The sequence below is a fragment of the Kitasatospora sp. NPDC028055 genome (genome assembly GCF_040637885.1).
Lineage (GTDB): Bacteria > Actinomycetota > Actinomycetes > Streptomycetales > Streptomycetaceae > Kitasatospora.
This window is the reverse complement of the sequence record NZ_JBEZXE010000026.1, coordinates 14572-70985: the sequence shown is the minus strand read 5'-3', so window position 1 is coordinate 70985 and position 56414 is coordinate 14572. Positions and strand designations below refer to the sequence as shown.

Here is a 56414-nt window from a genome sequence, read left to right as displayed (position 1 = left end):
TCTCGTTCGTCGTCACGGTCGCCAGCCTAGGGGCCGACTGGCCCGGGCCACTGGTGCATTTGCCGCCCGGATCCTTGGGCCACTTCCGGCACGCGAACGGGCGTGCGAGGATCGCTGGTGGATCTTCGCATCTTCGGAGCGGATCGGACCAGCGGATCGGACCGGCGGATCGGACCAGGGGGACGGGACCGTGTGCACGGCGTTCATCAGCATCGAGCCGGAGGCAGCGGTACAGGTGCTGCTGCTCTCCGTCCGGGACGAGTACCTCGGCCGTGCCTGGCTGCCGCCGGACCACCACTGGCCGCAGCGGCCCGAACTGCTCGGCGGACTGGACCTCGCGGCCGGCGGCACCTGGCTGGCCGTCGACCCGACCCGGCGCACCGCCGCCTGCCTGCTGAACGGCTTCGGCCCGCTCGCCCCCGCCGACAGCCGGCTCAGCCGCGGCGAACTCCCGCTCACCGCGGTCCGCGAGGGCGGGATCGGCCACCTCGACCTCACCCCGTACGACCCCTTCCACCTCGTCCAGGTCCGCCCCGACGGCGCCCGGGTCACCAGTTGGGGCGGCGGCCGGCTCGCCGAGCACGAACTGCCCACCGGGCTCAGCGTGGTGCTCAACGACGGGCTGGAGGGGATGGCCGCCAACCGCACCGCCTCCGAGCGGATCCGCTCGCTGATGGCCGCCCGCGCCGACCACTTCCGGGCTCGGTTCCGCGCCGAACGCCGGCCGAACCCCACCGCCGACGGCCCGACCGAACGGGCCTGGGGCGGCTGGCTGCCGGTCATCACCGGCGACGGGCTGGCGCCGGACGAGGACGCCGCACTGATCCAGCGCCGGGACTTCGGCGACGGGCGGATCTGGGGCTCCTCCTCGATCTCCCTGCTGGCGCTCGGGCCGGACCTGCTGCGCTACGACTTCGCGACCGCCCCGGTGCCCGCCGACGGGTCGGGGTGGCGGCGGGTGGAGGTCTGACGGGACGGACGTGCGTCCTGGTCGGACGTACGTCTTGATCGACCGTCCGATCGTCCGACGCCTGGCCGATACGGACGTCCGTGTCAGACCGACGTCCGTGTCAGACCGATGTCCGAGTCGGACGATCGTCCGCGCCAAGTCCCGGAAAAGAACTTGAAGCTGACGCTGCGGGAGGCTGCATCGTAGGGCTCCGTCGACCCCTCGCCCCAGAAGGAGGCGCCCGATGGGCCGCCCGCCCCGCCTGTCCGCCCTGCTGGCCGTCGCCCTGCCGCTGCTGGGCGTCCCGCTCGCCGCGACCGCCGGTCTGCTGCTCGGCGCCGCCGTGCACCGGAGCGTGCCGTTCGGCAGTCTGCTGGGCACCGTGGTCGGCGCGCTGTTCGGGTGGGACGGGCCCCGGTGACGCCCGGACATACGCTCGATGAACTTCTGGGAGCGGGCCTGCCAGGCGTCTACATGCCCGTAGTAGCTTCGCGGTGGCCACCGGGATCGGGCGGCCGCAGACCCCGAGCGAAGGTGCGCGATGTCCACCCTGACCTACCCGGAAGCGATAGGCGTCGGCCTGCTGCAGGGTGTGACGGAACTCTTCCCGGTCTCCAGCCTGGGCCACAGCATCCTGCTCCCGGCCGTGCTCGGCGGGAAGATCCAGCAGGACCTCGACATGACCGCCGACGGCTCCCCCTACCTCGCCGCGCTGGTCGCCCTGCACCTCGCCACCGCGCTCGCCCTGGTGGTGTTCTTCCGGCGGGACTGGGTCCGGGTGGTCAGCGGCCTGGTCAGTTCGATCCGGTACCGCCGGGTGCAGACCCGGGACGAGAAGCTCACCTGGCTGCTCATCATCTCCACCATCCCGGTCGGCGTGGCCGGACTCGTCCTGGAGAAGGCCCTGCGGCACGCCCTCGGCAAGCCGCTGCCCGCCGCCGTCTTCCTCGCCCTCAACGGCCTGGTGCTGCTCGGCGCCGAACGGCTCAAGCGCGGTGGCAGCGGCCGCCGCCGGGCCGGGTACGCCGCCCCCGTCGACGAGCCCGGCCTCGACCCGGCGATCGCCTCCGACATCCGGCTGACCAGGCTCGGTTACGGCCAGGGCGCCTGGATCGGCGCCGCCCAGATCCTCGCGCTGTTCCCCGGCATCAGCCGCTCCGGCGTCACCATGAGCGCCGGCATCCTGCGCGGACTGCACCACGAGGACGCCGCCCGGTTCTCCTTCCTGCTCGCCACCCCGGTCATCCTGGCCGCCTCGGCACTGAAGGTGCCCGAGCTGTTCAAGCCGGAGAACTCCTCCGTGCTCGGCCCGGTCGCGGCCGGCAGCGTCGCCGCCTTCGTGGCCGGCTACATCTCGGTGCGCTTCCTCACCAAGTACTTCGAGACCCGCAGCCTGACCCCGTTCGCGGTGTACTGCTTCCTGGCCGGCCTCGGCAGCGCGGTCTACCTCTCGGTCTGAGGCCCCTACGCAGATCCGGCACCCGCCCGTGCTGTCCCGCCCGTCCCGTCCGTCCCGCAGAAAACCCGCGCGCCGAACGGCCGCCTCGGCGACCATGTCACCGGCAGGACAAGCGACTTCACGGTGGAGGAACGGTGGCAGGACAGGTGCGCGGGGTGGCCGAGGGCAGGGCGGCGGTCGTCACCGGCGGCTCGCGGGGCATCGGACGGGCGATCGTCGAGCGGCTGGCGCGCGAGGGCGCGGACGTCGTCCTCGGCTACGCCACCGACCGGGCGGCCGCCGAGGCGGTGGTCGACGCGGTCGCGGCGGGCGGCGGACGCGCCTGGGCCGTACCGGCCGACCTCGGCGAGCCGGGCGCCGCCGAGCGGCTGATGGCCGCGGCCGAGGAGCGGCTCGGCGGGCTGGACATCCTGGTGAACAACGCCGCGCGCTCCTTCACCCCCACCCCGCTGGCGGACCTCGACGACACGGCCTTCGACGCCGTGCTGGCCGTCAACACCCGTGCCGTGTTCGCCACCGTCCGCTACGCGGCCCGCCGGATGCGCGACGGCGGACGGATCGTCAACATCTCCAGCGTGAACACCGCCCGCCCCGTCCCCGGCATCGCCGCGTACGCCGCCAGCAAGGGCGCCGTCGAGCAGCTCACCGCCGTCGCCGCGGCCGAGCTCGGCCCGCGCGGCATCACCGTCAACACCGTCTCCCCGGGCGCCACCGACACCGACCTGCTGCGCGCCACCAACCCGCCCGAGGCGCTCGACCGGGTCGCGGGGATGACCCCGCTGCGCCGGCTCGGACAGCCCGAGGACATCGCCGACGTGGTCGCCTTCCTGGCCGGGCCGGACGCCCGCTGGATCACCGGGCAGAACCTCCGCGCGACCGGCGGCCTCGGCTGACCGGCGGCCTGGGCTGATCGACGGTCTGGGCTGACCAGCAGCCTGGGCTGACCGACGGCCGTACCCGATGACCCCCGGGCCGTCCGGCGAACTGCCGTACGGCCCGGGGGAGTTGCCGGACGCGACTCAGGCGCCGAGCCCCAGGGCGCCCAGCCGGGCCGGGTCGGTGAGGATGTCCAGTCCGGTGATCCGGCCGCGGTGGATCGTGAAGGACATGACCGAGAGCGGACGGCCCTCGGCGAAGGACACCACTCCGGGCGAGCCGTTGACCAGCACCAGGTGTCCGTCGGCGGCGAACCGGGCGAAGGCGATCGCCTGGGCGGCGACCTCGGCCGCGCCCCGGCGCAGCGCGCTCGGCACCAGCGTGCCGCCGTCGGACCGGGCCACCACCTCCGGGTCCAGCACCGCGAGCAGGGCGTCGAAGTCGCCGCCCCGGGCGGCGGCCAGGAAGGCCTCCACCACCGCCCGCTTGAGCCCTTCGTCGGTGTCGCCGGCCGGGGTGGCGCCCTGCACCCGGCGGCGGGCGCGGCTGGCCAGTTGGCGGGTCGAGGCGGCGGTCCGGCCGAGCACCTCGGCGATCCCGTCGAAGGGCACGTCGAACATGTCGTGCAGCACGAAGGCCAACCGCTCCGCCGGGGAGAGCGTCTCCAGCACCACCATCAGCGCGATCCCCACCGAGTCCGCGACCAGGATCCCGTGCACCGGGTCCAGCGCCGCCGACCCGGTCACCACCGGGTCCGGCAGCCGCACCCGCCCCTCCTGCTCGGGCAGCGGATCCTCCCGCCGGGAGACCCGGAAACGCAGCTGGTCCAGGCAGATCCGGCCGACCACCGTGGTCAGCCAGGCCCCGAGGTTGCGCAGCTCGCCCGCGTCACTGCGGCTCAGCTTGAGCCACGCCTCCTGGACGGCGTCCTCCGCCTCGGCGACCGACCCCAGCATCCGGTAGGCCACGGAGCGCAGTTGGGTGCGCTCCGCCTCGAACCGTGCGGCCAGCAGCTCCGCTTCGGAGTCTTCCTCGCCCATCTGTCACATCCTCGCCTCGGAATCCGTCGGATCGCTGACGGGAACCGACCGTCCCGACCATCCCACTGGTCCCACCAACCCCGACGACCCCACCCGATTCTGCCGAACCCGAAGGAGGGCGGCCACCGCTTCGAGCACATCGGCACCCGTCGCGACAGGTCAGAATGGGGCCCGTGAACGGCTCCTGGACCTCCTTCGGCGGCGATCTGCACCTGGACCTCACCGAGCGGCGCGCTGCCGGTGCCGGCCTGCGGGCGGCGCTGGAGGACGCGCTGCGCGAGGCGGTGCAGGACGGACGGCTGGCGCCCGGAACGCGCCTGCCGTCCTCGCGGGCGCTCGGGGAGGACCTCGGGATCGCCCGCAACACGGTGGTCGAGGCGTACGGGCAGCTCGCCGCCGAGGGGTGGCTCAGCTCGCGGCAGGGGTCGGGGACCACCGTCGCGCGGCGGGCCGTGCCGGTGCGGGGCGCGCGGTCCGCACCGGCCGGGGGGCGGCCGCGGAGCGTCCGGCACGACCTGATGTCCGGGCGGCCCGACCTCTCGCTGTTCCCCCGCACCGCCTGGCTGGCAGCCGCCCGCCGGGCCCTCGCCACCGCGCCGCACGACGCGTTCGGCTACGGCAGCCCGCTGGGCCGGATCGAACTGCGCGAGGCGCTGACCGACTACCTGGCCCGGGTCCGCGGGGTCCGCACCGACCCGGACCACCTGCTCGTCTGCGGCGGCTTCCAGCAGGGCCTGGGCCTGCTGTGCGCGGCGTTGAAGGAGCGCGGGGCCCGGTCGCTCGCGGTGGAGGCGTACGGGCTGCCGCCGCAGCACGCCGTGGTGCGGGCCGCCGGGCTGGCGACCGTCCCGCTGCCGCTGGACTGCGAGGGTGCGCTGGTCGACCGGCTGGACGCCGGCCCCGCCGCCGTCCTGCTCACCCCGGCCCACCAGTACCCGACCGGCGCGCCGCTGTCCGCCGACCGGCGGGCGGCCGCGGTGCGGTGGGCGCGCGAGCAGGACCGGTACGTGATCGAGGACGACTACGACGGCGAGTTCCGCTACGACCGGCAGCCGCTCGGCGCGATGCAGGCGCTCGACCCGGAACGGGTGGTGTACGCGGGCACCGCCGCCAAGAGCCTGGCCCCGGGCCTGCGGCTGGCCTGGCTGGCCCTGCCGGACGCGCTGGTGGAACCGGTCGCCCGGTTGAAGGCGCTGGCGGACATGATGTCCCCGGTGCTGGACCAGCTGACCCTGGCCGAGCTGATCACCTCGGGGACGTACGACCGGCACGTACGGCGCTGCCGGCTGCACTACCGGCGCCGACGGGACCGGCTGGTCGCCGCGCTCGCCGAGCACGCCCCGCGGGTCGAGGTCACCGGCATCGCGGCCGGACTGCACGCCGTCCTGCAACTCCCGCCCGGTGCAACGCCGGAGGCGGAACTGCTGGCCCGCGCCGAGGCCGCCGGGCTGGCCCTCAGCGGCCTCGCATCGCACCGCGCCGACCCGGCGACGCCGGGGGCGCCGGGGGCGGAGGAGGAGGCCGGGCCCGCGCTGGTGATCGGTTACGCGTCCCCGCCGGAGCACGCCTTCCCGGCGGCCCTGGAGGCCCTCTGCCGGGTGCTCCGCGACGCCTGACTACTTGTTGCGGGTGCCCAGTTCGAACAGCAGGATGATGAACCCGGCGAAGAGGTGGCAGCCCACGGTGTAGATCACCAGGCGGTGGTAGACCCGCTTGTTCGCCCACTTGCCGGCGTCGATGGTCTTCGGGCCGGCGGCGGTGTCGGGGGCCGCGGTGCTGGTGGCAGTGGCGCTGTTGGCAGCGGTGGTGGGATCGGCCATGGTGATCTCCTCCGAGGTGGTCCGACGGCGGGTCAGTGGCTCGCGGCGGGGCCGCCGCCGAGGCAGAGTTCGCCGCCGGGGCTCTGCAGCAGGGTGTGGACGAAGAGCAGTTCGACGCCGGTGCCGGATTCGGCGGCGATGCAGTGCGGGGTCAGCGAGTCGTAGTGGGCGGAGTCGCCGGGGGCGAGGTGGTGGACGCGGTCGCCGAGGGTGACCCGCAGCTCCCCGCGCAGGACGTACAGCCACTCCTCGCCGGGGTGGACCCGGACCACCGCGTCCTGGACGCCCGGCGGGACGTGCACCCGCAGGGCCTGCATGGCGCGGCCGGGGGCGCCGGCCCGACGGTAGCCCCAGCCGCCGGCCCGGCCGGGCTCGATGGCGCCGCCGCGGACCACCGGGTCCGGTTCGACCAGGGCCTCGCCGAGCAGCCCGGAGACCGAGGTGCCGTAGGCGCGGGCCAGGCCGAGCAGGACGGGCAGCGAGGGCTGCCGGCGACCGGTCTCCAACCGGGACAGATAGGCTGGGGAGAGGCCGATCCGGCCCGCGGCGACCTCCAGGGTGAGCCGGCTGCTGAGCCGGTGCTCGCGGAGGCGGGCGGCGAGGCCGGCGACCTCCTGGTCGTCGATCCGGCCGTCGTCGGCGGGAGTGCCGGTGGCACCGGTGGTGCTGCTGGTCATGTGAACCAGTGGACACCCGCCCTGCCGCAGCGGCAAGAAATTTGCCTCAGGGGCAAACCGCTACCGCTGGTACGAGGGGCTCACGGCCGGGGGATGTTCCGCAGGTTGCTGCGCGCCAGGTCGACCATCCGCCCGACCCCGCCGGACAGCACCGTCCGCCCGGCCGCCAGCGCGAAGCCCTTGACCTGGGCGGCGGTGATCCGCGGCGGGATGGACAGCGCGTTGGGGTCGGTGACCACGTCCACCAGGGCCGGCCCGGGCCGCTCCAGCGCCTCCGCCAGCACCTCCCGGACCCTGGCCGGCTCGGTGACCCGCTTGGCCGGGATGCCCATCGCCCGGGCGATGCCCGCGTAGTCCACGTCCCCGTTGTCGATCTCGTACTCCGGGTAGCCGGAGACCAGCATCTCCAGCTTGATCATGCCGAGCGCGCCGTTGTTGAAGACCACCGTCTTCACCGGCAGCCGGTGCTTGGCCACCGTGAGCAGTTCGCCGAGCAGCATGCCGATCCCGCCGTCGCCCGCCATCGCGATCACCTGCCGCCCGGGGCAGGCGAGTTGGGCGCCGATCGCGTGCGGGAGGGCGTTCGCCATCGAGCCGTGCAGGAAGGAGCCGATCACCCGGCGGCTGCCGTTCGGCTGGAGGTAGCGGGCGGCCCAGACGTTGTTCATGCCGGTGTCCACGGTGAACACCGCGTCCTCGGCGGCGACGTCGTCCAGCACCGCGGCGACGTACTCCGGGTGGATCGGCAGGTGCTTCTCGATGTCCCGGGTGTAGGCGCCGATCACGTCCTCCAGCGACTTGCAGTGCTTGCGCAGCAGGCCGTCCAGGAAGGAGCGGTCCGACTTCGCCTCCAGCAGCGGCAGGACGGCCCGCAGGGTGGCCGCGACGTCCCCGTGCACGGCCAGCTCCAGGGCGGTGCGCCGGCCCAGCCTGGTCGCGTCGTGGTCGACCTGGACGGTGTGCGCCTGCGGCAGGAAGGAGTCGTACGGGAAGTCGGTGCCGAGCAGCAGCAGCAGGTCGGCGGAGTGCAGCGCCTCGTGGCAGGCGCCGTAGCCGAGCAGGCCGCTCATCCCGACGTCGTACGGGTTGTCGTACTGGATCCACTCCTTGCCGCGCAGCGAGTGCCCGACCGGCGCGTGCAGCGCCTCCGCGACCGCCATCACCTCGGCGTGCGCCCCGCGCACCCCGGCACCGCAGAACAGGGCGACCCGGCGGGCCTCGTTCAGCAGCCGGGCCAGCTCCTGCACCTGGGACCAGGGCGGCGCGGCCACCGCCTGCTCGGTGAGGAAGTGGCTGCTGCCGGTCGGCCCGGCGGCGGGCAGCGCGGCGACGTCCCCGGGGAAGGCGAGCACCGAGACGCCGTGCGAACCCAGCGCGTGCTGGATGCCGACCCGCAGCAGCCGGGGCAGCTGGGCGGGGGTGGAGAGCATCTCGCACCAGTTGCTGCAGTCGGTGAACACCCGCTCGGGGTGGGTCTCCTGGAAGAAGCCGGTGCCGATCTGCTCGGAGGGGATGTGCGAGGCCAGCGCGAGCACCGGCAGGCCGCTGCGCTGGGCGTCGTACAGGCCCTGGACGAGGTGGGTGTTGCCGGGGCCGCAGGAGCCGGCGCAGACCGCGAGCCGGCCGCTGAGCTCGGCCTCGGCGGCGGCCGCGAAGGCGCCGGCCTCCTCGTTGCGCACGTGCACCCAGCCGATGCCGTCCGCCCGGCGGATCGCGTCGACCACCGGGTTGAGGCTGTCCCCGACCACGCCGTAGACCCGCTCCACCCCGGCCTGCCGGAGCACCTCGACCATCTGTTCGGCCACGGTCGCCACGGGCGCACCCCTTCGCCGGGCGCCGGGCGTCGGCCGGGCGCCGGTTGTCACCGGACGTGCCCACCCTCCGGGGTGGGGGCCCGCCCCGCATCCGGAGCGGGCCCGAACAGGCGAGCGAGCGGCGCGGCTACTCCGCCGCCAGGTGGTCCTGCTGGCCGAGCTTGCCGGTCACCAGGCCCGCCTGGGGCTGGCGGCGGGCCGGCTCGCGGCCCGGCGGCTGGACGCAGCGCTCCTGGGCGGGCGGGACGGTGGTGGGCACGGTGACCGGGGAGCCGGCCTTGACCTGGACCGTCTCGCCGTCGTGCCGCAGGTGGATCACCTCGCCGCGGCGCAGGGTGTAGGTGGTGCCCTCGTGGGTGATCCGGACGCCGAGCAGGTGGCCGCGGACCAGCAGCGAGAAGCTCAGCCGCATCAGCCCGGAGGGCAGCCGGGGCCGGAAGTCCAGCGTCTCGCCGTGGTCGCGCAGCCCGCCGAAGCCGGCCACCAGGGCGATGCAGGCCCCGGCGAGCGAGGCCATGTGCAGGCCGTCGCGGGTGTTGCCGCCGAGGTCGTGGAGGTCCATCAGGGCGGCTTCGGCGGTGTAGTCGTAGGCGAGGTCGAGCTGCCCGACCTCGGCGGCGATCACGGCCTGGGTACAGGCGGAGAGCGAGGAGTCCCGGACGGTGAGCCGCTCGTAGTAGGCGAAGTTGCGGGCCTTCTGCTCGTCGGTGAAGGCGTCGCCGCGGGTCTGCATGGCGAGCACCAGGTCGGCCTGCTTGACCACCTGCTTGCGGTACAGGTCGAAGTACGGGTAGTGCAGCAGCAGCGGGTACTTCTCCGGCGGGGTGCCCTCGAAGTCCCAGACCTGGTGGTGGGTGAAGCCGTCGGCCTGGGGGTGGACGCCGAGGTCCGCGTCGTACGGGACGTACATCGCGGCGGCGGCGTCGCGCCAGGCGGCGGTCTCCTCGGTGTCCACGCCGAGCGCGTCGGCCTCGCGCGGGTGGCGGACGGCGGCCTCGGCGGCGGCGCGCAGGTTCGTCTGCGCCATCAGGTTGGTGTAGACGTTGTTGTCGGCGACGGCGCTGTACTCGTCGGGGCCGGTGACGCCCTCGATCCGGAACCGGCCGGCGCTGTCGTGGTGGCCGAGCGAGCGCCACATCCGGGCGGTCTCCACCAGGAGTTCGAGGCCGTACTCGCGCTCGAACTCCGCGTCCCCGGTGGCCCGGACGTACCGGGCGACGGCGGCGGCGATGTCGGCGCCGATGTGGAAGGCCGCGGTGCCGGCCGGCCAGTACCCGGAGCACTCCTCGCCGCGGATCGTCCGCCAGGGGAACACCGCACCGGCCAGGCCGAGTTGGGCGGCGCGTTCGCGGGCCAGCGGGAGCGTGGTGTGCCGCCAGCGCAGCGCCTGGTTGACGGCGCCGGGCAGGCAGTAGGTGAGCACCGGCAGGACGAAGGTCTCGGTGTCCCAGAAGCTGTGCCCGTCGTAGCCCGGGCCGGTCAACCCCTTGGCGGGGATGGCGCGTTCCTCGCTGCGGGCACCGGCCTGGAGGACGTGGAAGACGGCGAACCGGACGGCCTGCTGGAGTTCGACGTCGCCCTCGATCTCGATGTCGCTGGTCTCCCAGAACTCCATGAGGTAGTCGGCCTGTTCGGCGACCAGGCCGTCCCAGCCGGTGTACCGGGCGGCGTTCAGCGCGGCCTCGACCTGGTCCCGGACGGCGGGCAGCGAGCGGGTGCCGGACCAGCCGTAGGACATGAACTTGACCAGCCGCAGCCGCTGTCCGGGCGCCAGCACGGTGGTGACGCTGATCCGGCAGTGGTCGGCCTCGGCCTCGGCGACGGTGTCCAGCCGCTCCGGGCCCTCGATCACGTGGTCCATCCCGGCGGCGACCCGGATGCCGCTGAACCGGGTGCGGTGCACCAGCACGGCCTTGGTGCCGCTCGCGTGGTGCGCCTCGGCCTGCAGCGGCGCCTCCAGCACGGCGGAGGCCCGCGGGTCGCCCTCGGGACCGCCGGGCAGCTGCTCGTTGGCGACCAGTTCGGACTGGAGCACGATCCGCACCGGCCCGTCCACCGCCTCGACGGTGTACTCCACGGCGGCGATGGCCCGTTGGGTCAGCGAGACCAGCCGGGAGGAGCGCACCCGGATGGTCCGCCCGGCCGGGGAGGTCCATTCGCACTCCCGGTGCAGCACGCCCTCGCGGAAGTCCAACCACCGGGTGTGGCTGACCAGTTCGCCGTAGCGCAGGTCGAAGGGCTCGTCGTCCACCAGCAGTCGGATGATCTTGCCGTTGGTGATGTTGATGACGCTCTGGCTGGACTCCGGATAGCCGTAGCCGCCCTCGCCGTAGGGCAGCGGGCGCAGTTCGAAGACGCCGTTGAGGTAGGTGCCGGGCAGGCCGTGCGGCTCGCCCTCGTCCAGGTTGGCGCGCAGGCCGATGTGGCCGTTGGAGAGCGCGAAGACGGACTCGGCGCGGGCCAAGGAGGCCGGTTCCAGGCCGTGTTCGGTGATCTGCCAGGGATCGATGGTGAAGTTGTCCGCCGGGCTCATGCCTGCTCCCCCTCGTCCTCCGACAGCAGTTCGGCGAGGTCGTCGACGACCACGGTGGCGCCGTCGCGGCGCAGTTCGGCGGCCTGCCCGGTGCGGTTGACGCCGACCACCGCGCCGAAGCCGCCGGCCCGGCCGGAGGCGACCCCGGCCAGCGCGTCCTCGAAGACGGCGGCGTGCGCGGGCTCGACGCCCAGCTCGCGGGCCGCGTACAGGTAGGTGTCCGGGGCGGGCTTGCCGGGCAGGGCCCGCTGCTTGGCGACCACGCCGTCCACGATCACGTCGAACAGGTCCAGGATGCCCGCCGAGCGCAGCACGTCCCGGCAGTTGGCGCTGGAGGAGACCACCGCGCGGGGCAGTCCCAGCTCGCGCAGCCGGTGCACGTACGCGACCGAGCCCTCGTACGGGGCGACGCCCTGCTCGCGGATCAGCCGCAGCACGGTGTCGTTCTTGGCCCGGCTGACGCCCTGCAGGGTGCGGGTGTTCGGCGGGTCGTCCTCGGTGCCCTCCGGCAGGTCGATTCCCCGGCTCCGCAGGAAGGCCCGGGTGCCGTCCAGGCGCGGGCGGCCGTCCACGTAGGTGTCGTAGTCGGTGACGGCGTCGAAGGGGACGAACGGCCCGCCGGTGCGGGCGGCTTCGGCGCGCAGGAAGGCGTCGAAGGTGTCCTTCCAGGCCGCGGCGTGCACGGTTGCGGTCCGGGTGAGCACCCCGTCGAGGTCGAAGAGGAAAGCACGGATGTCGTCCGGTAGCCCCAGCATGGGTGCAGTCTGCCCCGGGAACGCGGGGGATGCCGCCCATTCCCGGCGGCGCGTCGCCGGAAGGGCGGCATCCGGTCGCCCGCCGCGTCCAGGGGCGACGGTTACGGCGAGTCCGGCAGCTGCGCCTCGGGCAGCTGGACGACGACGAACAGCGCGCCCTGCGGGTCCCTGACCACGGCCATCCGGCCGGACTGCATGTCGAACGGCGGCTGGAGCACCGAACCGCCGGCCTTGACCAGGGCGTCCACCGTGGAGTCGGTGTCGTCCACCGAGAAGTACGTCATCCAGTGCGAGGGGGTGCTGGGCTCCAGGTACCCGGGGATCGCCTGCATGCCGCCCACCGTGCGGTCACCGACGTTCAGCGAGTAGTAGCCGTCCATGCCCTGGACGGTGGCCGGGCGCAGTCCGAGGGCCGACCGGTAGAAGCGGCCGGCCGCCTCGGTGTCGGCGGTGTTCAGCTCGTTCCAGAGCAGCGCGCCGGGCTCGTTGACGACGCCCGCACCGATGAAGTCCATCGCCTGCCAGACCCCGAACCTCGCGCCGACCGGGTCGGCGGCGACCAGCATCCGGCCCATCGTGCCGACGTCCATCGGCGAGTAGACCATCGTGCCGCCGGCCCCGGTGATGGCGGCACCGGCCGCCTCGACGTCGTCCGAGGCCAGGTAGGTGGTCCAGCCGACCGGCGGCAGCGGCTCGCCCTCGGGCGCGGACTGCTGCATGATCCCGGCGACCGGGCGGTCGTTGAGGGTGCACACGGAGTAACCGCCGAACTCGGCCGGGCCGAGCTCGCCCTGCCAGCCGAACAGGTCGCGGTAGAAGGTGAGCGCGGCCTGCTGGTCGCTCGCCATCAGGTCGATCCAGCACGGGGTGCCTGGCTGGTACGGATCGGTCACTAGGGGCATCGCGGGGCCTCCCGGAGGCGGTGGTGGGCGGCTGGGTCGTCGGACGGGCGGGCGGACGGCCCGTACAACGGCGGTACGACGGCGGTACACCGCCCACCCTCGGGCCGGCACCGGCTTCCCGCCACCGGACGGCGCCCTGGTGGGCGACCGGTGGCGGGGCGGTGGCGGGACAGTGGCGGGGTGGTGGGCGACCGGTGCCCGGGCCGTGGCCGGGCGGTCACTCCTCGTCGTGGCGCAGGGCGGTGACGAAGAGCGGCTGCGCCTTGCCGCTCTGCGCGTAGTCCTTGAGCCGGACCAGCAGTTCGGCCCAGGTGCCGGCCACCATCGGGACGCCCTCCTCGCTGCCCGGCTGCCAGCCGCCGTGCCGGAACAGCAGCCGGGTGCGGCCGGGGGCGTCGGGCTGGTCGGAGAGCTCCCAGCTGATCCAGGTGCCGGCCCAGTGCGGCGGGAAGGCCCCGGCGTTGGCCCACAGCACCCGGTCCCGGTCGGCCCGCTCGCGGCGCAGCCGGAACGGCTCGGGGACCCCGGGGAAGTCGAGCAGCAGCACCTCGCCCTCGCGGTCCACCCCGGTGGTCCACCAGCCGGTCAGGCCGTCGTGGGTGTTGAGCGCGGCGAGGACGGCGTCCCGGGACGCGGCGATGTCGAACTGCATGGCGATCTCGGGCATGGGGTCCGCCCTTTCGGTGCCGTGGCCGGTGGGTCCCCCGCTACCGCCACCATGGCACGACCCCCGGAGCCACGCGCTCCGGGGGTCGTGCGGTCGGTCGTCCGGCGGGCGGGATCAGCCGCCGCTGCCGTAGGTGGTGTTGGCGCAGATGTCGTCGTCCGCCGAGCGGGCGTCGTTGGTGACGGTGGTGGGCAGCGGCTGCGCGGGCGTCTGGGCACCGGCGGTGGCGGGCGCGCTGGACGCGCCGGCCCCCATGCCGTTGGCCGCGGCGAAGTCCTGGCCGACGATCAACGAGATGCCGCGCGAGCTGCCGGGCTCCAGGCTGGCGCCCGGGAACAGCGCGGCGAGCTTCTCTGCGTTCGCCTTCTGGCTGGAGCTGTACTCGATGGTGGTCGTCCGGTACTTGGTGTTCGCCGCCTGGCCCGCGGTGCTGGCCGTGTACTTGGCGCCCTTGAGCAGGTCGGTCGCCTTGCCGGCCAGGCCGTTGACCAGCGTGCCGTTGTAGACCGCGACCTTGACCGAGGCGTTGGAGGCGTCCGCGGCCGCCGCGGCGGGCGTGCTGGGGGTGGTCGGCTGGGGGGCGGCGCTCGGGCTGGCGGCGGCGTCCGGCTGCTGGCCGGTGGCGTTCTGGCCGTCGATGGTCTGGTCGGCCTTGAGGGTCTCCCAGAGCTTGTTGGCGTCCGGCTGGACCAGGTCGATGTTGGCGTCCTGGGTGCGGTAGCGCCAGGGCGCCGTCACGAACTTGAGGTCGTGCATGTCGATGTTCTTCAACGACAGGCCGAAGGAGAGCAGCTTGTCCGCGGAGTCCAGCCCCGGGTCGACGGTCAGCGACTTGGTGGCCGCGTCGGCCAGCGGCAGCAGGTTGGTGGGGCTGAGCCCGTCCTTCTTCATCTTGCTGGCGAGCGAGCTCATGAAGGCCTGCTGGCGCTTCATCCGGCCGATGTCGGAGCCGTCGCCGATGCCGTGCCGCAGGCGGACGTAGTCGAGCGCCTGCTGCCCCTGGACGGTCTGCTTGCCCTGCGGGAGGACGAGGTTGCCCTTCTTGTGCAGGTTGGGGTTGATGTCCCCCTCGTAGATCGGCTTCGGCAGGCAGACGTCCACGCCGTTGACGGCCTTGGTCATCGCGGAGAAGCCGTTGAAGTCGACCACGATGGTGTGGTCGACCCGGATGCCGGTGACCTTCTCCACCGTGTTCTGGGTGCAGGCCGGGTTGCCGTCGTCGCTGCCGCCGACCGAGAAGGCGGCGTTGAACAGGTCGTTGCCGCCCTTGGTCCACTTGCCGTTGGGGAGCTTGCAGGACGGGATCGGCACGATCGTGTTGCGCGGGATCGAGATGCCCACGGCGTGCTTGTGGTCGGCGTAGACGTGCAGCAGGATCGTGGTGTCCGAGCGGGCGCCGCCGTCCTCGCCGCCGCCGAGGTCGGCGTTGTTCTTGCCGCGGCTGTCGGAGCCGATCAGCAGCACGTTCACCGGCTTGTTGCCGTCCGCGTCGGCCTTGGCCTCGGGCGGGCGGTCGGTGGCTATCGCGTCGGCGTCGAAGGACTTGATGTTGGCGTTCAGCTTGTAGTAGATCGCGCCGCCGGCGCCCGCGATCAGCACCAGCACGCCGGCCGCGGACCAGGCGACGATCTTCTTCACGTTCTTCTTGGGCTTGGCGCCGCGCCGCGCCGCCGCCCGTCCGCCGGTGCCGCCGCCGGGGGTGCCGGAGCCTCCGGAGCCGCTGTCCGCCCGGCCGCCGCCCTTGCCCTGGGCGGCGCGGCGGGCCTCGGCCCGGCCGCCGGAGCGCGGTCCGGGCACGCCGCCCGCCGCACCGTCCGCCGGGAGTGCCCCGGGCGCGTCCTCGCCCCGAGCCGGGCTCTCGCCCCTGCGACCTGCCATGCGCGTACCTTTCACCGACGGAAGCGACGCCCCGGACGATCTGGCGCACCGCACCCAGGGAGACGACCCGAACCGCTCCCTGGTTGTACGTACGAAGGTCAGTACAGACCGACCATCGTGGCTTCCGATCATATGGAGATCGAAGGTGATCACCGACCCCCGGTGCACCACCCACCCCGGCGGCCACGGGACGATCCCGTCACAGACCATCCGAAAAGGGCTGATTCCGGCGGACCGCGGCGCCGGCCCTGGAGGGGCTGGACCGGGGCCGGGACGGGCGCCGGAAGGGGGCCGGGAGCCGGGTCAGAACACGCAGGGAATGCCGCCGTCGGCCTGGGCGTCGACCATCGGGCCCTGCTGGGCCACGTTGGTGCCGGGGTCGGTCGGGGCACCGGTGGGGCGGTCGGAGGCGACGCCGGTGAACCCGGTACCGAGGGTGACGACCACCTTGTCCGGGCCGGCCGAGGCGGACTCGGTGGCGGTGACGCCGTAGCGGGCGGCGATCTGGTCGGCGGCCTCCTTGGCGCCCTTGCCGTAACCGACCGTGGTGGTCTTCGGCCTGGTGCCGGCCGGGCCGGTCCGGCCCTCCTTGAAGCCCATCCCGACCAGCACCTTGGCCTCGTTGGCGGAGGACACCCCGGCGGCGGAGGAGGCGTTCAGCACATCCACGGTGACGGCCTTGGCGGCCGTCGGCGCCGCACTCGCGGTCGACTGGGCGGGGGCCGGAGTGGTGGCGGTGGCCCCGGGGGTCGGATCGGCCGGGGCGGGGCCGGGGGCGGCATCCGCGTAGCCGAAGAGCTGCTTGACGATCTTCTGGATCTGGGCGGGGTTGACGCCGTTGACGTCCTCGCCGTTGACCTGCTTGAGCTCGGCCACCGGGAGGGTGCGGAACTCGGCGTTGCCTCCGGTCAGGTTGGGGGCCTGCTGGGCGAAGTCCAGGACGTTCCACTGGTTGTCGATGACCAGGTCCTCCTGCACCACGCCCATCAGCTCCCGCATCTTGCCGAGGTCGCCGATGATGCCCTTCTGCTTGAGGTTGTGGACGACGTAGGAGATGAAGGCCTGCTGGCGGTGGGTGCGGGCGAAGTCGTCGGCGTTGCCGTGGCCGTCGTCCAGGTTGTGCCGCTGGCGGACGAAGGAGAGCGCCTGGGCGGCGTCGAGCCTGCTGTGTCCGGCGGGGAGCTTGAGGCCGGTGCCGCCGCCGGCCTTGGTGGCCGTCCGGGCGATGATCGGGTCGTCCACCGGGTGGGTCAGGCAGACCTCGATCGGCTGGAGGGCCTTGGCGATGTCGAAGAAGCCCTTGAGGTTGACCTCGGCGACGTGGTCGACGGGCTGGTCCAGGAAGGTCTGGACGGTGCGGATGGTGGCCGCCCGGCCGACGTCCCGGCCGGCCTTCTCCAGCTCGGGGCCCTTGAGGCCCTTGGCCTTCGGGCTGTTGTCGAACTGGTCCTTGGCGTTGCCGTAGGCCTGCTTGATCTTGGCCATGCCCAGCTTGGTGCCGTCGCCCTTGTACGTCATGACGTAGTCGTCGCGCGGGATCGACACCGCCTGCACCTTGCCGCCGCCGGCCGGTATGTGCAGCAGGATCAGCGAGTTGGTGTTGTAGCCGCCGATCTCGGAGTCGTGGCCGGCGTGCAGGTCGTTCTCGACGATCGCCGGGTCGAGGTCCGAACCGTCCATGGCCTTGCGGCTGTCCAGGCCGATCAGCAGCAGGTTGATCGAGTTGTCGAGGTGCTTGGGGGCGTCCTTCTTGGTCTCGTCCAGGGCCTTGGAGACGGTCATCCCGTCGGTGAGGGACGTGTACTCGTACCAGACCACCCCGCTGGCCGCGAACACCGCGAAGCCCACCGTGCAGGCCACCACCCGGCCCGCGATCACCAGCGCGGAGCGACCGCCGCCGCCTCCCCTGCGGGCGGCCGCCCGGCCGGGCCGGGGCGGCTGCCCGGGCGGTTCGGCGGGACCGGCCGGCCCGGCGTGTTCGGTGTACTCGGTGTCTTCGGTGCGCTCGCCGTGTTCGGCCATGGTGTGTCCCCCGGCTCCCGGACCGTTCGGTCGGTGTTCGACAGGCATGGAGCGGCCAGCGAAACACAGAATCGGATCAGGCCAAAACGATTCGACGTCAAACCGGCGGCAGCGCGGGCGGTTTGACGTCGAATGCCCGGACTTGGGGCGGAGGCGGGTGGCGCGGTCCGGACGCGACGGGCTCAGAGCCAGCCGCGCCGGCCGGCGAGCAGGCCGGCCTCGAAGCGGCTGCGGGCGCCGAGGCGGTCCATCAGGTCGGCCATCATCCGTCGGGTGGTGCGCAGCGAGATGCCGAGGTGCTTGCCGGCCGCCTCGTCGGTGTAGCCCTGGCCGAGCAGGCGCAGCAGTTCCTGCTCCTGGCGGGTGAGGCCCTCCTCGTCGCGCTCGGTCGGGGTGCCGAAGGGGGTGGCGTCGGACCAGGTCTGGTCGAAGAGCGAGACCAGGGCGGCGAGCACGCCGGGTGACGAGATCTGGACGGCGCCCTTGAGGGTGTTGGCGGGGTCGATCGGGACGAGGGCGACCCGCCGGTCGATGACCAGCATCCGCAGCGGCAGCGCGGGCACGGTGCGCACCTCGCAGCCGAGGCCGGTGAGCCACTCGGCGTGCTGGACGGTGGCCCGGTCCTTGCGCACCGCGTCCAGGTAGACGGTGCGCATCGACACCCCGCGGGCGAGCAGCTCCTCGTTGTCGGGGCGGCTGGCCTGGAGGGAGGCGGCGGGCCGGGCCCGGCCGGGGGCGAAGGTGAGCAGTTCGTCGCGGACGGAGCTGACCAGTTCCTCCATCCGGGCCTGCACGGTGGCCATGCCGAGCAGTCGCTCCAGCTGGCTGTCCTCGGCCGACTCGTCGCGGAACTGGGCGAGCATGCCGGAGATCTCGGCCTGGCGCCGCTCGAACTCCAGCTGGGCGCGCTGCTGCACGGATTCGTAGTACCGCAGCAGGGCCGGGAGTCCGACCCTCGGGTCGACCGGCCGCAGGGCGCCGGAGGGCGTGCCCGGGGCCTCGACCTCGGAGGGCCGGAGCAGGCGCAGGTCGGCGAGCTGGTCGAGGGCGGCGCGGACCTGCGCCCCGGTGAGGCCGAGCTTGCCGGCCAACCCCTCGACATCCAGTTGAGGATCCGTCAGCATCAATCGATAGACCGCTTGCGCGGCATCGTCGATCCCCCGCGTCATCGGCGCACCACTCCCCCGCAGCCGGTTACCGATTTCCGGCACTTGGCCGGACAAGTCCGCTGCCCGATCATGCCAGGACGGACAGGTCAGGGACAACTGCGGAAGCGTTTCTTTCGGGCCCCCGCATCGACCGGCCGGGATAAAGGTAATGAGAAGGTAATGGCACCAAGGTGCCACCGCGATCTTCCTGCCGCCCCGAACACCTTCCGGCAGCCCTCGACATCCTCCAGACTTTCGGTTGTCGGGGAGCCGCGAGCTCCCCGGCCGGGCCCGCCGATGATTACGGACCGTCATCACCGACGGCCGACCGATCAGGTCGGTGAATTGGCCGGCACCCGCTTCCGAATCGCACTTTGTCCTGGGGGACCCTCATGCTGCTTTCGTACCGCAAGCTCGCCTGTACCGCCGCCGTCGCCGCCGTCGCCGCCGCCTTCGCCAGCGGCGTGCTGACCGGCGCCGCGTACGCCACGCCGGGCTCCGCCCCGGCCGTCGGCCCGGCCACCGCCTCGGTGCAGCAGTTCACGAACGGCCTGACCACCCACCTCCGCGCGTCCCAGCTGGAGATGCTGCACGGTGCCGCGACCCCGGCCGACTGGCACTGGAACTGACGGCCGCTTCCGCAGGCCACGACAGCTGACGCCACCCCCGCCACGACCGACCGACGGGCAGTACGGCCGGGCGGCGGGGAAGGCCCGTCGGCGGAACTCCGGACCGCCGCATAAATTGAATGTGCAACAATCCGCCAGGAGCGACAGTGCCGGTTATCGAACCGATCGTGCTGGACTTCTTCGGCTCGGAGATCGCCCTCGTCCGGGCCGACCGTGACGAGATCTCGTTCCATTTCGGGCCGCACCTCACCGGGATTTCCCGGGACCCCGACCAACTGCGGGTGGAATTCTCCCGCACCCCGGGGAAGGACGCGCCCGGCGATTTCCTGGTGCGCCGCAGTGACGGAACGCCATTGCTGCGCCGCACCTTCCGGGGCTGGGGGAACCTCCCCGGCGCGGTGCCGCCGTTCGCGGCCCTCCAGGAGCGGTTCTGCCTGACCCCCGCCGTGGTGCTGGCCAAGGGCGACGCCACCGTGGCACTGGTCGGCGGACCGTACTCGGAGCAGGCCAACGTCGGCGCCGCGCTGGCGCAGCGCTCCTGGGCGTTCGTCTCCGGACGACTGCTGGTGCTGGACCGCCGCACCGGGCACGTCCTGCCCTACCTCGCACCGCTGGAGGCGCGCGGGCCGGCCGCGGCCCGGCTGCGCGGCGCCGGGCTGCCGGACGGCACCTGGCGCACCGTCACCTCGCCGGTCGGCGGCGAGGTGCTGCTGGTGCGGCCGGAGAGCCTCGGCCCGGTCGTCCCGGTCCGGGCCCGGCTGGCCCCGCCCGCGCTGGTCCGGCTGTGTCGCAGCGTCGACGAGGAAGTACGGCTGGCACCATGGGAGTTCACCACCAGGACCTGGCCGGCCGGGTCCTCGGGACTGCTCGCCGACGCACCGACCCACTGCCTGCACCTGCCCGGCGTGAGCGGGGCGGAGGAGGCCGCCGGACTGATCGATCACGCCATGACCCACGCCATGACCAAGGAGAAGGACGACTCGTGCCTCGACGTACCAGCTATGCCATCGGCGCACCGTGCTGGGCTGACTGCATCACTCCCGATCTGAGCGGCAGCCGGGAGTTCTACTCGGCGCTGCTGGGCTGGGAGTTCGTCACCGAGTCGCCGGACTACCAACTGGCCGTGCTGGGCGGGGAGGTCATCGGCGGCTTCGGCGCCGCACCGGTCGGGCTGCCGCCGCAGGCCGCGTGGAACGTCTACCTGGCGACCAAGGACGCGGAGCACTGCTGCGTGCAGGTCGGCCGGCTGGGCGGACGCGTGGTGATGCCCCCGGTGCCCGCCGGGGAGAACGGCCGGCTGCTGCTCGCCGTCGACTCCTCCGGGGTCACGGTCGGCTTCTGGGAGGGGGCCCGGGCCGAGGGCGTGGTGCTCGCCGACGAGCCGGGCGCGATCTGCGGCCACGAGCTGCGGGTGCCGTCCGCGACCCAGGCCGAGGCCTTCTACGGGCCGCTGTTCGGCTACCGGCTCGGCGCGGAGGGGGAGTTCACGCTGGACGGCTTCGTGCACGCCCGCGTGGTGGAGAGCGACCAGGGCCGTCCGTGCTGGCTGCCGCACTTCGGCGCGGTCGACCCGGCGGACGCCGTCCACCGGGCGGTCCGGCTGGGAGCCCGGTTGATGCGGCCCGGCACGGACGAGCCGCCGGTGCTGCGCGACCCGTGGGGCGCGGAGTTCGGACTCGTGGCGGCGGTCTGAGCCGCACGCGCCTCCCAAGACGGACGCGCGTGTCACAACGCCTTGACCGCGGCCCCCAGTTCGGGCCGGCCCTTGATCGCCAGCTTGCGGTAGATCCGGCCCAGGTGGGTGTCCACCGTGCGCTTGCTGAGGCAGAGCCGCTCGGCGACCTCCAGGTTGCTCAGGCCCTGCAGCACCAGCTCGGTGACCCTGCGTTCGCTCGGGGTCAGCCGGACCGGACCGGCGTCCCGGGTGCCGATCGCCGGGCCGCCGCGCTCCTCGACCGGGCGCGGCCGGGCGTCACCGCCGGGCAGCGGGTCGGCCGCGATGGTCCGGGCGGCGGCGTGCTCGCCGAGCGCCTGGTAGGCCTGGGCCGCGTGGGCGCGCCACGGCACGCAGGCCGGGTCGGCCACGCCGCGGGCGGCCAACTGGTGCCCGCACTCCAGGAAGAGCCGCAGCGCCTGCTGGTGGTCGCCGCGGTGCGCGGCGACCAGGCCGCGGGCCTCCAACAGCACCGCGCGCAGCAGCGGGTGCGCCTCGGCGGGCAGCTCGACCCCGGCCAGTGCGGCGGCGTCCACCGGCAGGCCGCGGCGCAGCCGGGCCCGTACGGCCAGCGCCTGCGCGGCGCCCGCGAGGTCCTCGGCCCGGATCTGCCGGGCCAGCTCGGCGGCCTGCTCGGCGTCGGCGAGCGCGGCGTCGGGCCGGCCCTGCCGGTGGGCGATGTCGGAGCGGGCCAGCAGGGCGAGGGCGAGTTCGCCGCGGTGGTTCCAGCGCTGGGCGGAGCGGACCGCCCGCCCGGCCCAGGCCGCCGCCTCGTCCAGCCGCCCGGTCCAGGCGTAGGCCATCGCGGCGCCCAGCACCTCCGTACCGGCTTCGGCGGGCGAGACCCGGCGCACGCAGCGCCCGGCCAGCCGCACCGCCGTACGGGGCTGGCCCCCGGCGGCGGCCAGCGCGGCCAGCGCCCCGAGCAGGGCGGTGCCGGCGGGCTCGGCCGGTTCGGCGCGCAGGGCCGCCAGGGCGGGCCGCAGGGCGGTGCGCCGGCCGGTGAGGGCGGCCTGGGCGGCGAGCGGCAGCAGCAGTTCGGCCGGGGGGCCGGGGGTGGCGGCGAGCGCCGCGGCGGCCTCGGCGAACGGGACGGCGGCGGCGCCGGCCGCGCTGAGGGCGAGCACCGGCCCGGCGAACGGCCGTAGCAGCCGGGCTCGTTCGGCCGGGTCGGGGGTGGCGGCGAGGCCGGCGGCGCAGCGGGCGGCGGCGGCCACGTCGCGGTGGAGTTCGACGGTGCCGAGCTGCCGGGTGAGCGAGCGGACCAGCTCCGGGTCGGCGGCGTCGGCGAGGGCGCGCTGGAGGTAGCGGGCGGCGTCGTCCCAGTGGCCGTCGGCGGCGGCGTCCCGGGCGGCGGTGCGCAGGACGGGGACGGCCCAGTCCAGCCCGGTGGTGCCGGAGGACATCAGGTGTTCGGCGGTGCGGGCGGCGGGGGCGCCGAGCCGGGCGAGCAGGGCGGCGGCCCGCTCGTGCAGGGCGACCAGGACGCGCGGGTCGGTGCGGGCCAGCACGGCGGTGCGGACCAGCTCGTGCCGGAAGGTCTCCGGCGGGCCGGGTTCGATCAGGTCGGTGCGGTGCAGCGCCTCCCGAGCCTCGTCGGCGAGGAGTTCGCCCTGGCCGGTCAGCAGGGCGGCGGTGGCGAGGTCGGCGCCGGTGCCCAGGACGGCGAGGCCGGTGAGCAGTTCGGCGGCCCGGGGGTGGCTCTGCCGCAGCCAGCTGAGGGTGGTGTCGGCGAGGGTGCCGGCGCCGATCCGCAGGACCGTGTCGAGGTCGGGCGAGCCGGGGTTGATCCGGGCGGCGGCCAGCCGGGCGGTGAGCTCCTCGACCACCAGCGGGTTGCCGCGGGAGAGGTCGTGGCAGACGGCGGCGAGTTCCGGGTCGACCGGGGCGTCGAACTCCTCGGCGACCCGCTCGGCCACGCAGCTGTCGCAGAGCGGGCCGGGGGTGAGGGTGCGGGCGTGGCGCAGGGCGGCGAGTTCGGCGGCGAGCGGGTCGGCGGCCTCGTCGGCGGTGCTGGCGAGCAGGGCGACGGGCAGGCCGTCGAGCCGGCGGGCGAGGTAGGAGAACCACTGCCGGGACTCCTCGTCGGCCAGGTGGAGGTCGTCCACGGCCATCACGACGGGGGTCCGGGCGGTGAGTGAACGGGCCGCGTGGAAAAGGTCGTTCAGCACCCTTTCGCGCCCGTTGCCGGTGTTTTCGGAACCTGCCGGGAGGGCTCTTCCGAGGGCGTCCGGAAGATCTCCGCCGAGGGCCGTCGCAGGGAATTCCCGGGGTGTTTCGCCCGGGAATTGCGGAGCCGGCGCCGGATCTGTTGTCATGCGCATGAAGGGATCGAAGAGCTGGCGCACCACGCCGTACGGAAAGTCCCGCTCGTTGTCGTGACATCGGGCCCGCAGCACCACCGCGCCCTCCGGCAACCGGGCCAGCGCGGCCCGCAGCAGCGCACTCTTCCCCGTCCCGCGCGCGCCCCTGACCAGCACGACAGCGGAACGGCCGGCGGCCGCCCCGGCCACCGCGCGCGCCAGCTCCGCCAGCTCCGTTTCCCGGTGCAGCAAAACTCCAGTCGGCACCGCAACCCCCCGTCGTACCCGCGTGCGGACACACCAGTATCGCCTGTCGCACCCCCCTGTCAACGCACCGGGCGAATACGTACCGGGATACGTACCGGCCGAGCGGAATACGCAATTCCAGGCGATGCGTAACTCGACGGCGCCGACGGATATGCAGTATGTACAGCCCAATTGGCGCCGTGCTCGAATACTCGCGACGAACTTGTGAACACAGGGGGATGACTTATGGAGCGACCGCGGCTCAAGGCCCATTTCCTCACCGAGACGGTGGGCGAAAAGGTCTTCCTGCTCGGAGAGGGGCAGGACTACCTCGTCCCGGGGGCCGCCGCGGTGCGCCTCCTGCCCTACCTGGACGGACGGCGCACCGTCGCCGAGATCCTCCAGGAACTGGGCGGCGAGGTCCCGCTCGGCCAGGCGCTGACCGCACTGCGCCGCTACGAGGCCGCCGGGCACCTCGCCGAGGGCCGGCCCGACCTGCCGGACCACGTGCTCGCCTACTGGGACGCCCAGGGCGTCGACCCGGCCGTCGCCCTGGAGGCCGCCCGGGCCACCGAGCTGCTGGTGCTCGCCCTCGGCGCCGCCGAGGCCGCCCCGCTGGTCGAGGCGCTCACCGCCACCGGCCTGCGCGCCCGCGCCGTCACCGAGGACCAGGCCGTCGAGGGCGGCCCGGACACCATGGTCGTCGTCCTCACCGACGACTACCTGGCCCCCGCCCTGGAGCGGCTGAACACCGCCCGGCTGGCCGACCGGCGCCCCTGGCTGCTCGCCAAGCCCACCGGCACCTCCCCCTGGCTCGGCCCGCTGCTGCGCCCCGACGAGACCGGCTGCTGGACCTGCCTCGCCCAGCGGATCAGCGGCAACCGCCAGGTCGAGCGCTACCTGGCCGGCAAGCGCGGCGAGACCGTGCCGCTGCACCCCACCCGCGCCGCCATCCCGGCCGGCCCGGCGATGACCGCCCAGCTGCTCGCCACCGAGACCGCGCGCATCCTCGCCGACGAGTGCTGCTCCGCCCTCTCCGGCACCATGGTCAGCCTCGACCTCAACACCCTGCAGACCACCGAGCACACCCTGGTCCGTCAGCCCCAGTGCCCCAGCTGCGGCGACCCGGCGCTGCTCACCGAGCGCAGCCCCAAGGTCGTCCTCCAGCCCAGCCCGGCCCGGCACACCACCGACGGCGGCTACCGCGTCCAGGCCCCGCAGTTCACCTACGACCGGCTCAAGCACCACATCAGCCCGCACCTGGGCGCGATCACCCGGCTCGGCGCGCACGACGACACCGGCAACGGCATCACCTACAGCTTCACCGCCGGCCACAACTTCGCCATGGTGAACGACAACATGGACCTGCTACGCCGCAACATGCGCGGCCAGAGCGGCGGCAAGGGCCGCTCCGAGATCCAGGCCAAGGTCAGCGCGATCTGCGAGGCGATCGAGCGCTACTCGGCGGTCTGGCGCGGCGAGGAGCCGGTGGTGCGCGCCGCCTACCGCGACCTCGACCCGGCCGTCGCCGTCCACATGGACGCCCTGCTCCAGTTCTCCGACGCCCAGTTCGCGAACCGCGCCGAGTGGAACGCCGACCCCAAGCACCGGCTGCACCTGGTGCCCGACCCGTTCCCGGTCGACGCCGAACTGGACTGGACCCGCGCCTGGTCGCTCACCCACGACGAGGAGCGGCTCATCCCCTCCGGCTACGCCTGGTACGGCCACCCCGACCTCCAGCAGCACTTCTACTGCGTCGGCGACTCCAACGGCTGCGCCAGCGGCAACACCCTGGAGGAGGCGATCCTCCAGGGCTTCTGCGAGGTCGTCGAGCGCGACGCGGTCGCCCTGTGGTGGTACAACCGCACCTCCCAGCCCGAGTTCGACCTCGACTCGCTGAACGACCCGTACGTGGACACCATGCGCGCCTTCTACGCCTCGGTGGACCGCGAGCTGTGGGTGCTCGACCTCACCTCCGACCTCGGCGTGCCGGTGTTCGCCGCCGTCTCCCGGCGCCTCCACGAGGTCGAGGACATCATGGTCGGCTTCGGCGCCCACCCGGACCCGCGGATCGCCGCGATCCGCGCGCTCACCGAGGTCAACCAGTTCCTCCCGTTCATCGACCGGCGGGACGAGAACGGCAACACCCTCTACCGCACCGACGACCTGGAGACCCTGGAGTGGTGCAGGACGGCGACCGTCGCGGACGAGCCCTGGCTGCTGCCGGGCCGCGAGCTCGCCGCCACCACCCTCGCCGACTTCGCCCCGCTCGAAGGTGACGACCTCGCCGGACACGTCCGGGACTGCGTCGAGCGCGCCCGCACCGCCGGCGTCGAGGTGATCGTGCTCGACCAGAGCCGCCCCGACCTCGACCTGGCCGTGGTCAAGGTGATCGCCCCCGGCATGCGCCACTTCTGGCGCCGCCTCGCCCCCGGCCGGCTCTACGACGTGCCGGTCCGCCAGGGCCGACTGGCCGCTCCGCGGACCGAGGAGCAGCTCAACCCGAAGAACGTCTTCTTCTAGGAACGGCCGGGTACCGACGCGATGACCACCGCCCTTGACCGGATCCACCTGCCCGCCGCCGCCCGTACGGTGCGCCGGCTGCGGCTGCGCCCCGACGGCGCGTTCGCCCCGCTCGGCCCGAAGGCCGTCCGGTTGACCGCTCCGGTCGGTGCGCTCAACCTGCCCGACCTGGCGCCCGGCGCCCGGGAGGCGGTGGCCGCGCTGGCCGCCGGGGAGCACACCGAGGAGGAACTGGCCGCCCTGGTCGCGGCCCGGGACGGCGACGCCGGGCTGCTGCGCTGGCAGCTGACCCGCCGCCGGCTCGGCACGGCCGGGATGCTGGAGCACTCCGTCCACCTGGCCGTGGACGGCCCGGACGGCACCGCCGGCACCGACGAGCCGCTGGCCCGGCTGCGCCCGGTCGGCCGGGGCGCGGCCGAGCCCGGCCCCACCCCGGACCCGACCGGGCAGGTGAAGCTGTCCCGCTTCGCCACCGCCGCGGTCGAGGACGGCGCGCTGCTGGTGCGCTCCCCGGGCAGCCCGCTGGCCGTCCAGCTGACCACCCGGGCGGCCGGCCTGCTGGCCGCCCTGGCCGGCTGGACCAGCCCCGCCGCACTCGCCCAACTCCCGGGCGCCCTGCCGCTGGACGCCGTCCGGCAGACCCTGCGGCTGTTCGCCGCCGCCGGGCTGCTGGCCTACGGCGCCCCCGGCGCCGAGCCCGAGGCCGAGGAGCAGCGGTTCGCCCAGTGGACCGCCGCCGACCTGGCCTTCCACTCCCGCACCCGGCGGCCCACCAGCGTGGCCGGCTACGGCGGCACCTACCGGTTCGGCGACCGCTTCGCCCCCGAGCCCGCCTCGCCCGCGCCGTTCGCGGGCGAGAAGGTCGCCCTGCCCGTCCCCGACCTGGACGAACTCGCCCGCACCGACCGGCCGTTCACCGAGGTGCTGGAGCAGCGCCGCTCGGTGCGCGACCACGACGAGCAGGCGCCGATCACCCTGGAGCAGCTCGGCGGGCTGCTCTACCGCAGCGCCCGCCGGCGGCAGACCTTCACCGGCGGGGACGGCCAGGAGCTGGCCGACCGGCCGTACCCGAGCGGCGGCGCGGTGCACGAGCTGGAGCTGTACCCGCTGGTGACCTCCTGCGCGGGCCTGGAGCCCGGGCTGTGGCACTACGCGACGGACCGGCACGAGCTGGAGCTGGTCAGCGCGCCGAGCCCGGCCACCGCCCAACTGGTCAGGAGCGCCCGCGAGTCCTGCCTGATGCAGACCGACCCGCAGGTGGTGCTGCTGGTCACCGCGCGGTTCGGCCGGGTGATGTGGAAGTACGAGACGGTCGCCTACCCGCTGATCCTCAAGCACGTCGGCGCGCTCTACCAGACCCTCTACCTGGTCGGCACCGCGATGGACCTCGCGGTCTGCGGCCTCGGCGGCGGCGACGCGGCCGACTTCGCCGCGGCCAGCGGCCTCGACTACTTCACCGAGGGCACCGTCGGTGAGCTGGTGATCGGCAGCCGACCGCCGACGCTGCGCCAGGACGTCGGCGTCCCACGGAGAGAAGCCAGAAGATGAAGTTCCGTTTCAAGGCGCTGCAGCGGATGCGCGAGCCGGACGAGCTCGACTCGCCGACGCTGCTCGCCGCACCGCGGGGCTGGATCGCCCTGTTCGTCGTGATGATCACCATGGCCGCCGCGCTGCTGTGGACCTTCGCCGGGACGATCCCGATCACCGTCGACGCCCCCGGCCTGCTCACCCACCCGCACGGCACCGCGATGATCCAGAGCCCGTACGGCGGGATGGTCCGCACCGTCCTCGCCAAGCCCTCCGACCAGGTCCGGCAGGGCCAGTCCGTGGCCCGGGTCGAGGACACCGAGGGCCACAGCCGGGAGATCACCAGCCCGTTCGGCGGACGGGTGGTCGGCCTGTCGGTCACCGACGGCCAGGTCGTCGCCCCCGGCTCGCCGGTCGCCTCGGTCGAACGGGTCGACGACCCGCAGGAGCGGACGGTCGCGATGGTCTTCGTGCCGGCCACCCGCGCCGTCGGGCTGGAGCCCGGCGACCAGGTCGACCTCAACGTGTCCACCACCCCGGCCGGCGCCTTCGGCCTGCTGCGCGGCACCGTCAGCTCGGTCAGCCCGTACGCGCTCACCCGGGAGGCCGTCTCCGGCCTGGTCGGCGGCGACCTCGCCGCCCAGCGCTACCTCGGCAAGGACGCGCCCCGGCTGGTCGTCGTCGACCTCACGCCCGACCCGAACACCCCGAGCGGCTTCGCGTGGACCTCCCAGAGCGGCCCGCCGAACCCGCTGGGCACCCAGGTCGCCGTCACCGCCACCATCAACGTCGGCAAGCAGACCCCGTTCAACCTGATCCTCGGCCGCTGAGAGGAGGCACCGATGACCGCCACCGTCCCGGAGAGCACCCGGGCCTCCGCCCCCGTGCCGGAGCCGGACCCGAACAAGCCGGAGAAGTCGAAGCGCCGCCGCGGCCGCCCCACCCGGGCGGCCGCGCCGCGGCGCTGGCGGCACGCCGTCCCCACCGTCCTGCAGATGGAGTCGGTGGAGTGCGGCGCCGCCAGCCTCGCCATGATCCTCGGCTACCACGGCCGCTGGGTCCCGCTGGAGGACCTGCGCGGCGTCTGCGGGGTCTCCCGCGACGGCGCCCGCGCCTCCACCCTGCTGAACGCCGCCCGCACGTACGGGCTCACCGCCCGCGGCTACCAGACCGAGGCCGAGAAGCTCCGCGACCTCGACGGCCCGGTCATCATCTTCTGGGCCTTCCAGCACTTCATGGTCGTCGAGGGCATCCGCACCCGGTACGGCCGCACCGTCGTCGCCGTCAACGACCCGGCCAGCGGCCCCCGGCTGATGGAGTGGGACGAGTTCGACTCCGGCTTCACCGGCATCGTGCTCTCCTTCGAGAAGGGCCCCGACTTCCAGCCCGGCGGCGACAAGGGCGGCATCGGCCGCGCCCTGCTGGAGCGCCGGCTCCCGACCGGGCGCGCCATGCCGCTGGTGCTGCTCGCCAGCCTGCTGCTGGTGCTGCCCGGCATCGCGATCCCCGCCTACACCCGGGTGTTCATCGACCGGGTCCTGGCCGGCAGCGGGAGCGGCTACCTCCTCCCGCTGCTGGCCGCCATGACCGGCACCGCCGTCGTCGTCTTCGTGCTGACCTCCGTCCAGCGGCACTACCTGCTGCGGATCGAGATCCGGATGGGGCTGGTCAGTTCGGCCCGGTTCTTCCGCCACCTGCTGCGGCTGCCGGTCGACTTCTTCCTCCAGCGCCGCCCGGCCGAGGTCGCCAAGCGGGTGTCCGGCAACGACGTGGTCGCCGAGATCCTCTCCCGGGACCTCGCGCTCACCGTGATCAACCTCGGCCTGGTGCTGTTCTACGCGGCCGTGCTGATCCGCTACGACATCCTGCTCGGCGTCGTCGGCGTCGGCATGGCGCTGCTCAACGTGGTCGTGCTGCAGGCCGTCGCCCGGGCCCGCACCGACGCCGTGGCCGCGCTGCGCACCGACCGCGGCAACCTCACCGCGACCACCTTCACCACCCTCTCGCTGATCGAGACCGTCAAGGCCACCGGCGCCGAGCAGGACGCCTTCGGCCGCTGGGCCGGCTTCCTCGCCAAGGTCGTCACCGCCAAGCAGAAGCTCGGTATCCCGAGCGCCGTGCTCACCGTCGTGCCGCCGATGCTCGCCGCGCTCAACAGCGGGCTGATCCTGCTGGTCGGCGGCCAGCGGGTGGTGGACGGCGCGATGAGCGTCGGCATCCTGGTCTCCTTCCAGACCCTGCTGGCCGCGCTCAGCCGACCCGTCACCCAGCTCACCAACCTGGGCGGCCGGCTCCAGGACGTCACCGCCGACATCAAGCGGCTGTACGACGTCGAGCGCTACCCCGTGGCCGCCGCCTTCGCCCGGCCCGAACCGCCCGCCGGGCCCAAGCTCGACGGCACCCTGGAGTTCGAGTCCGTCCGCTTCGGCTACAGCCCGCTCTCCGAGCCGATCATCAAGGACCTCAGCCTGACCGTCGTCCCCGGCCGCCGGGTCGCCGTGGTCGGCGGCTCCGGCAGCGGCAAGTCCACCCTGGGCCGGCTGCTCACCGGCCTGTACGCCCCGTGGTCCGGCCGGATCCTGCTCGACGGGCGCCCGCGCGAGGAGATCTCCCGTACCGTGCTGGCCTCCTCCCTGGCCTACGTCGACCAGGACATCTCGCTGTTCGAGGGCACCGTCCGGGACAACCTGACGCTCTGGAACGACGACGTCCCGGACGAGGCGGTCACCGCCGCGCTGCGCGACGCCGCCGTCTTCGACACCGTGATGACCCGCCCCGGCGGCATCCACAGCCCGGTCCTGGAGGGCGGCCGCAACTTCAGCGGCGGCCAGCGCCAGCGGCTGGAGCTGGCCCGGGCGCTGGCCGGCGAGCCGACCCTGCTGGTGCTCGACGAGGCGACCAGCGCGCTCGACCCGGAGACCGAGCGGGTGATCATGGACAACCTGCGCCGCCGCGGCTGCGCCTGCCTGATCATCGCCCACCGGCTCTCCACCGTCCGCGACGCCGACGAGATCATCGTGCTGCACGAGGGATCGATCGTCGAACGCGGCACCCACGACGAGCTGTTGGCGCTCGGCGGGCACTACACGGCGCTGATCGAGTCCGCGCGCCGCGAGGAGGAGGACGAACTGTGAGTCTGTCCACCGAGGCGTTCTCGCCCGCCCTCACCGAGGCGGCCGAGGCGCGGTCCGAACGCTACCTCGTGCTGGACGACCCCGGGCAGCTGCTGCTGGTCCGCTCCGGGGCCGTCGACCTGTTCGCCGTCCGGCTCGACTCCGGTGCGCCCCAGGGGCGTTGGCACTTCCTCTGCCGGATCGAGGCGGGCACCCTGGTACCCGGCGCGGCCGCCGACGGGGCCCGCCGGGGCATCGTCGCCCGCCCGGTGCTCGGCGCCGACGCGGCCTTCCTCCCCGCCTCCCGGGTCGAGACGCCGGCCGCCGACCGGAGCCGGGAGCAGGACGGACCGCGGCTCGCCGCCGACCAGTTCCTGGCCGGCCTGGCCCGCGGCCTCACCGCGCTGGCCGGCGCGCTGCGCGACACCCTGCCGCCGCGCGAGTTCACCCCGCTCGACCCGGCCGGGCCGACCGCCCTCAAGAAGGGCCAGGCCCTGCGCTCGGTGGACGGCCTCCAGTGGGTGCGGGTCGAGCAGGGCACCGTCGAGGCGCCCGAGGGCGCGACCGGCGAACTCACCGAGGGCGCCGAGGTCCTGCTGACCGAACGGGACTGGCTGGTCGCCGCCGGCCCGGCCACCGTCCGGGCCCGCTCCCCGCGCGAACTGCTCGACCAGGGCGGACTTTGGGAGCGCCTGGCCGCCCACTGCGGGCGGCTGCTGGACACCGTCGACCGCCGGATCGAGGGCCGCCGCGACACCGAGACCGAGCAGATCGCCGCCCGCCAGGAGCGCGACGCCGGCACCCTCGCCGACTCCGCGCGCGGTTTCGAGACCATCCTGCGCGACACCTCCTCCCGGCTGCGGATCGGCGACGCCACCGGCGACGAGCCCACCCTGGCCGCCGCCCGGCTGGTCGCCGCCCACGAGGGCTTCGGCGTCACCGCCCCGGTGGCCGGCACCGGCCACCACCACCGGCTGGACCGGCTCCAGGCGATCGCCCTGGCCTCGCACGTGCGCACCCGTTCCGTCCGGCTGGACGGCACCTGGTGGCGGGACGACCTCGGCGCGATGGTCGGCTACCGCAAGACCGGCGCCCCCGTCGCCCTGCTGCCGCTCGGCACCGGCTACGTGCTCGCCGAGGGCGGCAGCGTCACCCCGCTGACCCCGAAGCTCGCCGCCGAACTGCAGAACAAGGCCACCGTCCTCTACCGGCCGCTGCCCTCCGCCGTGCGCTCCGTCTCCGCCCTGCTCCGCTTCGGCCTGCGCAACAACCGGCAGGACCTGTGGATGTTCACCGGGATGGCCGCCCTGGTCGCGCTGATCGGGCTGCTCGTCCCGATCATGACCGGCGAGGTGCTGGGCACCTTCGTCGCCCACGCCCAGCGCAACCTGATCACCGAGGGCGCCCTGGTCGTCATCGGCTCCGCGATGGCCGTCGCCGCCCTCTCCATCGTGCAGAACATCGCCGTGCTGCGGATCGAGAGCCGCTCCACCGCCGCGATGCAGGTCGGCGTCTGGACCAGGCTGCTCTCGCTGCCCGCGCCGTTCTTCGCCAACTACTCCACCGGTGAGCTCGGCACCACCGTGCTCGGCGTCAGCGCCGCCCAGGAGACCCTCTCCGGGATGATGACCACGGCGACCCTGGGGCTGCTGACCGGCCTGGCCAACCTCGTCCTGGTCTACTTCTACGACCTGCGGCTGGCCGGCCTGGCCACCCTGCTGGTGCTGGTCGGCGTGGGCGTCGGCCTGGCCGCCGGCCGGCTGGAGGTCCGCTGGCAGCGCCGGCTGTACTCCCACGAGCAGGCCATGTCCGCCCGGGTCTTCCAACTCCTCACCGCCGTGCCCAAGTTGCGGGTCACGGCGGCCGAGGACCGGGTGTTCGGGGTGTGGGCCGCCGAACTCGGCAAGGGCCGCGGCCTGGCCGCCTCCTCCCGCCGGGTGCAGAACGCCGTCACCACCTTCAACGCGGGCTTCCCGCTGGTCTGTTCGGTGGTGGTGTTCGGCGTGATCGCCGGGCCGCTGGAGGGCGACGTCCCGGTGCCGGTCTTCCTCTCCTTCTTCACCGCCTTCAACCTGCTGATCGCCTCCAGCCTCCAGTTCACCTCCGCGGCCGTCACCGCGATGGGCGTGGTGCCGATGCTGGAGCGGCTGCGGCCGATCCTGGAGGAGAAGCCCGAGGTCGACGACAGCAAGGCCGACCCGGGCGACCTCTCCGGCCGCCTCGGCCTCAGCCATGTGACCTTCCGCTACGGCGAGGACGGCCCGGCCGCCCTCCAGGACGTCACCCTGAGCATCGAGCCCGGCGAGTTCGTCGCCGTGGTCGGGCCGTCCGGCAGCGGCAAGTCCACCGTGCTGCGGCTGCTGCTCGGCTTCGAGCGCCCGGAGAGCGGCACCGTGCTCTACGACGGCCAGGACCTCGGCGAGCTGGAGGTCTCCGCGGTCCGGCGCCAGTGCGGGGTGGTCCTGCAGAACGGCGCCCTGCTCGCCGGGGACATCAAGGCCAACATCGTCGGCTCCACCAACCACACCCTGGACGACGCCTGGGCCGCCGCCGAGATGGCCGGCATCGACAAGGACATCGCCGCCATGCCGATGGGCATGAACACCGTGCTGTCCGAGGGCACCAGCACCCTCAGCGGCGGCCAGCGCCAGCGCCTGATGATCGCCCGGGCCCTCGTCTCCCGGCCCCGCATCGTCTTCTTCGACGAGGCCACCAGCGCCCTGGACAACCCCACCCAGCGGCTCGTCACCGAATCCACCCGAAGACTCAACGCCACCCGGGTGGTGATCGCCCACCGACTGTCCACCGTCGCCGAGGCCGACCGGATCATCGTGATGGACCAGGGCCGGGTGGTGCAGCAGGGCCGGTACGAGGAGCTGTTGGCCGACCGGGACGGGCTCTTCGCCCGGCTGGCGAGCCGACAGATGTAGCAGCTGGACGGAGAAGAGGGAACGATGGAATACACCCTGCTCATTCACGGCGACGAGCGGGTCTGGAACGGACTGGGCGAGGCCGAGCAGGCCGAACTCGACGCCGCCCACGCGCGGTTCGGACGGGCGCTGCACGAGGCCGGCGTCACCGTCCGCTACGGCGGCGGCCTGCGCCGCAGTTGCAGCGCCCGTCTGGTGGTGCCCGGCGGCATCCCGGGCGGCGCGCAGACCCCGGTCTCGGACGGCCCCTACCGCGAGGGCCACGAACACCTCGGCGGTCTCTGGGTGATCGACGTGGCCGACGAGGCCGAGGCCGTCGCCTGGGCCCGCTGGATGCCGGCCGCGCCCGGCGACCTGGTCGAGGTCCGCCCGGTCCGGGTGACCTGATCCCCTTCCGCCCCGGTTCGTACCGCGCCCCGACGAGCAACTGCCGCCGGGGCGCGGCCCGTTGGTGGCTCGGACGGTTCGTCAAGACGTGCACTCGACCGTGCAATGGCTTGGCCAACCTTCCCCCTGATCCTCTTGCCCCGGTCATGACAGTCGGCTCAAGCTGTACTGCCACCCGTCAACGGCCGCCCCCAAGGCCATCGTTGGCGCGTGCGCTCCTGTTCGTCCCCTCACGAAGGAGCCACCATGCGCAGATTCCTGGTCCGCGTCGTCACCCTCGCGGCGGCCGCCACCTCGCTGGCCGCCCCCGCCGCCCCCAGCACCGCGGCAGCCGTCCAGGGGCTCGCCTTCCGCCCCCTCTCGTACAACACCAACGGCTACAACTGGGGCGGTTACGCCGCCCAGGGCAGCGGTTTCAGCTCGGTCTCGGCGTCCTGGACCGAGCCCGCCGCGACCTGCAACTCCACCAACGACCTCTACGCCCCGTGGGTCGGCATCGACGGGTACGGCTCCTCCAGCGTGGAGCAGACCGGGGTGGCCACCGACTGCTCCAGCGGCAGCCCGGTCAACCAGGCCTGGTACGAGATGTACCCGGCGGCCCCGGTCTACCTGAGCCTCAGTTCGTACCCGGTGTCGGCCGGCGACCACATCAGCGCCTCGGTGACCTACGCCGGCAGCAGCCGGTACACCCTCAAGCTGACCGACTCCTCCAAGGGCTGGACCTACACCACCACCAAGTCCACCAGCGCCCAGCGGACCAGCGCCGAGGTCATCATCGAGTCGCCGACCGGCGCCTACCCCGACTTCGGGACGTTGAACTTCACCTCGGCCACCGTCAACGGCAAGTCCCTCGGCTCGTTCAGCCCGGTCGCCCTCGACCCCAGCTCCAGCAGTGGCTACGAGGCCACCACCAGTGGCCTCGGCTCCGGCGGCACCAGCTTCAGCGAGACCTTCCTCCAGGAGTAGCGCCCCCGGTTCCGGAGCGGGAAGTCGGTGGGGCCGACTTCCCGCTCCTCGGGCCTTCAGGCGGTGGCCTTTCCGGGGGTGGCGCTGACGGACCGCGAGCCGACCTGCGCCACCACCGCGGCGAGGAGCGCGACGCACCCGCCGACCACCAGCACCGCGGACGGCGAGGAGGCGTCGACGACCGCGCCACCGACCAGGGCGCCGAGCGAGATGGTGGCCTGGAAGGAGGAGGTGAACACCACCGTGGCCGCCTCCGGGGCGTGCGGGGCCGCGCGGACGAACCAGGCCTGCACGCAGACCGGGACGGCGCCGTACGCGAGGCCCCAGGTGACGAGCAGCAGCACCGCACCCGGCCGGGACGCCCCGAGGACCGGGAGCAGCAGGACCGAGGCCGCGAGCAGGCCGATCGCGAGGGTGAGGGCGCCGCGGCGCCGACCGGCCCACAGCCCGCCCGCGAAGTTGCCCGCGACGCCGGCGGCCCCGTAGACCAGCAGGAGCACGGAGACGGCGTCCGGCCCGGCGTGCGTCACGTCCTCCAGGAAGGGCGTGACATAGGTGTACGTGCCGAAGTGGGCGGTCACCAGCAGCAGGGTGACGACCAGGCCGGCCCGGACCGGCCCGGTGCGCAGCAGCCCGCGCAGGACGGCGAGGCGGGTGGGGGCCTGCGGCGGCAGCGCGGGCAGGGTCACGGCGAGGGCGGCGGCCACGGCGAGGCTCAGCAGCGCCATCGCCGCGAAGGCGGCCCGCCACCCGGCCAGGTGGCCGAGCAGGACCCCGGCGGGTACACCGAGGACCGAGCCCAGCGGTACCGCCGAGAAGATGACGGAGTTGGCCCGCGCCTGCCGCTCGGCGCCGACCAGACGCGGGGCGAGCCCGGCGCCGAGCGACCAGAACGCGCCGATGACGACCCCGAGCACGATCCGGGCGGTGAGCACCGCCCAGTAGCCGGGGGCGAGCGCGTTGAGGAGGTCGGCGAGCGCGAGGGCGAGCATCAGGCCGCAGAGCACGGCGCGCCGGTCGGCCCGCCGCACGGCGACCGTCACGGCGGGGGCGGCGACCGCCGCGACGGCGCCCGGCAGGGTCATCATCAGCCCGGCGGTGCCGTCCGAGATCCGGAAGGTGGCGCCGATCGGGGTGAGCAGGCCGATCGGCAGGATCTCGGTGGTGACGATGGCGAAGATCCCCGCCATGACGGAGCCGACGGCCGGCCAACCCCGGCCTGGCGTACGGTCGGTGGCGGGTGAGGTGGGGCGGAGGGTGGTGGACACCCGTCCAGTGCAGCAGCGGCCCGGCCCCGGCGCTGGCGTGAATGCGACCTGGACGGCCCGGGGCTCGGGCGAGGTGGACGGCCCCGGGCTCAGGCGAGGTGGTCCGCGAGCAACTCGGCGCAGGCGTCTGGGCGTTCGAGGAGCGGCAGGTGGCCGGTCTCCGGCAGGGTCGTCAGCCGGCAGTCCGGGACGGTGTCGCGGAGCAGCTCGGCGTTGCGGGTGAAGGCGGGCATGTCCTCCTCGCCCAGGACGACCAGGGTGCGGGCGGTGATCCGGCGCAGGTCGTCCACCGTGTGCCGGTGGGCGGTGAGGGCGTCCATGGCGCGGTTGCCGAGCTCGGCCCAGCTGTGCCGGGCGACCACCTCCCGGAGGGCGGCGCGCAGTTCGGGGTGGCGCCGGGTGCCGGTGAAGATGTCCGGCGGGGACTGCATCCAGAGGTCGGCGAGCTGTTCGCCGGGGCCGACCATGCGGTGGAGCATGGTCAGCTGCTGGTAGCGGACCCGGGCGGAGTCCTCGTTGGGGGTGCCGGCCAGGGTGGGGGCGGCGAGGACCAGCCGGTCGAGCGCTCCGGGCTGCTGGATCGCGAGCTGGAGGGCCGAGACGGAGCCGAAGGAGAGGCCGACCAGTCGGCGGGCGCCGGTCTCCTTCGCCACCTCGGCCAGCTGCCCGGCCAGGGCGGGGAGTGTCAGCCCCGGGGGGAGCGGGGCGGAGCCGCCGTGGCCGGGCAGGTCGACGCCGATGTGGGTGAAGCCGGGGAGGCGGTCCCACAGCGGCTGCCAGGTGGTGGAGTCCATGGTGTAGCCGTGGATCCACAGCACGGCCGGGCCCTCGCCCTGGCGGCGGAGGTGCAGGTCAGTCGTCAAGTCGGGCTCCGAAGTCGGCGCAGAAGCGGCGGAAGGCGAGCACCGGCTCGTCGCGGGCGTCGTAGCGCGGGGTCATGGTGTGGTCCAGGTGCTCCCAGACCACCTTGTCCTCGGCGAGCGCCTTCTCGCTGCCGCCGAGCAGGGCCGGCAGCGCCGACCGCTGGTCCTCGCGGACGCCGATGGCGACCCGGGCGACGCAGCCGCCGTCCCCGGTCGGGACGGAGCCGGTGACGATCACCTGCCGGGTCTCGGGCGGGCCGAACTCGGTGACCACCACGTTGGGGCTGAACGCCTGGGCGTGGAAGCGCGGCTTGAAGTCCCAGCGGACCCGGCCGGTGCGCACCGCCTCCCAGCGGATCTCCTCCAGCGTGCGGGCGTCCTGCCAGGGCGAGGTCTGCATCAGGAACTCGCCCTCGATGACGAGCTCGCCGTGCTCACCCGCCCGGGTGGCCATCCCCCGGTTGCCGGGGACGCCGTGGACGGCCTTGAAGTGGTCCGGGTCGAAGGCGTTCTCGACGACGTACTCGGACGGCACCGCGACCGGCAGGGCGACGGCCGCGACCAGCGGGTACTCCTCCTGCCAGCCCTGGACCGACCGCTCGAAGCCGCGGTCGCCGTCCGGGTGCTGGGAGAGCCGGACGAACACGGCGTCGCCCCACTCCAGCACCCGGTGCTCGGCGACGGACCAGTGCTTGGACGGGTCGCCGAGGCCGATCCGCTTGCCGTGGAAGGGGCAGACCACGCAGTCGCCCTCGCGCCGCCCGCCGTAGCCCAGGTGGGCGCCGCGGTGCGGGCAGTTGGCGTCCAGGACGCGGACCCGCCCGCCGTCGCGGACGGCGATCAGGCGGCGCGGACCGATCGCCAACGGGGTGATGTCGTCGGCCAGTTCGGATCGGAAGGCCAGCAGGTACCAGCCGTGGTGCACGGTCATCGGGCTCACGTTCATCGGAGGGCGTTCATCGGCGGGCGTTCATCGGCGGGCGATCATCGGAGAGCGTTCGTCGGAGCGCCTTGAGGACTTGTTCGGCGGCCCGCTCGCCGCTCGCCAGGGCGCCCTGCACCCAGGGCAGTTGCTCGCCCGCGACCGTCGCCTCCCCGGCGAAGAAGAGGGTGTCGTCGACCGGCTCGGCCCACTGCCCGGCAGCGTCCTCCAACCCGGCCCGGGGGGCGGTGAACGCCCCGCGCGCGTACGGGTCCTGGCCCCAGTCGGCGACCGCGACGTCCAGCACGGTGGCACCGGAGGTCCAGGGCAGGGCGGTGGCCAGCAGCTCGGCCAGCGCCGTACGGTCGGACGGCGCCGTACGGTCGGTGACGGCCGCGCGCAGCGAGGCGGCGGCGCCCGCCTTGGCGACCACCAGCACCTCGGGGTGCCCGGCGGCGCAGCGGGTGAAGCCGGTGCGGCCGTCCACGTCGAAGACGATCACGGTGTCGGGCGCGGGCCGGTCCAGGGTGACCACCGCGCAGCAGCCGTCCCCGGCGGGCAGGTCGGCGGCGGCCGCCAGCTTCCACGCGGGCAGGCCGGGCATCGCCACGGCCGGCGGGACGGTGAGCACGACAGCGCGGGCGACCGCGCTCCCGGCGTCCGTCCGTACCGTGACCTGCCCCGGCTCGTACGACAACTCCCGGACCACCGAGCCGAGCCGGACGTCCAGCCCCTCGGCCAGCCGCTCGGGCAGCCGGGCCAAGCCGCCGTCGACGGCGAACTCGCCCTCGCCGACGGCGTCCCCGCGGTGTGCGGCGGCGACTCCGGCGGCGCTCAGCTGCTCCGGGTCGGTGGCCCAGTTCTGCCGGAACCACTCGGTGGCGGCCGCGGCCTCGGCGCCGGTGCTGCCGCAGGCGCGCAGCCAGCTGCCGACGGACAGGCCGGTGACACCGGGCGTGCGCAGCAGCGCGGCCTCCAGCTGCCAGGGGGCGCGGCGGCCGGTGCTCAGCGCGCCCATCGACCGCTCGGCGCCGTCCTCGACGATCCGGGCGGTGACCCGGCGCGGGACGGCCGCGGTACGGCCGGGGCCGAGCAGGTCGTGCACCGGGTTGTGCTCCCCGTGCACGACCTGGGCGCCGAGTTCCAGCGGCGGGCCGCCGTCGGAGGGCCGGAAGGTGTGGATCCGCCCGCCGAGCCGCTCCCGGGCCTCGTGCACCACGACCCGCAGGCCCTCCCGGGCCAGCAGTCGGGCGCAGTTGAGCCCGGACGCTCCGGCGCCGACCACGATCACGTCGTAGGTGGTCACAGCCCACCCCCGAGCTCGATCGGGAGGGCCCGCAGCCGGCGGGGGACGAGGCACTGGTCCCAGTCCGGGGCGCCGTCCGGGCCGCGCAGGGCCGGGAAGCGGCGGACCAGCCGGGGCAGCAGCAGGGCCGCGGTCTGCCGGACCAGCGGGGCGGCCAGGCAGAAGTGCGGGCCGCCGCCGAAGCCGAGGTGGGGGTTGGGGCTGCGGTCGAGGCGCAGCGCGTCCGGGTCGGCGAAGACCTCCGGGTCGCGGTTGGCGGCGGTGAGCACCGCGAGGACCCGGGCGCCGGGCGGCAGCACGCCGCCGGCCAGTTCGACCCGGTCGGTGGTGACCCGGGCGGTGAACGGGATCGGGGCCTCCAGCCGGAGCAGTTCGTCCACCGCGAGGCGGGCGAGGTCCTCGTCGGCGGCGGCGAGCCGGGCGACGGCCGCGCGGTCGGGCAGCAGCAGGTGCAGCCCGTTGCCGATGAACTCGGCGAGCGGCTGCCAGCCGCCGATCACGGCGAGGTTGAGGACGCCGAGCATCTCGGCGCGGCTGAGCCGGTCGTCGGCGGCGAGGGCGGCCAGCGGGACGTCCCGGCCCTCGACCCGGGCGGTGTGGCCGTCCAGGTAGTGGGTGAGCGCGGTGGCGGCGCTGCGGCCGAGGGCGGCGCGGGCCGGGGGCACCATCGGGTCGAGGTTGACGGAGGCGGCCCGGGCGAGCGCCTCGAAGCGCTTCAACTCGGCTGCGGGCAGGCCGAACAGCCGCGCGTACACGGCGGTGGCGAGCGGCCGGCCGAGGTCGGCGACGGCGTCCACCCGCCCGCCGTCCGGCAGCCGGTCGAGCAGCGCGTCCACGTCCGCGGCGAGCCCGTCGGCGAGGGAGCGGACGGCCGCCGGCCCCAGGAGCAGCGCCCCCGGGGCCCGGAGCCGCTGGTGGTCCGGCGGGTCGGTGGTGAGCATGGACGGCGGCAGGGCGTCCTCGCGGGCGCGCTCCCGCTGGCCCTGGGCGGCGGAGAAGCGCGGGTCGCGCAGCACCGTCGCGCAGTCGGCGTGCGCGGTGACCAGCCAGAGCCGGGACGCGGGGTCGTGGTGGACCGGGTCGTTGGCCCGGAGCCACCGGTACGCCGGGTGCGGGTTCGCCCGCCCGGCGGGGGCGAACGGGTGGATCAGGTGCTCCGGCAGGCGCACCGGTGCCGTCGTCATGTTCCAGCTCCGAGGAGGTCTCAGCGGACCCGGGGTCCGCGCCAGCGGAAGGAGAAGGCGGTCAGCACCAGGCCGGCCAGCGACCAGGCGACCAGGACCATGGCGATGTGGCCCAGTTCCCAGTTCCCGGCGGGCTCCACGGCGGTGAAGGAGTCCGGCAGGAAGACCGAGCGGAAGCCCTGGGCCATCCACTTGACCGGGAAGAACGCCGCCACCGTCTGCATCCAGGCGGGGAGTTGGCCGAACGGGAAGAACACGCCGGAGATGAACTGCAGCACCATGAAGACCGGGGTGACGATCGCCGCCGCGGACCGGCTGTTGGGGATCAGCGCCGAGTAGGCGGCGCCGGCCATCGCACAGGCGACGGTGCCGAGCGCGAGGTCCCAGCCGAGGGTGAACCAGCGTTCCGGGGTGCTGGGCAGCGGCAGCCCGAACAGGGCCAGCGCGATGCCGATCAGCAGCACGGCCTCCAGCGCGGTGGTGACGATGACCCGCACCAGCTTGCCGACGAAGTACGCCGACTTGGGCATCGGGGTCATCGCGAGCCGCCGGACGGTGCCGGTGTCGCGCTCAATCGCGATGTTGATCGCGAGGCCGGAGAAGGAGGTGCTCATCACGCCGGCGGCGATGATGCCGGCCATGAACACCTGCTTGAGGTCGGTGTCGGTGCCGGCCACCTTCCCGGAGAAGATCGAGCCGAAGACGACCAGCAGGATCACCGGGAACATCAGGGTGAAGACCAGCGACTGCTTGTTCCGGAAGAACGCGCGCAGTTCGACCTTCGAGCGGGCCGCGCCGGCCCGCCAGATGCCGGGCAGCCGGCCGGTGTGCCGGGCCGCCCGGGGGGTGCCGGTGACCGGGGCGGTCGTGCTGGGCTGGGTGAGGGTCATCGCGTGCCCGCCTCGGAGATGAGCTGGGTGGTGTCGGCGCCGCGGTCGGTGCCGTCGGCGTGCTCCCTGATCAGGTCCAGGTACACGTCCTCCAGGGTCGGCCGGTGCACCCGCAGTTCGGGCAGCTCGCCCACCCCCGCCTGGTGCGCCCACGGGACCAGCGCCGCGAGCAGCGCGGTCGGGGCGTGGGTGCCGATCCTGAGCACGCCGTCCGCGCCCACCGGGGCCGGGTCGGCCCCGGGTGGCAACGACGGCAGCGTGCGGCCGGCCAGCTCCGGCGGAATCCGGAAGGAGACCGTGGTCGGAGTCTGCGTTCGGCCGCCGAACTCGGCCAGCGGCCCGCACTGGACCACCCGGCCGGCGACGATCACCGCGGCGCGCTCGCACAGCGCCTCGGCCTCGTCGAGGTAGTGCGTGGTGAGCACGGTGGTACGACCGCGCTCGGAGAAGTAGCGGACCAGGTCCCAGGCCTCCCGGCGAGCCACCGGGTCCAACCCGGTGGTGGGTTCGTCGAGGAAGATCAGGTCCGGGTCGCCGACGATGCCCACCGCGACGTCGAGCCGACGGGCCTGTCCCCCGGAGAGGTCGGTGCTCTGCTTCTTCTCGTGCTTGCCCAGTCCGACCATGTCGATGACCTGGCCGACCGGGAGCGGGTTCGGGTAGAACGCCGCGAAGTGCTCGACCACCTCACGGACCGTCAGGTCCGAGTAGGCGCCGGTGGTCTGCGGGACCACCCCGATCCTGGCGCGCCAGTCGCGCCGGTCCTCGGCTGGGTCGCAGCCGAGGACCCGCACGTCACCGCCGGTTCGCTGGCGGACTCCTTCCAGGATTTCGACGGTCGTCGTCTTGCCCGCGCCGTTCGGCCCGAGCAGGGCGAAGACCTCACCCTGGTGGATGTCCAGATCCAGACCCTGGACCGCGTGCCAGTCGCCGTAGCTCTTGCGAAGGCCGCGGACTGAGACGGGGTGTTCCCCGACGGCAGTCGCCACTGTGGATCGCTCCTTGGTGGGGTGATCAGGTCGGCCTGGTCATCAGGTCGACCGGCCGGGCGCCTTGCCCGGCTTGCGGGTTTCCCGGCTGGATCAGGTGCAGCAGCAGCACGGGCAGCAGCAGGAGTTGCCGCCGGCCGCGATGTCCGACAGGTCGCCCTCGCTGAGCTCGGCGGTGTCGATCTGCGGGGTCTCCGGGATGTGGAACTCGTAACGGCCGGTCGCCAGACCGATCTCGTACAGCTCGACCTGCACCTCGAGGTTGCCCTCCTGCTCGCCCTCGGCGGCAGTCTGGACGATGACGATCTCGGCGTCGGCCGGGAGCTCCAGGCCGGCCTCGGCGAGGGCGGCGCGGGCGTCGGTACGCAGGCGGGCCGCGTACTCCTCGCTCGACCAGGCGCTGATCAGGGCGCGGGTGTAGCCGTTGACGAACTCGGCCCGCTTCCTCTGGTCCAAAGCCATGAGAATTTCCTTTTCTCTGGTTTCCGGTTGGCCGTCGGCCGGCCTCGGCACTTTCGTGCTTCCCGGCGCTGCCGACGAATGAAGAATGACACGGCCGCAATTGGCCGCCAAGACCTCACTTCCGGTGCCCGGACTAAGTATTGAGCACGTGCGGCCGGTGCGGTAGATTTCAGGCGTCCCGCGCCCTTGAATACGCATCAGAATACGTATCGACATACGCATCCGAATGCGTACCGGGAAATCGACGGGAAATGCGTACGTACGTGTTCGCCGGGCGCGTACGCATTCCGGAAGTCCCGGGTGAGCACCGAGAGGAAACACGGGGGTGGTCCGCACCGTGCCTACGCACACCGTCCCGCCAGGCCCTGCCGACGACATCGACATGGCGCTGATGAGGGAGTCGCCGCTCGACTTCATCACCGGCCTGGCCCGCAGCTACGGCGACGTCACCCGGCACCGTGCCGACGGCGACACCGTCTACCTGCTCAACCGGCCCGAGTACGCCCGGCACGTCCTCAAGGACAACGGCGCCAACTACACCAAGGAGGGCACCCCGGACGACGCCATGCTGCGCCCGCTGCTCGGCAACGGGCTGCTGACCAGCAACGGCGCCGACTGGGCCCGCCAGCGGCACCTCACCGCGCCCGCGTTCCGCCCCACCGCCGTCCGCACCTTCGACGGCATCGTCACCGACGCCACCGCCGGGATGCTGGAGCGCTGGCGGCCCGCCATCGAGGCCGGCACCCCGCTGGAGGTGGACCAGCACCTCACCGCGCTCACCCTCGGCATCCTCACCCACGCCATCCTGGGCGCCGACCTCGACGGCATCGGCGAGGGCTTCGCCCGTGCGGTGGACGCCGTCAACCGCTGCATCGGCCACTACGTACCGACCCCGGACCCGGACCCGGCCGACACCGCCCGCCGGTACGCCGACTTCGGCCGCGCCCGGGTGTTCCTCAACACCGTCACCCGCACCCTGATCGCCGCCCGCCGCGCGGGCGGGGGCAGCACGGGCGGGGGCGCGGGCGGGGGCAGCACGGGCGGGGGCACGGGCGGGGGCAGCACGGGCGGGGGCGCCGCCGGAGCGGGCGGCGACCTGCTGGACACCCTGATGTCCAGCCACCACCTGGTCTCCGACGAGGACCTCCGCGACCAGGTGCTGACCATCGTGATGGCCGGCCACGAGACCACCGCCAAGTCCCTGACCTGGACCCTCTACCTGCTCGACCGCCACCCCGAGGAGCTGGCCAAGGTCCGCGAGGAGGTCGACCGCGTCCTCGGCGGCCGCCCGCCGACCGCCGCCGACCTGGCCGCGCTCCCGGCCTGCCGGCGGGCGATCCAGGAGGCCATGCGGCTCTACCCGCCGGTCTGGCTGATCTCCCGCCGGGCCGTCGGGCCGGACGTCATCGGCGGGTACCACGTCGAGCCCGGCACCCTGGTCTGCGTCAGCCAGTGGGTGCTGCACCGCCACCCCGACTACTGGGACCGGCCGGACGCGTACCTCCCGGACCGCTTCGACGGCGCCGACCTGCCCAGCCACCTCTACCTGCCGTTCGGCGGCGGCGACCGGATCTGCGTCGGCCAGCACTTCGCGATGCTGGAGGCCGTCCTGGTGCTCGCCTCCCTGCTCCAGTCCGTCCGGCTGGAGCTGGTCGAGGGCTTCCCGGTCGAACCCGAGGCCCTGGTCACCCTCCGCCCCAAGCACGGCATGACGATGATCGCGAGGCCCCGATGAGCACGTCCGTACGACCGGTCGGCGGTTCCTACGACCCCGCCCGCACCACCGGCGGCGGCCTCGCCGCCGAACTCGACCGGCTGAAGGCGCAGGCCGCGCTCTCCTTCCCCGAGGAGCTGCGCATCCTGCGCGAGCTCGGCCTGTCCTCGGCCCGCACGGTGCTCGAACTCGGCGCCGGGCCGGGCGCGGTGACCCGCCGGCTGCGCGCCGCGCTGCCCGCCGGCACCGAACTGGTCGCCGCCGACATCGACGGCGAACTGCTCGCCCACGCGGCCGGCCCCGGGGTGACCCTGCTGGTCGCCGACGGCGCCGAACTGCCGCTGCCGGACGCGAGCGTGGACTTCGTCCTGCTGCGCTACGTCCTCCAGCACGTGCCCGACCCGGTCGCGGTGCTCGCCGAGGTCCGCCGGGTGCTGCGCCCCGGCGGCACCGTCGCCGTCACCGAGGTCGACTCCGCGCTGTGGGGCGCCGCCGAGCCCTCGTACCCCGAACTCGCGGGCGTGCACGCCAAGATGGCCGCCGCCCAGCGGGCCGACGGCGGCGACCGCTCGATCGGGCGCCGGCTCCCCCGGCTGCTGCGCGCGGCCGGCTTCGAGCGGCCGGTGCTGCGCCCGTTCGCCACCACCAACGACGACCACCCGACCGACGCCTTCGCCCCGCAGCTCGGCCCGCGGCGCCTGGAGCCGCTGGTCGCCCGGGGCGTCCTCTCGCTGGCCGAACTCGCCCTCGCGGCGGACCGCTGGAACCGCTTCCGGTCGGACCCCGACGCCTGGGTGATGCTGCTCGGCCTCACCGCCGCCGCGACCGCACCCGCGGGCCGCGGACCGCAGGAAACCGCCTGACCGCACCACACCCCTCCCGGAAACCGGAAAGGAACACCTCCATGCACCCCAAGGTGAAGATCTTCATCACCATCTTCTGCTACATCAGCGCCGTCGCCGGCCTGGTCACCGCCGTGATGGACGCCAGCCACAAGCCCGCCGACACCACCTCCGCGGTGGTCGCCGGCGTGCTCGGGGTGGCCTTCCTGCTGGGCGGCCTGGCGCTGACCCGGAAGCCGCGCTACTGACGATGGCGCCCGGAGGCTTAGCAGCGGGAACGGGTCGGGGGGTGGGGCTTCGAAAGCCCCACCCCCCGACCCGTTCGGCGACGGCTCAGCGACCTCTGCTCAGCGGCCCTTGCGCAGCGGGTTGATCACCCCGAACGCCCCGGTCAGCGTGGACGGGTCGACGAAGGAGCCGCCCGGCCCGTGGGTGCGGACGAAGTTGTTCACCAGCCCGGAGAACGACGGGTCCACCTTCGCCCGGTACGCCGCCAGCAGGTTCACCCGCTCCGGCGTGGACAGCTCCTGCTCGGCGCGCAGCTGGTGGCTGCGCGAGAGGTGGTACATGCCCTCGACGGTGTAGCCGGCGTCCAGCCAGCCCTGCCACAGCGCGTCGCGGTCCGCCTCCTGCCCGGCGAAGTGCTCCAGCGCCCGCGGCCGCGGCTCGGTCGGGGCCACGGGCGCCGGCACCCCGGCGGTCGGCACCGGCTCGGCCCGCAGCTCGACCCGCCGCCCGCTCAGATAGAGCACCGAAACGCCCTTGCGGACACAGAAGTTGAGCGCCTGCGCGGCCTGGTCGACGACCGCCTCGGCCTTGTCGTTGAGCGAGGTGTTGCACAGGATCGGCACCCCGGTCGCGGCCCGGAAGGCGTCCAGCGCCCGGTGCAGCCGCGGGTTGGACGCCGCGGTGACGGTCTGGTGCCGGGCCGAGCCGTCCAGGTGGACGATCGCGGGCACCAGCTCCCGCACCTGCGGCCGGACCTGCACGGCCTCCAGCATGTACGGCGACTCGCGGTCGGAGGCGAACCAGTCGCCCGCGTGCTCGGCCATCACCATCGGCGCGACCGGCCGCCACCACTGGCGCCGCTTGTACTCGTTCAGCAGGTCCTTGACCTTCGGCGAGCGCGGGTCGCCGAGCAGGCTGCGGTGGCCCAGCGCGCGCGGCCCGAGCTCGGCCCGGCCGTCCACCCAGGCGACCACGCCGTCCGAGACGTCGGCGACGAAGCGCTCGTCCTCGAAGTCCGTCACCGAGACGATCCACGGCGCGAACTCGGCCAGCGCCTCCTCGGTGTCCAGGACGTCCCGGCCGTAGTACGGGGAGGTGATCCGCAGCCCGGAGCCGTCGAGCGCGCCGGCCCCGTACAGGCCGAGCAGGCCCAGGCCGATGCCCTGGCCGGAGTCGTTGGCGCACGGCGGGGTGACCAGGCCGCGGAAGCCGAAGCGGTCCATCAGCAGGGTGTTGGTGGGGCAGTTGAGCGCGTAGCCGCCGGTGGTGGCCAGGTGGGTGTCCTCGGCGCGGATGCCGCCGACCTCCAGCAGCCGCTCCACGTTGCGGATCGCGACGCCCTCGCAGCAGCGCTGGATCACCTTCATCACGGCGCTGCGCAGGTGGTCCTCGCGGCTGAGCGAGTCGTCCAGCTCCGCGTCGGCGAGCTGCTCCTCGGCGGCGTCCACCACCGAGCGCACCAGGTCGTGGGCGGCCTTCCAGGGCTGGGTCGCCGAGCCGCCGAAGAAGGTGACCCCGGCGATCGCGGCCTCGGCGTCGAACTCGATCGCGGCCGTCGAGGCGGAGGCGAGCGCCATCAGCGAGCCCGGCTCCAGCCCGAACACCGTCTCGGCCGCGGTGTACAGCGGCCCGGGGGACTCCACCGGCTCGAAGGTGATCTCGCCCTGCTTCACCACACAGCCCGCGTACCAGTACGGGTTGGGGCGGCTCTCCTGGGCGTAGTCGGGCAGCGCGTCGATCGCCAGGCCGACGATCTGCCCCTCGCGGAACAGCGGGACGTCCCGCAGCACGCCGCTGAACAGGTGCGCCAGGCTGTGCAGCGGGAAGTCCTCGGCCCCGGCCGGCTTGGGCACCGGCTGCGCCTTCGGCAGGCCGGGCGTGCCCCAAGTGGCGGTGACGTCGTCGAGGGTCAGCCCCTCCTCGGCCAGCAGCGCCGACAGGAAGGCCGCCGAGCGGCTCTCGGTGTACAGCGGCCAGAAATGGTGCTTCTGCCCGCTGACCCGCTCCAGTTCCCAGACCCGGACGAGTTCGACGTCCGCCCCGTCCCGGCGCCACAGCGCGACGTTCTGGTCGTGCCGGACCGAGAAGACCGCACCCGGCCCCGGCGGCGTGAGATAGGCGGAAAGGAAATGCTCGGCCACGGTTACCTCTTATTCCTCGGTCTGCCAGGTTCTGTCAGGACGAGGTATTTTCCGGCCCGTGCGCGAAGGGATGTCCCGGGATTTCCGGTACCCCGCCCGGGCCGGCCGCCTGCCCCCGGCACCAGCGACTACCCGGTCATTCGACCACGCGTGCGGAGGCCCGGTACATACTGAAATCCCCGTTTACGCACGGCCCCGGGCCCGGGCGTACGCATGCGCAGCGGGGGCCCGGCGGCCTCCCGGCAGAACGGCCCGGGCCCCGGGCAGTGGCTGATCCACTGCCCGGGGCCCGGGCCATTGGTGGGGAAGTTCCCGGCGCTCCGGGAGGTCAGGCGCCGGCGTTCGCCCTGGCGTCCTGCGCGGCGAAGAACTCGTCGGCGATCGCCCGGGTCCGCGGCAGCTCGGCGACCGGCTCGCCGATCACCCGCCCCGCCAGCTCCGTGGCCAGCCGGATCACGTCCTCCCGCAGCTCGGCCTCGGCCAGCACCCGGTCCGCCGCCAGCTGCACCTGGGCCTCGGCCAGCATCCCGTCCCGCAGCGCCTGCCCCTCGGCCCGCAGCCGCGCGATCAGCGCCGCCCCCTCCTCGGTGGCGGTCTGCCGGATCGCCGCCGCCTCGTGCCGCGCTGCGAGGAGCTCCGCCTGGAACTCCTCGTACACCCGCCGGGCCTCCGCCCGCGCCTCCTCGGCCCGCTCGACACCCCCCTCGGTGGCGTCCCGCCGCTCCCCCAGCACCTTCTCGATCCGCGGCAGCAGCACCGCTCCGAGGATTCCGAATATCAGGAAGAAGCAGACGAGTCCGATCACCAACTGCGCTGGATCAGGCTTCAAAGGTCCCATGGCCTCATGGTAGTTGAGTCTCCCTCACTCAATCCAGATGGGGGCCTTCACCCCGGTCCGCGCTGGTCGGGCGTGCGTCGACGGCGGGGAGCAGCAGCAGCTCGCCCGGGATCAGCACCATGGCGGTGGTCCCTCCGTCGGAGCCCCGCTTCGACGGAGGGACGGGGACGTGGGTGGCAGGTGGCCCGGAGGGGATGTCTCGGGGGCTCTGTCCCCGCTCCGTCCCCGCTCGGGGGCAAAGGGGACAAAATGACGGCAGCACAAGGCTCCGGCACCGGGCACGAGGAAACGGCAACAGCAAAAAGAGCCAGGTCAGTTGAGGTCTGACCTGGCTCCTTCGTCGGTGGGCCACCAGGGGCTCGAACCCTGAACCTACGGATTAAAAGTCCGCAGCTCTGCCAATTGAGCTAGTGGCCCGCGGCCCTGCGCCCCGGAGGATCCCGGGTGGAGAGGGCCACGGCGATCCTACCCGGTGGGCCCCAGGGCTCCGCCAGTGGATTGGGTGGGCGCGCCGGGTGCCGGGGCTGCGGCCCGGGGCGGGGCGTAGTGGGCGGCGCGGACGCGGCGCAGCCAGGCCTCGGCGGGGCGGGGGTCGGGCGCGTCGGGCAGGACGCCGGGGCGGGAGAGCCGGTCCGCGGCCTCGGCGAGCAGCTGTTCGGCGGTGGCGGGGCGATCGGCGATGCGTTCGCCGAGCTCGCGGACGCGCTCGGGGTCGGGCAGCCGGATCAGGTTGCGGCCGGTGCGGTGCAGCCGGACGGCCTGCTCGACCAGCCGGACGAGGTGCCGGGCGTGCTTGGCGGCCCGCCGGCGGGTGGCCGGGTCGGTGGTGTCCCGGGTCAGCAGCTTGCGGAACTGCTGGTCCGCGTAACCGAGATAGGCCCGGCGGACGGCGGGGGCGCTGAGGAAGCTCGACCGGATCGCGACCAGTTCCCGGCCGAGCGGGGTGGCGGTCTCGTACAGCTCCTCGGGCAGCCAGACCAGTTCGGAGGCGGTCGGGTTGCAGGACAGCGCCAGGCGGCACCACTTGGCGGCCTCGTGCAGGGTGACGTCCGGCTCGGTGGTGACGTGCGACTCGGCCGGGCGGTGCAGGCCGTGCAACTCCTCGGTGGGGACGGCGAACAGCCCCAGCCGGTCGACGTCGGAGCCCGCGTGGGCGAAGCCGTAGGCGGTGGAGCCGACGATGCCGGAGAGCAGCACGGTGCCCGAGAGCAGCACAGTGCCGGAGAGCGGCACGGTGCCGGGTGCGTCGGTCATGCGTCCTCCTCTCGATCACCGGTTCCGCCGGGTACCGCATCCTCCCCGGAACGGGCCGCGCCGGGCGAGCGATTTCCGGTCCGGGGCCCGCCCGGCCGCCGATACTGGGCCCATGGAGCACGATCCCCGCCCGGAAGCCGTCGGTGTCGAGAAGCTGCGGGCCTGGTGGTCGCACCGGCAGTGGCTGGACCGCCCGCACCCCGGCGCGTCCGCCGCCGAGGTGCTGGCCGCGACCGGCTGGGCCCGCTCGGTCGGCGGCGCCGCCCCGTACCTGGGCCTGTTCGCCCGGGCCGGGCTGGGGCGGGCGGCCGTGGACGCGGCGGTGGCCGAGCTCTCGGTGCACGAGCTGCCGTCCGCCCGGGGCTGTACGTACCTGCTGCCGGCCGCCGACTTCGCGCTCGGCCTGGCGGTCGGCGCGGCCGCCCCGGAGGGCGAACTGGCGGCCGCGGCGAAGCACCTGGGCGTCGGCCGGGACGAGGTGGAGCAGCTCTGCCTGGCCGTCGAGCGGGCGCTCGCCGACGGCGGGCCGCTGGATCCGGCCACGATCCGGGCGGCGGTCGGCGACGCCGTCCGGGCGCTCGGCGAGCCGGGCCGCAAGCGCGGCCTGGCCACCACCCTGCCGCTCGCCCTCGGACTGCTGCAGTCGCGCGGCCGGATCCGCCGGGTGCCCGTCAACGGCCGCCTGGACCAGCAGCGTTACGGCTACGTCGGCTGGGACCAGCCGGTCGCGGGGGACGCCGTGGACCTCGCCCGCCGCTACTTCTCCTGGGCCGGGCCGGCCACCCTCGGGCACTTCCGCTGGTTCTCCGGCTTCTCCGCGGCCACCGCCCGCCGGGCCGTCGCCGAGGCCGGCCCGGTGCCGGTCGCCCCCGGTTCGGACCTGCTGCTGCCGCCCGAACTCGCCGAGGAGTTCGCCGGGTTCGAGCGGCCGGCCGAACCGCACTACACCCTGCTGGCCGGCATCGACGGCATCCACCTGCTGCACCGCGACCTGTCCCGGCTGCTCGACCCCGCCGACGCCGCCCGCCCGCTGCCCGCCGGCCGGGCCGGGCGCACCTTCGGCGGCGAGACCGACCCGCAGACCCACCTGGTGCTGGACCGCGGCCGGATCGTCGGCCTGTGGGAGTACGACACCGAGCGGGCCGAGATCGTCCACCAGTCCTTCGTCCCGCCGGACGACGCGCTGCGCGCCGCGGTGGCCCGCACCGAGGCGTTCGTCCGGGACGAGCTGGGCGACGCCCGCGGGTTCAGCCTCGACTCGCCGAGGAGCCGCGCCCCCAAGGTCGCCGCGTTGCGGGAGGCCGCCGCGCGGGGGTGGCCGGCCGGGTAGCGTACGGCCCATGTCGAACACCAGCACCGACGAAGTCCTGCTCGTCACCGGCGCCGGCCGCGGCATCGGCGCCGCCACCGCCCTGCTGGCCGCCCGCCGCGGCTACCGGGTGTGCGTCAACTACCGTACGGACGAGGCCTCGGCCGCCGCCGTGGTGGACGCCGTCCGGGCCGGGGGCGGCACCGCGATCGCCGTCCGGGCGGATGTCACCCGAAGCGCCGAGGTGGAGCGGCTGTTCGCCACCGTGGACACCGAACTCGGGCCGCTCACCGGGCTGGTGAACAACGCGGGCACGCTGGAGCGGCAGTGCCGGCTGGAGGAGATCGACGAGGAGCGGCTGAACCGGATCTGGGCGGCGAACATCACCGGCCCGTTCCTGTGCGCGGCCCAGGCCGTCCGCCGGATGTCCACCCGGTACGGCGGCCGCGGCGGCGCGATCGTCAACGTCGGCTCGGCCGCCTCCCGGATCGGCTCGCCGAACGAGTACGTCGACTACGCGGCGGCCAAGGGCGCGGTGGACTCGATGACCCGCGGCCTGGCGCTGGAGGTCGCGGCCGAGGGCATCCGGGTCAACTGCGTGCGCCCGGGCCTGATCCACACCGGCATCCACGCGCTCGGCGGCGAACCGGGCCGGGTCGACCGGGTCGCCCCGGGCCTGCCGATGCGGCGCGGCGGGGAGCCGGAGGAGGTCGCCGAGGCGATCCTGTTCCTGCTCTCCCCGGCCGCCTCGTACACCACGGGGGCGTTCCTGGAGGTCTCCGGCGGGCGTTGACGGCCCCGGCCGGGGGGCGGGGATTCGGCGAACGGTCCTCTCCGGTTTCCTTCCCCCCGCTCCGTCCGCGCCCGTACCGTGGGGCCATGACCGCTGCCTTCATCGACATCGCCGGTGTGCGCAACTTCCGTGACGCGGGCGGGATCGGCGCCCTGCGCCGGGGCGTCCTGTACCGCTCCGGCTCCCTCCACACGCTCACCGAGGAGGGCGCCCGGAAGCTCAAGGAGCTCGGCCTGCGGACGGTGATCGACCTGCGCAGCCCGTTCGAGCTGGAGGTCTGGCCGGACCAGCGGCACGGCCTCGACCACGAGTCCCTCAACCTGCCGACCCTGCCCGCCAACCGCGAGGACCTCGACCGGCCGTGGCCCGAGGACCAGGCCGCGCTCTACACCTTCATGCCCGAGACGGCCGGCCCCTCGCTGGCCGCCGTGATCCGCCGGCTGGCCGCACCGGAGGCCGTCCCGGCGATCGTGCACTGCGCCGTCGGCAAGGACCGCACCGGCCTCACCGTCGCCGTCCTGCAGTCCCTGCTGGGCGCCTCGGACGCCGACATCACCGCCGACTTCCTGCGCTCCAACGCCGGCCTCGGCCTGGAGGACGGCCCCACCCCGTACATCGACGAGACCGGCACCGAGCGGGTCTCCCGCCCGGTCGACGCCGACCTCATCGCCTCCTCCCTCGCCTGGATCCGCACCCACCACGGCACCGTCCCGGCCTACCTCGCCGCCCACGGCACCACCGAGGCCGAGCTCGCCGCCCTCCGGGCCAACCTCTCGGCCTGAGGGCGGCGGCCCCGGGTCAGGCCCCCGGCCCCGGGGCAGGCCCCGGCTCCCCGGGGGTCAGTCCTGGCGCTCGAACCGCCACCACTGGGTCGGGGCGTCGGTGTCCTCCCACTGCTGGACACCGGCGTCCGTGGCGGTCAGCGGCTTGCCGCTGATGAAGCTGGTGACGGTGTAGGTGCCCGGGGCGTCCACGTGGGCCTCCAGCAGCCACTCCTGGGCGCCGAAGGCGTTGGCGGACCACTGCTGGACGGGAACGCCGTCGTCCGGGGAGGCGCCGGTCACGTCCAGGCGCTTGCCGCTGTTGACGTTCTCGATGTGGAAGAGCGCGCCGCCCGGGTGGACGGCGGTGAGCCGCCAGAGCTGGGCGTCGGTGCCGTCGGCCGCGCCGAGGCGGATCCGGGCGCCGCTGCGCCGGGAGGCCTCCGCGACCTCCAGCAGCAGGCCGCTGCCGACGTTGCGGATCCGGTAGCGGCCGTCGGTGACCGCCCGGTCGGCCGTGCTGTCAGGGGCGCTGTCCGTCATGGCCGCAGTCTCGCACCCATGGCTGACAGCCCCGCCCGCACCCACGGCTGACACCCCAGCTCGCACCCGCGGCTGACAGCCCGGCCGGCTGCGCCTATGCTGCGGCGGATGTCCACCCAGAACGTTCCGCCGACCCGTCAGCAGCCCACCCTCCTGGAGGCGGTGGCCGAGCTGGAGGCGGTGGTCGCGGTCGGTGACGACGAGGGCTTCGGCCCGGCCCTGAGCAGGGTCGGCGGGCTGTTCGGCCCGGCCGACCCGGCCGAGCGGCGGGCGGCCGGCCCCCGGCTGGCCGCGCTGCTGCCGGACGCACCGCCGTTCCCCCGAGCGCACCTGGCGATGGTGGTGGGCGCCTGCGTGGAGTCCGGTGCCGATCCGGTGGCCTGTGCCGGCCCGGTGCTGGCCGGTCTGCGCGGGGCGCTGACCGGTGCCCAGCGGCTGGTCGAGCACTGGGCGCGGACCGGCGGCGGGCCGCTGCCGGACCATGAGGCCGACGATCCGGCCGAGGCGCACGCCCGGATCGAGCACCCGGAACACCTAGACCCCCGGCAGGCGCACCTGGCCGTGGTCGCCTGGTGGACGCTGCACCTGTGGCAGCAGGCCGCCTGGGCGGTGTACGCGCACCCGCCCGTCCGGGCCGAGGCCCGCGCCTCGGGCGTCACCGAGGTGCTGCTGGAGCTGTTCGACCGGTACCGCGGCGAGCGGCACGACTTCAAGGGCCTCACCCACCTGGCGCTGGTGCTCGACGACGAACCGCTGCTGGTCCTCGACCGCCCCACCGGGACCGGCTACCTGCTGCGGATGAGCGGCCTGAGCGACACCTTCCAGCTGCACACCCTGCTCGCCGACGTGCTGATCGGCGGCGGCCACCTGCCCGGCCTCCCGCAGGACCCGGAGGTGGTGGCGCTGGCCCGGACGGCGTTCCCGGACGGCCGCCGGCTCACCGCCACCGGCGCCTTCAACCTGGTCGCCCCGGACGGCTCCTGGCTGTGGAACGAGGGCACGCCCAGCGACGTCCCGCTGCTGGACGGCGTGCGCACCCTGGTGCTGGAGCCGCTGCCGTACGAGCGCAGCTGGTCGGCCGGGCGCTTCCTCCCGGAGGTCCCGGGGGACCTCCGGCTGGAGCGGGTGCTCGACCCGGCGGAGGCGGCCCGGCTGCTGGCCCGCACGGTGCCGGGGGTGCCCACCGCGGCGGCCTTCGGCTGAGTCCTCCGGGGCCCCGGCGGGCCGCTCCGTTCACCGGGTTAGGGTCGGAAGCCGACACGTCCTTACGAGCCCCACGAGTGGAGTCGACGATGGCGAAGGTCCCGAACGCGCTCGCATCCGCCGCGCCCGCCGCGCTGACCGCGGCGAGCGGCCTGGTCGGCGGTTACGGCGTGGCCCGCTGGAGCGGCCGGCGCGAGCTGGGCGGCGCGGTGCTGGCGGTGGCCGGGGCCGGCGCGGCCGCGCAGTGGCGCCGCAGCTCGGGCACGGCGGCCGCGGCGGCGCTCACCGGCCTGTACGTGGCGGCCTTCGGCGGTTCGCACCCACTGGCGAAGCGGATCGGCGCCTGGCCGTCCGTGTTCGCCGTCACCGGGGTGGTCGCGGCGGCTTCGACGGCCGCGACGGTGCTCTCCGCGCGCAAGCGCTGAGCCTCTCCGCCCGCAAGCGCTGAGCCGCCCGGCGCGCGAGCGCCGAGCCGCCCGGCCGGTTCAGGACGGGACGACCGCCGGACCGAACCGGGCCTCGAAGGCCGCCCGGTTCGCCGAGACCGGCGCGCGGTCCCACACCGCGAACACCACCCGCTCGAACGCGCCCCCGTACCGGGCCAGCGCGCCCTCGAAGGCCTCGGCGACCTGGGCCGGGTCGTTGCGGAACACCCCGCAGCCCCAGGCGCCGAGCACCAGGGCGCGGATCTCGTGCCGGGCCGCCGCCGCGAGCACCCGGACGGCCCGCTCGGCGAGCACTCCCCGGACGTCCGTACCGGCCGAACGCCGTTCCAGCTGACCGGCGTTGGGGGCGGGCGAGGTCAGGAAGGTGACCGGGTACGGCCGGGCCAGCAGGCCGCCGCGGCCGTCCCGGACCACCGGCACGCCGGGCGAGACGACGACCCGGTGGCTGTACCGCAGGTCCGTCGAGGCCCGGTGCGCCTCGTAGTAGTCCGGCGCCTCCAGCAGGCAGCTGTACAGCAGCGCGCTGCGGCACAGGTCCTCCTCCTGGGCGCGGGCGCCGCGCAGGTACCCGCCGCCGGGGTTGCGGGCGGAGGCGAAGTTCAGCACCCCGACCGGCCCGGCCGCGACCAGCCGCCGGGCCGCCTCGACGCTGCCCTCGGCCGTGACCTCCACCGGCCCGCCTGCGGGCCCCCGCTCCCCGGCGGCCAGCAGCGCGTCCAGCCCCTCCGGGGAGTACGACACCGTGCCGGCCCGGGCGGCCGCCAACTGCTCCCCCACCTGCACGAGTTCGCCCCCGGCCGTCCGGTAGCTCCCCCGCGCGGCGATCTCCTCGTTCTCCCGTGCCACGTCGTGCAGTCTGCTGCTCATGTCCGTGACGCTACGGGACTACCCTCAGCGCGCGCCACAGGTTATTCTCACTTCCAGAACAACACCTCGGGGGGCGAGCGGTAACGAGGTGTGGGGGGTATCGGGGGAACACGAAGGGCCCGCTCCGGGGGACGGAGCGGGCCCTTCGTGTGTGGTTCAGTCAGCCGGCCGGCGGTCGATCACCGACCGGGCCGCACGACCTCGTCCGAGGTCAGTTCTTCCAGCGCGGCTTGCGGTCGTCGCGGTTGAAGCCGCCGCCGTTGAAGCCACCGCGGTCACGGTCACCGAAGCCACCGCGGTCACGGTTGAAGCCACCGCGGTCGGCCTGCGGACGGCCACCGGCGCGGTGGTCGTCGCGGCGCGAGAACGGACGGCTGTTGCTGCCGCCGCGCTCGTCGCGGTCCCGGCCGAAGGACGGGCGGTCGCCGAAGGAGCGGGCCGGACGGTCGCCGAAGCCACCGGTGCGGCCGCCGCGGTCGTCACGGTCACGGTTGAAGCCGCCCGAGCGCTCGCGGTCACCGAAGCCACCGGAACGGCCACCACGGTCATCGCGGTCACGGTTGAAGCCACCCGAGCGGCCGCCACGGTCGTCACGGTCACGGTTGAAGCCACCGGAACGCTCGCGGTCACCGAAGCCACCGGAACGGCCACCACGGTCATCGCGGTCACGGTTGAAGCCACCCGAGCGGCCGCCACGGTCGTCACGGTCACGG

Annotated in this window: 48 protein-coding genes, 1 tRNA gene and 1 pseudogene; 23 read left to right on the top strand and 27 right to left on the bottom strand. The window is 74.1% G+C overall.

All coding sequences use genetic code 11. The features are described from left to right. Positions 1-190: 190 nt before the first annotated feature. From AB0F71_RS24205 to AB0F71_RS24190, 4 genes are all read left to right on the top strand, one after another. Entirely contained in the window at positions 191-970 is a 780-nt protein-coding gene (locus AB0F71_RS24205) for an NRDE family protein (protein ID WP_360237925.1), read from the top strand. Between the two features lie 223 nt (positions 971-1193). Next, positions 1194-1370, top strand: a complete 177-nt coding sequence (locus tag AB0F71_RS24200; protein ID WP_360237923.1) for a hypothetical protein — start codon at positions 1194-1196, stop codon at positions 1368-1370. A 120-nt stretch (positions 1371-1490) separates the two neighbouring features. Further along, on the top strand, positions 1491-2408 hold the full coding sequence (locus AB0F71_RS24195) for an undecaprenyl-diphosphate phosphatase (protein ID WP_360237921.1): 918 nt from the start codon (positions 1491-1493) through the stop codon (positions 2406-2408). Between the two features lie 134 nt (positions 2409-2542). Further along, entirely contained in the window at positions 2543-3301 is a 759-nt protein-coding gene (locus AB0F71_RS24190; RefSeq protein WP_360237919.1) for a glucose 1-dehydrogenase, read from the top strand. A 126-nt stretch (positions 3302-3427) separates the two neighbouring features. Here the strand turns inward: AB0F71_RS24190 and AB0F71_RS24185 are convergent, their stop codons facing one another. After that, positions 3428-4324, bottom strand: coding sequence for a sigma-70 family RNA polymerase sigma factor (locus AB0F71_RS24185; protein ID WP_360237917.1), 897 nt, complete (start codon positions 4322-4324; stop codon positions 3428-3430). A 173-nt stretch (positions 4325-4497) separates the two neighbouring features. Here AB0F71_RS24185 and AB0F71_RS24180 point away from each other — a divergent pair, with 173 nt between their 5' ends. Beyond that, positions 4498-5940: a PLP-dependent aminotransferase family protein gene (locus AB0F71_RS24180; RefSeq protein ID WP_360237915.1), complete on the top strand. Its 1443-nt coding sequence runs from the start codon at positions 4498-4500 to the stop codon at positions 5938-5940. On the opposite strand, the gene AB0F71_RS24175 is transcribed toward AB0F71_RS24180, so the two are convergent. The 10 genes from AB0F71_RS24175 to AB0F71_RS24130 all read right to left on the bottom strand — a co-directional run bounded on the left by AB0F71_RS24175 (position 5941) and on the right by AB0F71_RS24130 (position 18516). Further along, on the bottom strand, positions 5941-6144 hold the full coding sequence (locus tag AB0F71_RS24175; protein ID WP_360237913.1) for a DUF6126 family protein: 204 nt from the start codon (positions 6142-6144) through the stop codon (positions 5941-5943). It abuts the gene before it with no gap. Between the two features lie 32 nt (positions 6145-6176). Continuing rightward, complete coding sequence (locus tag AB0F71_RS24170; RefSeq protein WP_360237911.1) at positions 6177-6821, bottom strand: XRE family transcriptional regulator; 645 nt, start codon at positions 6819-6821, stop codon at positions 6177-6179. Between the two features lie 80 nt (positions 6822-6901). After that, positions 6902-8635, bottom strand: coding sequence for a pyruvate dehydrogenase (locus AB0F71_RS24165; protein ID WP_360237909.1), 1734 nt, complete (start codon positions 8633-8635; stop codon positions 6902-6904). A 127-nt stretch (positions 8636-8762) separates the two neighbouring features. Continuing rightward, the gene (locus tag AB0F71_RS24160) at positions 8763-11168 is read right to left on the bottom strand and encodes a glycosyl hydrolase family 65 protein (protein WP_360237907.1); all 2406 of its coding nucleotides are present in this window, start codon (positions 11166-11168) and stop codon (positions 8763-8765) included. Then, on the bottom strand, positions 11165-11923 hold the full coding sequence (locus tag AB0F71_RS24155) for a beta-phosphoglucomutase family hydrolase (protein WP_360237905.1): 759 nt from the start codon (positions 11921-11923) through the stop codon (positions 11165-11167). The genes AB0F71_RS24160 and AB0F71_RS24155 overlap by 4 nt, the downstream gene beginning before the upstream one ends. A gap of 101 nt (positions 11924-12024) precedes the next feature. Continuing rightward, positions 12025-12825 (bottom strand): VOC family protein, encoded by an 801-nt coding sequence (locus AB0F71_RS24150; protein WP_360237903.1) that lies wholly within the window; start codon positions 12823-12825, stop codon positions 12025-12027. Positions 12826-13042: 217 nt separating this feature from the next. Continuing rightward, complete coding sequence (locus AB0F71_RS24145) at positions 13043-13492, bottom strand: SRPBCC domain-containing protein (protein ID WP_360237901.1); 450 nt, start codon at positions 13490-13492, stop codon at positions 13043-13045. Between the two features lie 114 nt (positions 13493-13606). Further along, positions 13607-15370, bottom strand: coding sequence for an LCP family protein (locus AB0F71_RS24140; RefSeq protein ID WP_360237899.1), 1764 nt, complete (start codon positions 15368-15370; stop codon positions 13607-13609). Between the two features lie 303 nt (positions 15371-15673). Then, positions 15674-17392: an LCP family protein gene (locus AB0F71_RS24135; RefSeq protein WP_360237897.1), complete on the bottom strand. Its 1719-nt coding sequence runs from the start codon at positions 17390-17392 to the stop codon at positions 15674-15676. Between the two features lie 182 nt (positions 17393-17574). Then, on the bottom strand, positions 17575-18516 hold the full coding sequence (locus AB0F71_RS24130) for a helix-turn-helix transcriptional regulator (RefSeq protein ID WP_360237895.1): 942 nt from the start codon (positions 18514-18516) through the stop codon (positions 17575-17577). Positions 18517-18932: 416 nt separating this feature from the next. Here AB0F71_RS24130 and AB0F71_RS24125 point away from each other — a divergent pair, with 416 nt between their 5' ends. The 3 genes from AB0F71_RS24125 to AB0F71_RS24115 all read left to right on the top strand — a co-directional run bounded on the left by AB0F71_RS24125 (position 18933) and on the right by AB0F71_RS24115 (position 20862). Then, positions 18933-19169: a hypothetical protein gene (locus tag AB0F71_RS24125; protein ID WP_360237893.1), complete on the top strand. Its 237-nt coding sequence runs from the start codon at positions 18933-18935 to the stop codon at positions 19167-19169. 146 nt (positions 19170-19315) lie between these two features. Further along, positions 19316-20218: a hypothetical protein gene (locus AB0F71_RS24120; protein ID WP_360237891.1), complete on the top strand. Its 903-nt coding sequence runs from the start codon at positions 19316-19318 to the stop codon at positions 20216-20218. After that, positions 20152-20862, top strand: coding sequence for a VOC family protein (locus AB0F71_RS24115; RefSeq protein WP_360237889.1), 711 nt, complete (start codon positions 20152-20154; stop codon positions 20860-20862). Before AB0F71_RS24120 ends, AB0F71_RS24115 begins: the two co-directional genes overlap by 67 nt. A 32-nt stretch (positions 20863-20894) precedes the next feature. Here the strand turns inward: AB0F71_RS24115 and AB0F71_RS24110 are convergent, their stop codons facing one another. Next, positions 20895-23705 (bottom strand): AAA family ATPase, encoded by a 2811-nt coding sequence (locus AB0F71_RS24110; protein WP_360237887.1) that lies wholly within the window; start codon positions 23703-23705, stop codon positions 20895-20897. Between AB0F71_RS24110 and AB0F71_RS24105 the strand changes: the two genes are divergently transcribed. From AB0F71_RS24105 to AB0F71_RS24075, 7 genes are all read left to right on the top strand, one after another. Continuing rightward, positions 23679-25955 (top strand): TOMM precursor leader peptide-binding protein, encoded by a 2277-nt coding sequence (locus AB0F71_RS24105; protein ID WP_360237885.1) that lies wholly within the window; start codon positions 23679-23681, stop codon positions 25953-25955. The two genes, AB0F71_RS24110 and AB0F71_RS24105, sit on opposite strands and share 27 nt — an antisense overlap. A 21-nt stretch (positions 25956-25976) precedes the next feature. Next, the gene (locus AB0F71_RS24100; RefSeq protein ID WP_360237883.1) at positions 25977-27503 is read left to right on the top strand and encodes a SagB family peptide dehydrogenase; all 1527 of its coding nucleotides are present in this window, start codon (positions 25977-25979) and stop codon (positions 27501-27503) included. Next, a complete protein-coding gene (locus AB0F71_RS24095; protein ID WP_360237881.1) occupies positions 27500-28312 on the top strand; it encodes an HlyD family efflux transporter periplasmic adaptor subunit in 813 nt (270 codons plus the stop codon). Before AB0F71_RS24100 ends, AB0F71_RS24095 begins: the two co-directional genes overlap by 4 nt. A gap of 12 nt (positions 28313-28324) precedes the next feature. Next, positions 28325-30616 (top strand): NHLP family bacteriocin export ABC transporter peptidase/permease/ATPase subunit, encoded by a 2292-nt coding sequence (locus tag AB0F71_RS24090; RefSeq protein ID WP_360237879.1) that lies wholly within the window; start codon positions 28325-28327, stop codon positions 30614-30616. Then, positions 30613-33525 (top strand): NHLP bacteriocin export ABC transporter permease/ATPase subunit, encoded by a 2913-nt coding sequence (locus AB0F71_RS24085; protein WP_360237877.1) that lies wholly within the window; start codon positions 30613-30615, stop codon positions 33523-33525. The genes AB0F71_RS24090 and AB0F71_RS24085 overlap by 4 nt, the downstream gene beginning before the upstream one ends. Before the next feature lie 24 nt (positions 33526-33549). Next, positions 33550-33912 (top strand): YciI family protein, encoded by a 363-nt coding sequence (locus tag AB0F71_RS24080; protein WP_360237875.1) that lies wholly within the window; start codon positions 33550-33552, stop codon positions 33910-33912. A gap of 246 nt (positions 33913-34158) precedes the next feature. Next, positions 34159-34878 (top strand): G1 family glutamic endopeptidase, encoded by a 720-nt coding sequence (locus AB0F71_RS24075; RefSeq protein WP_360237873.1) that lies wholly within the window; start codon positions 34159-34161, stop codon positions 34876-34878. Positions 34879-34934: 56 nt separating this feature from the next. Here the strand turns inward: AB0F71_RS24075 and AB0F71_RS24070 are convergent, their stop codons facing one another. The 8 genes from AB0F71_RS24070 to AB0F71_RS24035 all read right to left on the bottom strand — a co-directional run bounded on the left by AB0F71_RS24070 (position 34935) and on the right by AB0F71_RS24035 (position 42762). Continuing rightward, a complete protein-coding gene (locus AB0F71_RS24070) occupies positions 34935-36068 on the bottom strand; it encodes an MFS transporter (RefSeq protein ID WP_360237989.1) in 1134 nt (377 codons plus the stop codon). A 167-nt stretch (positions 36069-36235) separates the two neighbouring features. Beyond that, entirely contained in the window at positions 36236-37009 is a 774-nt protein-coding gene (locus tag AB0F71_RS24065; protein ID WP_360237871.1) for an alpha/beta hydrolase, read from the bottom strand. After that, positions 36999-37940, bottom strand: a complete 942-nt coding sequence (locus AB0F71_RS24060) for a Rieske 2Fe-2S domain-containing protein (protein WP_360237869.1) — start codon at positions 37938-37940, stop codon at positions 36999-37001. The genes AB0F71_RS24065 and AB0F71_RS24060 overlap by 11 nt, the downstream gene beginning before the upstream one ends. 25 nt (positions 37941-37965) lie before the next feature. After that, positions 37966-39237, bottom strand: a complete 1272-nt coding sequence (locus AB0F71_RS24055) for an NAD(P)/FAD-dependent oxidoreductase (protein WP_360237867.1) — start codon at positions 39235-39237, stop codon at positions 37966-37968. After that, positions 39234-40421, bottom strand: a complete 1188-nt coding sequence (locus tag AB0F71_RS24050) for a cytochrome P450 (protein WP_360237865.1) — start codon at positions 40419-40421, stop codon at positions 39234-39236. Before AB0F71_RS24050 ends, AB0F71_RS24055 begins: the two co-directional genes overlap by 4 nt. A gap of 20 nt (positions 40422-40441) precedes the next feature. Continuing rightward, a complete protein-coding gene (locus AB0F71_RS24045) occupies positions 40442-41311 on the bottom strand; it encodes an ABC transporter permease (protein ID WP_360237863.1) in 870 nt (289 codons plus the stop codon). Next, on the bottom strand, positions 41308-42300 hold the full coding sequence (locus AB0F71_RS24040; RefSeq protein WP_360237861.1) for an ABC transporter ATP-binding protein: 993 nt from the start codon (positions 42298-42300) through the stop codon (positions 41308-41310). Before AB0F71_RS24040 ends, AB0F71_RS24045 begins: the two co-directional genes overlap by 4 nt. Before the next feature lie 93 nt (positions 42301-42393). Beyond that, entirely contained in the window at positions 42394-42762 is a 369-nt protein-coding gene (locus tag AB0F71_RS24035; protein WP_223886012.1) for a hypothetical protein, read from the bottom strand. 337 nt (positions 42763-43099) lie between these two features. On the opposite strand from AB0F71_RS24035, the gene AB0F71_RS24030 reads away from it, so the two are divergent. The 3 genes from AB0F71_RS24030 to AB0F71_RS24020 are packed head-to-tail and all read left to right on the top strand — an operon-like array spanning position 43100 to position 45566. After that, on the top strand, positions 43100-44497 hold the full coding sequence (locus tag AB0F71_RS24030) for a cytochrome P450 (protein ID WP_360237859.1): 1398 nt from the start codon (positions 43100-43102) through the stop codon (positions 44495-44497). Further along, positions 44494-45339 (top strand): methyltransferase domain-containing protein, encoded by an 846-nt coding sequence (locus tag AB0F71_RS24025; protein ID WP_360237857.1) that lies wholly within the window; start codon positions 44494-44496, stop codon positions 45337-45339. The genes AB0F71_RS24030 and AB0F71_RS24025 overlap by 4 nt, the downstream gene beginning before the upstream one ends. A 41-nt stretch (positions 45340-45380) precedes the next feature. Then, complete coding sequence (locus tag AB0F71_RS24020; RefSeq protein WP_360237855.1) at positions 45381-45566, top strand: hypothetical protein; 186 nt, start codon at positions 45381-45383, stop codon at positions 45564-45566. A gap of 99 nt (positions 45567-45665) precedes the next feature. Here the strand turns inward: AB0F71_RS24020 and AB0F71_RS24015 are convergent, their stop codons facing one another. From AB0F71_RS24015 to AB0F71_RS24000, 4 genes are all read right to left on the bottom strand, one after another. Beyond that, entirely contained in the window at positions 45666-47687 is a 2022-nt protein-coding gene (locus AB0F71_RS24015) for a carbamoyltransferase C-terminal domain-containing protein (RefSeq protein WP_360237853.1), read from the bottom strand. Positions 47688-48015: 328 nt separating this feature from the next. Beyond that, a complete protein-coding gene (locus tag AB0F71_RS24010; protein ID WP_360237851.1) occupies positions 48016-48525 on the bottom strand; it encodes a hypothetical protein in 510 nt (169 codons plus the stop codon). A gap of 344 nt (positions 48526-48869) precedes the next feature. Next, positions 48870-48942, bottom strand: a tRNA-Lys gene (locus tag AB0F71_RS24005). A gap of 48 nt (positions 48943-48990) precedes the next feature. Further along, complete coding sequence (locus AB0F71_RS24000) at positions 48991-49779, bottom strand: nucleotidyltransferase domain-containing protein (RefSeq protein WP_360237849.1); 789 nt, start codon at positions 49777-49779, stop codon at positions 48991-48993. Positions 49780-49891: 112 nt separating this feature from the next. Between AB0F71_RS24000 and AB0F71_RS23995 the strand changes: the two genes are divergently transcribed. The 3 genes from AB0F71_RS23995 to AB0F71_RS23985 all read left to right on the top strand — a co-directional run bounded on the left by AB0F71_RS23995 (position 49892) and on the right by AB0F71_RS23985 (position 52663). After that, on the top strand, positions 49892-51109 hold the full coding sequence (locus tag AB0F71_RS23995; protein ID WP_360237847.1) for a crosslink repair DNA glycosylase YcaQ family protein: 1218 nt from the start codon (positions 49892-49894) through the stop codon (positions 51107-51109). Positions 51110-51119: 10 nt separating this feature from the next. Continuing rightward, positions 51120-51881 (top strand): SDR family oxidoreductase, encoded by a 762-nt coding sequence (locus AB0F71_RS23990; RefSeq protein ID WP_360237845.1) that lies wholly within the window; start codon positions 51120-51122, stop codon positions 51879-51881. An 86-nt stretch (positions 51882-51967) separates the two neighbouring features. Next, entirely contained in the window at positions 51968-52663 is a 696-nt protein-coding gene (locus AB0F71_RS23985) for a tyrosine-protein phosphatase (protein ID WP_360237843.1), read from the top strand. A 57-nt stretch (positions 52664-52720) separates the two neighbouring features. On the opposite strand, the gene AB0F71_RS23980 is transcribed toward AB0F71_RS23985, so the two are convergent. Next, positions 52721-53185 (bottom strand): RICIN domain-containing protein, encoded by a 465-nt coding sequence (locus AB0F71_RS23980; RefSeq protein WP_360237841.1) that lies wholly within the window; start codon positions 53183-53185, stop codon positions 52721-52723. Between the two features lie 108 nt (positions 53186-53293). Between AB0F71_RS23980 and AB0F71_RS23975 the strand changes: the two genes are divergently transcribed. Next, positions 53294-54388 carry a hypothetical protein gene (locus tag AB0F71_RS23975; RefSeq protein WP_360237839.1) on the top strand — a complete coding sequence of 365 codons (1095 nt, stop codon included), beginning with the start codon at positions 53294-53296 and terminating at the stop codon, positions 54386-54388. A gap of 89 nt (positions 54389-54477) precedes the next feature. After that, entirely contained in the window at positions 54478-54813 is a 336-nt protein-coding gene (locus AB0F71_RS23970; RefSeq protein WP_360237837.1) for a hypothetical protein, read from the top strand. Positions 54814-54873: 60 nt separating this feature from the next. Here AB0F71_RS23970 and AB0F71_RS23965 read toward each other — a convergent pair whose 3' ends face one another. Continuing rightward, positions 54874-55701 (bottom strand): TIGR02452 family protein, encoded by an 828-nt coding sequence (locus tag AB0F71_RS23965; RefSeq protein WP_360237835.1) that lies wholly within the window; start codon positions 55699-55701, stop codon positions 54874-54876. Positions 55702-55912: 211 nt separating this feature from the next. Next, positions 55913-56414, bottom strand: a pseudogene (locus AB0F71_RS23960) (RNA helicase); the annotation flags it as partial.

Excerpts from the sequence above, each read along its gene's own strand:
- AB0F71_RS24200 (WP_360237923.1), top strand. The coding sequence starts at position 1,194 with ATGGGCCGCCCGCCCCGCCTGTCCGCCCTGCTGGCCGTCGCCCTGCCG.
- AB0F71_RS24195 (WP_360237921.1), top strand. The coding sequence starts at position 1,491 with ATGTCCACCCTGACCTACCCGGAAGCGATAGGCGTCGGCCTGCTGCAG.
- AB0F71_RS24185 (WP_360237917.1), bottom strand. The coding sequence starts at position 4,324 with ATGGGCGAGGAAGACTCCGAAGCGGAGCTGCTGGCCGCACGGTTCGAG.
- AB0F71_RS24175 (WP_360237913.1), bottom strand. The coding sequence starts at position 6,144 with ATGGCCGATCCCACCACCGCTGCCAACAGCGCCACTGCCACCAGCACC.
- AB0F71_RS24170 (WP_360237911.1), bottom strand. The coding sequence starts at position 6,821 with ATGACCAGCAGCACCACCGGTGCCACCGGCACTCCCGCCGACGACGGC.
- AB0F71_RS24160 (WP_360237907.1), bottom strand. The coding sequence starts at position 11,168 with ATGAGCCCGGCGGACAACTTCACCATCGATCCCTGGCAGATCACCGAA.
- AB0F71_RS24155 (WP_360237905.1), bottom strand. The coding sequence starts at position 11,923 with ATGCTGGGGCTACCGGACGACATCCGTGCTTTCCTCTTCGACCTCGAC.
- AB0F71_RS24150 (WP_360237903.1), bottom strand. The coding sequence starts at position 12,825 with ATGCCCCTAGTGACCGATCCGTACCAGCCAGGCACCCCGTGCTGGATC.
- AB0F71_RS24145 (WP_360237901.1), bottom strand. The coding sequence starts at position 13,492 with ATGCCCGAGATCGCCATGCAGTTCGACATCGCCGCGTCCCGGGACGCC.
- AB0F71_RS24140 (WP_360237899.1), bottom strand. The coding sequence starts at position 15,370 with ATGGCAGGTCGCAGGGGCGAGAGCCCGGCTCGGGGCGAGGACGCGCCC.
- AB0F71_RS24135 (WP_360237897.1), bottom strand. The coding sequence starts at position 17,392 with ATGGCCGAACACGGCGAGCGCACCGAAGACACCGAGTACACCGAACAC.
- AB0F71_RS24130 (WP_360237895.1), bottom strand. The coding sequence starts at position 18,516 with ATGCTGACGGATCCTCAACTGGATGTCGAGGGGTTGGCCGGCAAGCTC.
- AB0F71_RS24125 (WP_360237893.1), top strand. The coding sequence starts at position 18,933 with ATGCTGCTTTCGTACCGCAAGCTCGCCTGTACCGCCGCCGTCGCCGCC.
- AB0F71_RS24105 (WP_360237885.1), top strand. The coding sequence starts at position 23,679 with ATGGAGCGACCGCGGCTCAAGGCCCATTTCCTCACCGAGACGGTGGGC.
- AB0F71_RS24110 (WP_360237887.1), bottom strand. The coding sequence starts at position 23,705 with ATGGGCCTTGAGCCGCGGTCGCTCCATAAGTCATCCCCCTGTGTTCAC.
- AB0F71_RS24100 (WP_360237883.1), top strand. The coding sequence starts at position 25,977 with ATGACCACCGCCCTTGACCGGATCCACCTGCCCGCCGCCGCCCGTACG.
- AB0F71_RS24095 (WP_360237881.1), top strand. The coding sequence starts at position 27,500 with ATGAAGTTCCGTTTCAAGGCGCTGCAGCGGATGCGCGAGCCGGACGAG.
- AB0F71_RS24090 (WP_360237879.1), top strand. The coding sequence starts at position 28,325 with ATGACCGCCACCGTCCCGGAGAGCACCCGGGCCTCCGCCCCCGTGCCG.
- AB0F71_RS24080 (WP_360237875.1), top strand. The coding sequence starts at position 33,550 with ATGGAATACACCCTGCTCATTCACGGCGACGAGCGGGTCTGGAACGGA.
- AB0F71_RS24075 (WP_360237873.1), top strand. The coding sequence starts at position 34,159 with ATGCGCAGATTCCTGGTCCGCGTCGTCACCCTCGCGGCGGCCGCCACC.
- AB0F71_RS24070 (WP_360237989.1), bottom strand. The coding sequence starts at position 36,068 with ATGGCGGGGATCTTCGCCATCGTCACCACCGAGATCCTGCCGATCGGC.
- AB0F71_RS24060 (WP_360237869.1), bottom strand. The coding sequence starts at position 37,940 with ATGACCGTGCACCACGGCTGGTACCTGCTGGCCTTCCGATCCGAACTG.
- AB0F71_RS24050 (WP_360237865.1), bottom strand. The coding sequence starts at position 40,421 with ATGACGACGGCACCGGTGCGCCTGCCGGAGCACCTGATCCACCCGTTC.
- AB0F71_RS24045 (WP_360237863.1), bottom strand. The coding sequence starts at position 41,311 with ATGACCCTCACCCAGCCCAGCACGACCGCCCCGGTCACCGGCACCCCC.
- AB0F71_RS24035 (WP_223886012.1), bottom strand. The coding sequence starts at position 42,762 with ATGGCTTTGGACCAGAGGAAGCGGGCCGAGTTCGTCAACGGCTACACC.
- AB0F71_RS24025 (WP_360237857.1), top strand. The coding sequence starts at position 44,494 with ATGAGCACGTCCGTACGACCGGTCGGCGGTTCCTACGACCCCGCCCGC.
- AB0F71_RS24020 (WP_360237855.1), top strand. The coding sequence starts at position 45,381 with ATGCACCCCAAGGTGAAGATCTTCATCACCATCTTCTGCTACATCAGC.
- AB0F71_RS24010 (WP_360237851.1), bottom strand. The coding sequence starts at position 48,525 with ATGGGACCTTTGAAGCCTGATCCAGCGCAGTTGGTGATCGGACTCGTC.
- AB0F71_RS24000 (WP_360237849.1), bottom strand. The coding sequence starts at position 49,779 with ATGACCGACGCACCCGGCACCGTGCCGCTCTCCGGCACTGTGCTGCTC.
- AB0F71_RS23995 (WP_360237847.1), top strand. The coding sequence starts at position 49,892 with ATGGAGCACGATCCCCGCCCGGAAGCCGTCGGTGTCGAGAAGCTGCGG.
- AB0F71_RS23990 (WP_360237845.1), top strand. The coding sequence starts at position 51,120 with ATGTCGAACACCAGCACCGACGAAGTCCTGCTCGTCACCGGCGCCGGC.
- AB0F71_RS23985 (WP_360237843.1), top strand. The coding sequence starts at position 51,968 with ATGACCGCTGCCTTCATCGACATCGCCGGTGTGCGCAACTTCCGTGAC.
- AB0F71_RS23980 (WP_360237841.1), bottom strand. The coding sequence starts at position 53,185 with ATGACGGACAGCGCCCCTGACAGCACGGCCGACCGGGCGGTCACCGAC.
- AB0F71_RS23975 (WP_360237839.1), top strand. The coding sequence starts at position 53,294 with ATGTCCACCCAGAACGTTCCGCCGACCCGTCAGCAGCCCACCCTCCTG.
- AB0F71_RS23970 (WP_360237837.1), top strand. The coding sequence starts at position 54,478 with ATGGCGAAGGTCCCGAACGCGCTCGCATCCGCCGCGCCCGCCGCGCTG.
- AB0F71_RS23965 (WP_360237835.1), bottom strand. The coding sequence starts at position 55,701 with ATGAGCAGCAGACTGCACGACGTGGCACGGGAGAACGAGGAGATCGCC.